This window comes from Herbiconiux sp. 320_LB (genome assembly GCF_059691755.1).
In genome coordinates this window covers 570,225-627,095 of record NZ_JCAWAD010000003.1, presented here as the reverse complement: position 1 = coordinate 627,095, position 56,871 = coordinate 570,225, and the positions used below count along the sequence as shown (strand labels likewise).

Sequence of the window (56,871 nt, the reverse complement as noted above, 5' to 3'; positions counted from 1 at the left end):
CGGCCGGGGGATGCGTTCGGACCGCGGCTGACCGAGGGGGTGCCCGAGCTGCTGATCGCGGCCGAGGCGGCCCTCGACCGGAAATCCGTGCAGTGAGAACAGACATTTTCCCCTAGCCTGTTAATCGCTGATTAACTCGATGATGAGGAGACCCCATGCCGGTGCCCCTGCTCGCGACCTGCTGGATCACCGCGGGGGACGCCGGCCCGCAACGCGGAGACGAGCGGAGCCCGATCCCGATGCGGGAGCGGATCGAGACCGCCGCCGCCTCGGGCTGGGACGGCTTCGGCATCGTGCACGCCGATCTGGTCGCCTTCCGCGAGCAGCAGCCGCTCACCGAGCTGGCCCGGATGCTCGAGGACAACGGGATGGGGTACGTCGAACTCGAATTCCTCGGCGACTGGTGGACCACGGGGCCGCGACGCGAGGCCTCCGACCTGGTGCGCGCCGACCTGCTCGAGGCCGCGGAGGTGCTCGGTGCACGGACCGTGAAGATCGCCCCCGACATGGTGGAGGGCGGAACCGACCCCGAGGTCTTCCGCACCGAGCTGGATGCGCTCGCCACCGAGGCCGCCGCGCGGGGCACGCGGGTCGCGCTCGAGCCGATGCCGTTCTCGACCAATCTCCGCACGATCCAGGAGGGAGTCGAGCTCCTCGACGCCGTCGGCAACCCCGCCGCGGGGCTGTGCGTGGACATCTGGCACGTCTTCCGCACCGGCACCCCGTACGCGAGCGTCGCCGCCCTGCCGCCGGAGTACGTCTTCGTCGTCGAGCTGGACGACGGGACGGCCGAGCCGGTCGGCTCGCTCTGGGACGACACGATCGACCGCCGCCTCTACCCCGGCCGCGGGGCCTTCGACGTGCCCGCGTTCGTCGAGGCGATCCGGGCGACCGGCTACGACGGCCCCTGGGGCGTCGAGATCATCTCGGACGAGCACCGCGCTCAGCCGATCAACCGGTCCCTCCCCGTGCTGGCCGCCGCGGCGCGGGACTGCTTCGCCCCCACGGAAGGACGACGATGACCTCCACCCCGCTCGGTTCCACCGGCCTGGAGATCACCCCGGTCTCCTTCGGCACCGCCCCGCTCGGCCAGCTGTTCGGGCCCGTGCCCGAGGCGGTCGGTGCGGCGGCGGTCGACGAGGCCATCGACCTCGGCATCGGCTTCTTCGACACCTCGCCGTACTACGGCGACGCCGAGGAGCGCCTCGGTCGTGCCCTCCGCGGCAAGCGCGACCGCGTGCTGGTCGGCACCAAGGCCGGCCGCAACCCGGGGGAGCACTTCGACTTCAGCCCCCGGGCCATCCGGGCCAGCGTCGAGCGGAGCCTCCGGCTGCTCGGCACCGACCACCTCGACCTGCTCCAGCTGCACGACATCGAGTTCGTCGATCTCGACCCGGTGCTCACCGACGGCTACGCGACGCTGGTCGACCTGCGCGATGAGGGCAAGACCCGGGCCATCGGGATGACGGGCTACTCGCTCTCCGCGGCCCGCCGGGTGATCACCGAGACCGACTGCGACGTGGTGCTGAACTTCGCGCACGGCACGCTGCTCGACAACTCGCTCGAGGACGAGCTGGGCGCCGTGGCCCGCGAGAACGGGGTCGCCCTGATGAACGCGGCGGCGGTGGCCCTGGGGCTGCTGACCCCCGCCGTCCATCGACTCGCGGCCGAGGGACACATGGCGCCCGATGCGGTCGTCCAGGCGGCCCTCCGGATGAACGCGGTCTGCGAGGCCGCGGGGGCGTCGATCTCGTTCCTCGCGAACCAGTACGCCATCCAGCGAAGCGGGGCGATCACCACCGTGGTCGGCACCACGAACCGCGCGCACCTCCGCGAGGCGGTCGAGGCCGCCCGGGCGCCGATCGACGAGGGACTGCTCGCGGCCGTGCTCGCCGAGCGCCCCGATCCGGCCTCCGCCCAGTGGGATCTCGGGCTGCCCGAGAACTCCTGACCAGAGACGGAAACGGAGGCCGAGGCGGATGCAAGGCGGCCGGATGCTACGCGCCGGCGCCTAGGAACCGCACCACCTCGACGGGCACCGATCCGGCATTGAGGTACCGGGCGATCCGCCCGCCCTCCAGCGACAGCGAGTCGCCGGCCCGGAGCAGGTGCACGACCGGGTCGATCGAGACGGTCAGCTCCCCAGAGACGACGAAGGCGTATTCCGCGGCGCCGCCCTGACCGCCCGCCGTCAGGGCGGCGCCCGGCGCCAGGGTGACGAGGAACGGGTGGTCCGCCGCCCGGTCCGGCGCATCGCCCATCACGTCGTCGAACGAGATGCCGAAGTGCCCGACCAGGGCGGTCAGAGTGCCGATCGACGGTTTCGTGCGCCCGTTCTCCACCAGGGAGAGCAGGCTCGCCGAGACGCCGATCGCCGAGGCGACCCCGCGCAGGCTCAGCCCCTGCGCCATCCGGGCGGAGCGGATCCGCTGCCCGATGTCGTCCTCGGCGACCTGCTCGACCCGACGGCCCGTCATCTGCGCCACCCTCACTGGGTGGTGTAGCCGCCGTCGATGACGAGCTCGGCGCCCGTCATGTAGCTCGACTCGTCGCTGGCGAGGAACAAGGCGCCGTAGGCGATCTCCCGCGCGCGGCCGAGCCGGCCCAGCGGGGTCTGGGCGACCACGCCCGCGGTGACGTCCGCATCCTGAGCGGCGATCAACGGGGTGTCGATGATGCCGGGATGGATCGAGTTCGAGCGGATGCCGTCACCGGCATACGACAGCGCCAGGTTCTTGCTGAGCAGGCGCACCGCGCCCTTGGACGCCGTGTACGCGGCGACCCCGGCCGCCCCGGCGATGCCCCAGATCGAGGAGGTGCTGATGATCGAGCCGCCGCCCGCGGCCCGCATCACCGGTACGACGGTGCGGGCGCCGAGGAAGACGCCGTCGAGGTTGACGCGCAGCACCCGGTGCCAGTCCTCGAGCGGGATGCTGTCGACGGGCTCGTACGACCCGACGAGCCCCGCGTTGCTGAACAGCACGTCGATCCGGCCCTGCTCGGCGACGATGCGGTCGACGACCGCGCGCCAGGAACCCTCGTCGGTCACGTCGAGCTCGATCGCGGTGACCGACGGATGCTCGAACGCGGGCCCCTCCGCGATGTCCGCCGCCCAGACCACGGCTCCCTCCTCGGCGAACAGCTCCGCCGAGGCGCGCCCGATCCCCCCGGCCGCGCCCGTGACGAGCGCGACCTTGCCTTCCAGTCGCATGACCGGGCCGCTCAGCTCTCGGACTCGAGCTTGTCGGTGCCGTTCGGCACGAAGTGGGGTTCGCCGTCCGGGGGATAGGCGGTGTACCCGGTCTTGTCCTTCGGCATGTAGCTGATCGCGAAGGCCAGCGCGCGGAATCCCTCGTCGCCGATCGTGGCGATGCTGTGGATCTCGTTGCGGGGGATGCGGATCAGGTTGCCGGGGCCGACCACCTGCTCCTCGTCGCCGACGCGCATCCGGGCCGTGCCGGAGAGCAGGTAGTAGAACTCGTCGGTGTCGTGCGAATGCGGCTCAAGAGCAGCGCCGGCGGCCAGCTCGAACTCGTCGATGAACTCCAGGTAGCCTCCTTCGGTCTCGTCGCGCAGCTCTTCCTTGTGGAAGAAGAACCACGACCGGCAGGTGCCGCCGTGCTCGAGCATGGTGGGCACGTTCGTGTCCTTGACGATCATCGTGTTCCTTTCGGTTCCGCCGGTCTCCTCGTCGAGGCCGGTGGGGATCGGGATGGGATCAGAGGGTGGCGCGGACGGTCCCGCCGTCGACGCCGAGGGTGCTGCCGGTGGTGAAGCCGGCGAGGTCGGAGGCGAGGAACAGGATCGCGTTGGCGACCTCCTCGGGCGTGCCCATCCGTCCCGCGGGGATCCCGCGGTCCTGGATGAAGGCCTGCACCGCGGCGTCGCCCTCGGCGCCGTAGGCCGCCTCGAGGTTCTTGAGCCAGCCGGTGTCCGCGTCCGTCCAGAACGGGGTCCAGATCGGGCCCGGGGCGACGTTGTTCACGCGCACCCGGGGGGCGTACGCACGCGCCAGCGACTTGGCCACGCTGGCGACGGCCGCCTTGGAGGCCGCGTAGTCGACGATGGTGTCCTCCGCCTGCCGGGAGAGGTCCGAGGTCACGTTGACCACCGCGCCCCGGCCGGCCTCGTACATCAACGGCACGACGATGCGGCTCATCCGCACCATCGAGTGGAAGTTGAGCTCGAAGGTGCGGTGGAAGTCGTCGTCCGTCAGCTCCTCGAAGGTCTTCAGCCGGCCCGCGCCGACGTTGTTCACGAGCACGTCGGGTGCACCGCCGAGCGCGCTCATCGCCTCCTGGGCCGCCGAGGCGACCCCCTCGGCCGTCGAGAGGTCGGCCCGGATCGGGGTGACCAGCTCGCCGAGCCCGGCCTCCTCGATGTGCCGGGAGAGCACGTCGAACTCGATGTCGACCGCCGCCACCCGCGCCCCTTCGGCGGCGAACGCGTCGACCGTCGCCCGCCCGATACCCGTCGCCGAACCGGTCACCACGACCGTCCGTCCCGAGAGATGGAAATCCGCCATTAGTCAGCCTCCTTGTTGACAGGCGGGCGTCGATCCGGCCACCGCCGGTCGTTCACTGCAAATTAACGCCCGCTGCCACTACTACCACAGCGGCCCCGATGCTCGGAAGGGAGAATGGCGGAAAGCCGCGAATTTTGCCGAACCCGACGTTAACCCTGTTGTGAAGTACAGCTCAAACTGTAAAGTGTGTCTCGACAAGCACAGTGTCCTGCACGTCTCACGAAGGAGTGAAATGAACCGCAGAGTGTTGAGCGCCGGTGTCGCCGGCCTCGCCGTAATCAGTCTGCTCGGCCTCGCCGGGTGTTCCTCGGGAGGCAGCGCGGCCACGTCCGCCCCGTCGTCCGAACTCCCCGACTCGGTGAACCTCAACGGCGAGACCGTCGTCTCGCTGTTCACCAGCATGAACAACGACTACTACGCCAGCTGGGCCCAGGGTGCGCAGCGCGCCGTCGAGGCCTTCAACGGAAAGTACGTCGGCCTCACCAACGAGGGCGACCCGGCCACCGAGCTCGCCCAGTTCCAGCAGCAGGTCGACGCGGGCGCGAAGATCATCTTCATCACCGCACCCGACCCGTCCAACGTGCCGGCCATGGCCGACATCGCCCAGCAGAACGGTGTCTGCTTCGTCAACACCTGGGAGCAGCCCACCTGGACCTCGCCCTTCGACAGCGGCGACCAGTACGTGTCGTACCTGACGCCGAACTCGGAGGAGGTCGCCTACACGGTGGCCAAGGCCCTGTTCGACAAGATCGGCGGCTCGGGCAACGTGGTGCACCTCACCGGCCACCCGGGTGCGACCCCCGACCAGCTCCGCAACGCCGGCTTCGACCGGGCGCTCGCCGAGTACCCCGGCATCAAGGTGATCGCCGAGCAGCCGGGTGAGTGGGACCGCGACGCGGCCCGCCAGGCGATGGCCGGCATCATCACCCAGGTCGGCGTCGACAAGATCAACGCGGTCTTCGGTCAGAACGACGACGTCGGAATCGGCGCCCTCAACGCCCTCACCGAGGCCGGCGTCGCCAACGAGGACCTGCCCCCCATCACCGGCATCGACGGCAACCTCAGCACCATGCAGCTGATCAAGGCCGGCCAGATGTTCGGCAGCTTCTCCGGCATCCCGCAGTTCCAGGCCGGCTTCAGCTTCGTGCAGGCCCTGGACTACTGCAAGGGCGCCAAGGTCGACCCGCTGAACCGGATGCTCAACACCGGCGGCATCTTCGTCACCGCGGACAACGTGGACGACTACATCAACACCTACACGGGCGACAACAACCCGTACGACTGGGTGAAGATGAGCCGCGTCGCGTACCCGGACGACTGGGACCCGCAGAACGAGGTCAACACGATCGACATGGAGCAGATGTGGGGGATGCTCGAGCCGAAGCCGGCCAACTTCACCCTGCCGCAGGCCTACTCCGACGCGCTCCCGAACCGGGCCACGGTCGATGCCGAGTGGGCTGACCACTGGAAGATGCTGAAGGACTGACCCTTCCGCACTGTTTCCCTCCCTGCCGGCCCCGGTACCGCCGGGGCCGGCAGGGAACCCCCTTCTTCACCCGAGTCACAATGGAGTCCCTTTCGTGAATCAACTGGCCAGGCCGCTCAAATGGGGTGGGGGAATCCTCCTCCCGATCGCGGCGATCATCATCCTCATCGTCGTGTTCTCCCTGCTCGCACCGAGCTTCTTCCAATTCAGCACGTTGATCGGCATCCTCCGCGAGTCGTCCGTGCTCCTGGTCGTCGCGATCGGCATGACCTTCGTCGTCCTGATGGGCAGCATCGACCTCTCGGTCGGCGCGACCGTGACCCTCTCGGCCCTGGTCGCCGCCACCATCGCCGGAAGCGGCAACTGGCTGCTCGCGATCCTCGCCGGGCTCGGGGTGGGCATCCTCGTCGGGCTGGTGAACGGCATCCTGTTCGCCTTCGTCAAGGTGCCGAGCTTCCTGACCACCCTGGGTGTGAGCCTCGCGGTCGGCGGCGTCGGACTCTGGTTCGTCAACGGCCGGCCCGTGCAGATCTTCGAGCAGGGCTTCACCGGCATCTCGCAGGGCAAGCTCTTCGGTGAGATCCCGCTGATCGCGGTCTGGGCCCTCATCCTCTGGGGCATCTTCTCCTTCGTCGGCCAGAAGACCCGCTTCGGCCGCTACACCTTCGCCATCGGCGGGGCCGAGGCCGTCAGCGGCCTGGCCGGCATCCCGATCCGTCGGATGAAGCTCTGGGTCATGGTGCTCTCGGGTGCCCTCGCCGCGGCCGCCGGCATCCTGCTCGCCTCCCGCGTCGGTGCGGCGACTCCCGGCATGGGCGACCGGCTCACCCTCGACTCGATCGCCGCGGTCGTGATGGGCGGAACCGCGCTGACCGGTGGCGTCGGCGGCGTGCACCGCACCATCCTCGGTGTGCTCGTGATCACCACGCTCACGGTGGGCCTGAACACCCTCGGCGTCCAGCCCTACCTGCAGCAGATCGTCCAGGGCACGGTCGTGGTCCTCGCCGTCGCGCTGACGCTGGACCGCTCCAAGCTCAGCGTCATCAAGTAGGGGGCCGGCCATGACCGACACCGACACCGTCGTCCCCGCCTCCGCCGGCGGCACCGTGCCCCTGTTCGAGGCGCGCAACCTCTCCAAGAGCTTCGGACCCGTCCGGGCCGTGAAGTCCGTGTCCGTCCAGACCCGGGTCGGCGAGGTGCTCGGCCTCGTGGGCGAGAACGGCGCCGGCAAGTCGACGCTGCTCAACATGATCAGCGGCACGACCGAGCCCGACGAGGGCGAGCTGTTGCTGGGCGGCCAGCCCGTCAGCTTCCGCACCTACCAGGAGGCCACCCAGCGGGGCGTCTTCCGCATCTTCCAGCACCAGGCGCTGGTGCCCAACCTCTCGGTCGCGGCCAACGTCTTCCTCGCTCAGGAGTCGAAGTTCACCCGTTTCGGTGTGCTCGACTCCAAGCGGATGCGGCGGCTCACGCAGGACATCTTCGACGAGCTCTCGATCGGTCTCCGCACCGACGTCGAGCTCAGCACGCTGAAGTTCGCCGAGCGCCAGGTGGTGGAGATCGTGCGGTCGCTCGCCCAGGCGCGGCTGCTCGGCATCGAGCACCCCGTCATCCTCTACGACGAGCCGACGAGCGCGCTCTCCCGCGAGCAGATCGAGTTCTTCTTCGGCTTCGTGCGGGCCATCCAGCCCAACGCGGCCCAGGTCTTCGTCTCGCACCGCCTCGAGGAGATCATCGAGCTCTGCGACCGGATGATCGTGCTGAAGGACGGGGAGGTCGTGAGCGTGCAGGACGACCCGCACGCCCTCTCGGAGACCCGCATCCACGAGCTCATGGTCGGTCGCAAGGCCGAGGCCTACAACCGCAGCCACCACGTCGACTACAGCCAGACCCCGCGGCTCGAGGTCGAGGGTCTGACCGGCGAAGGATTCTCCGACGTCTCGCTCACGGTGATGCCCGGCGAGGTGCTCGGCATCGCCGGCGTCGTCGGCTCGGGCAAGTCCGAGTTCGGCCGCGCGGTCTTCGAGCTGGGCAAGGGGGTCGAGGGCCGGATCGAGGTCGACGGCAAGGCGCCGGACCGCGACGGCTCGCGTGCCGGCATCCGCGCGCGACTGGGCTACGTGCCCACCGAGCGCCATAAAGACGGACTCGTCCTCGGCATGTCTGTCGCCCACAACCTCTCGCTGCCCGAGGTCGGCGCGGCGATCGGCTCGCCGGTGATCAACAACCGCAAGGAGTCCGCCAACACGAAGAAGGCGATCACCGACCTCGGCATCAAGACGCCGGGGCCGGACACCCTCGTCAGCAACCTCAGCGGTGGAAACCAGCAGAAGGTGCTGCTCGCCCGCTGGACCACCCTCGGGTCGCGGCTGCTCGTGCTGGACAACCCGACGAACGGCGTCGACGTCGGCGCCAAGGCGGAGATCTACCGGCTGATCGAGAGCCTGACCGAGACCGGGGTCTCGGTGCTGCTGATCAGCGACGACCTCCCCGAGATCCTGGCCCTGGCCGATCGGATCGTGGTCATGAAGGACGGCCAGGTCAGGACGACGACCGACATCGATCCGGCGAACCCGCCGTCCGAGGTCGAGCTCGTCGCCGCCATGGTCTGAGCCGCGTTCCGCGCGAAGGAGTCGAAGATGACGAAGGAACCACTGCGGATCGGCGTGCTCGGCGCCGCCCGGATCAACGACATGACCCTGTTCCCGCCGGCGGAGGACATCGGCGCGCGGATCGTGGCGGTCGCCGCCCGCGCCCGCGACCGCGCCGAGGTCTACGCCCGCGAGCACGGGATCGAGCGGGTGGCCGACGACTACGCGGCGCTCGTCGCCGACCCCGAGGTCGAGGCCGTCTACAACCCACTGCCCAACAGCCTCCACACCGTCTGGAACCTGGCGGCGATCGAGGCGGGCAAGCACGTGCTGGGCGAGAAGCCGTTCGCCAGCAACGCCGAAGAAGGCGAGCGGATGCACGCGGCCGCCCAGGCGCATCCGGAGCTCGTCGTCTTCGACGGACTCCACTACCGCTACCACCCGGTCTTCCGGCGGCTGCAGGAGATCGTGCGCTCGGGCGAGATCGGCGAGGTTCAGCACGTGCGCGCCGTCATGACCGTGCCGGTGCCCGACCTCTCGGACATCCGGTGGTCGTGGCCGCTGGCCGGCGGATCGATGATGGACCTCGGCATCTACTGCATCGACGTCATCCACACGCTCGCGGCCGACCTCGGCGGTCTGCCGACGCTCGTCTCCGCGACCATGGGGCACCTCGACGGCACGCACCCCGAGATCGACTCCTGGTCCGAGCTCACCTACGAGCTGCCCAACGGGGCGCCGGCCGTGGCCGAGATGAACCTGATCGGCCCGCAGCACTTCGTGATCACCGTCACCGGCTCCCGCGGGACCGTACACCAGGCGAACCTCAGCTACGTGCACACCGACGACCGCATCCTCGTCTTCACCGGCGGCGACAGCCGGGTCGAGGAGCTCGGCCGCACCAGCAGCTTCATCTATCAGATGCGGGCCTTCGAAGACGCCGTGCGCAACGGCAGCCCGTACCCCACCACCACCGCTTCGGCGCTCGTCGACCTCCGGGCCGTCGACGCCGCGTACGCGATGGCCGGCCTCCCGCCGCGACCATCGGGCCTGTGACCGCGCGAGCGGATGCACCCTGACCGCGAGAGCGGAGAAAAGAGAGAGATCATGGCAGAGACCACGACCGGTCGCACCGTCTTCATCACCGGCGCCGCCGGCGGCATCGGCCGCGTGGCCGTCGAACGATTCGTGTCGGAGGGCGACGCCGTCGTGCTCGCCGACCTGAACCTCGAGGCCGTGCAGAGCGTGGCCGACGAGATCGCCGAACGCTACCCGGACGCGAGGATGCTCCCGCTGGCGGTCGACCAGTCCTCCGAGGAGTCGCTCCGCGAGGCGCGCAAGGCGGTCGAGGAGTGGGCGGGATCGCTCGACGTGCTCGCGCTCGTCGGCGGCACCGTGCAGGCCGTCGGCGCCTCCGTGCTCGAGCTCACCACCGAGGAGTGGGACCGCGTGCACAACACCAACCTCCGCGGGGTCTTCCTGGCCAGCCGCGAGCTCGTCCCGCTGCTGCCGAAGGACTCGGGAGCCTCCGTGGTCGCGGTCGCGTCGTACTGGGGCCGGAGCGGTCACGCCTTCTACTCCTCCTACTGCACCTCCAAGGCCGGGGTGATCAGCTTCGTGCAGTGCCTCGCCGGCGAGCTCGCCGACGCCGGCATCCGGGTCAACGCCGTCGCCCCCGGCAACATCAACACCGGGATGCACCAGGCGGCCCTCGCGAGCGAGGCCGTCGAGCGCGGCATCAGCTTCGAGGAGATGCGCGACATCGAGTGGTCGAAGATCCCGCTCAAGGTCGCCGGCCCGCCCAAGTCGATCGCGGACGCGATCTACTTCCTCTCCTCGGACAACGCCTCCTACATGACCGGCGCCACCGTCGACGTCAACGGCGGGGTGATCTTCGTATGAGGCTCGAGGGCAAGACCGCGATCGTCACCGGGGCCGGCAGCGGCATGGGCGAGGCGATCGCCAAGCTGTTCGCCCGGGAGGGCGCCGCGGTCGCGCTCGTCGACATGTCCGAGGGCGGGGCGCGCGTGGCGGGGGAGATCCGCGACGCCGGCGGCACCGCTGAGTCGTGGCTGCTCGACGTGACCGACGAGGAGAGCGTGCGCGACGTCTTCGCCCAGGTGTTCGAGCGCTTCGGCGCGCTGAACATCCTGATCAACAACGCCGGGATCGCCGGGCCCGTCGAACCGACCGACCAGGTCGACTTCGCCGACTGGGAGAAGGTCTACCGGGTCAACGCCGGCGGACCGTTCCTCTGCACCAAGCACGCCATCCCGTACCTGCGGCAGACGCCGGGGCAGACCAGCATCGTCAACATGTCGTCGATGTACGCGCTGATCGGCAACGCCGACGTGCCGGTCTACCACGCGACCAAGGCCGCCGTGCGCACGATGACCAAGGTGGATGCGATCACCTACGCCTCCGAGGGCATCCGCGTCAACGCCATCCTGCCCGGCACCATCATGACGCCGATGAACTACGAGAAGGCGCGCCAGACGCCCGGGTACATCGAGCAGATGCAGGAGGTGCACCCGCTCGGGATCCTGGGGGAGCCGGACGACGTGGCGTACGCGATGCTGTTCCTGGCGTCGGACGAGTCGCGGTTCACGACGGGGAGTGAACTGGTTATTGATGGTGGGTATACAGCGCAGTGATATTGCCGGGACGGGCGTGCTTCGCGCGCCCGTCCCGGGCTGCGCCGGTCCCCGCCCGGCGCAGCGCGACATGTTCGGCTTCGGTCGCTTACGCGGCCGAGGCCTCACCCTGGGTCGGTGAGTACGGCCTGTTGCGTTCGACTTCGGCGCCGACGTCGGGGTGGCGGGGAGGGCGGGTCAGGATGGCGGGCCGGCGGTGGAGGCCCGGGGGATGAGGCGGGGGGCCAGGACGGTGCGGGTGCGGGGCGGGGCCTCGCCGGAGAGGGCCTGGAAGGTGAGGCGGGCGCTACGACGGCCGACGTCCAGGCCTGGGAGGCGCACCGTGGTCAGGGGCGGATCGAGGTGGTCGATCAGGGGGACGTCGTTGAAACCGACGATCGAGACGTCCTGGGGGCAGCGGAGGCCGGCGGCGTGCACGGCGTCGAGCGCCCCGACCGCCATCTGGTCGTTGTGCGCGAGCAGGGCGGTGGGCCGCCGCTCGGCCGGAGCGGTCAGCAGCGCAGCGGCGAGTCGTCGGCCCTCGGCCACGGTGCTGAGCACGGCGTGATCCGGCCCCGACAGGTCGACCGCACCGGGGCGGGCCGCGACCGCCGCCCGGAAGCCCGCCGACCGCTCGGCGAACGACGAGATCTCCGGGGTGCCCGGCAGCTCGGCGAGACGGCGATGACCGAGGCCGAGCAGATGCTCCGTCGCCATCCTCGCCCCCTGCACGTCGTCGGGGAGCACCTCGCGATGCCGGCTCGCCCCGGGAGCGCCGGAGGCATCCGGAGCCGGTCGGGCGAGCCCCCGCACGGCCAGCACCACCGGCAGGCGGCTCTCCAGCTCGAGGATGAACTCCTCGTCGGCCAGCCGTGCCGCGCTCATGATGATCGCGTCCACGCGGTTCAGCAGCAGCCGGCTCACCACCGAGCGCAGCCGCTGCGGGTCGTCGTGGGTCTCGGCGACGACCGGCATGCAGCCGAGCGGCCGGCACTCCTCCTCGATCCCGCGCAGCACGGCCACCACGAACGGGTTCTCCAGATCCGCGACCACGAAGCCGATCGTGCCGGTCGCGCCGGTGCGGAGGCTTCGGGCCAGCGCGTTGCCGCGGTAGTCCAGCGCGTCGGCCGCCTCCCGCACCCGTTTCCGGGTCGCGTCGCCGACGAGGTGCGCGCGGTCGTCGCTCAAGGCGCGCGAGGCCGTCGCGATGTGCACGCCGGCCAGCTCGGCGACGTGCTTGAGGGTGGGGGCGCCTGAGGGCTCGTCCATCAGAACGGGTTGGCCACGACGAGATCCTCGGCCGGGTACTTGGTGAGGATCACCGGCCCCTCGTCGGTGACCACCACCTCCTCCTCGATCCGGGCCGCCGAGTAGCCGTCGGTCGCCGGGCAGTACGTCTCGACCGCGAACACCATCCCCGCCTTCAGCTCGACGGGTTCCCGGTAGCTGTTCAACCGCGAGATGATCGGCCGCTCGTGAAGGCCGAGCCCCAGGCCGTGGCAGAACTGCAGCCCGAACGCCGAGAGCTCGTCGTCGAAGCCGAGCGACTCCGCGGTCGGGAACAGGCTCGCGATCTCGTCCGAGCCGACGCCGGGCTTCACAGCCGCGATCGCCGTGTCCATCCACTCGCGGGCCCTGCTGTACGCGGCCTTCTGCGGCCCGGTCGCCCGGCCGACGCTGAAGGTGCGGTAATAGCAGGTGCGGTAGCCGTTGAACGAGTGGATGATGTCGAAGAACGCCTGGTCGCCGGGTCGGATGATGCGGTCGGTGAAGTTGTGCGGATGCGGGTTGCAGCGCTCGCCGGAGATCGCGTTGACCGCCTCGACCTGGTCCGAGCCGTACTCGTACAGCTTCTTGGCCGCGAGGGCGACGATCTCGTTCTCGCGGACGCCGGGCTTCAGCGCCTCGACGATGTCGGTGTACACGCCGTCGACCATCGCCGCGGCCTGGTTGAGCAGCATGATCTCGTCGACGCTCTTGATCTCGCGGGCGTCGAGCATGTGCTGCTGGGCGTCGACCACCCGCAGACCCTGCCGTTCCATCTCGAACAGGAAGGGCGGCTCGACGATGTCGATGCCGACCGGCTGCTTCTCCAGGCCCAGGTCGGTGAGCAGGCCGCGGATCTCGGTGACCGCATCCACCATCAGGCCGGCCGTCGGGCTCACCGCGCCGCGGAACCCCAGGAAGCCGGCGTGGTTGTGGTCGGTCTTCAGCCACGGCGAGTAGAGCTTGTGGTGGCGGACGGCCGAACCGAAGTCCCAGAGATGGGGCTCGGCGCCGCGGGTGAGCAGCGCGTAGCGGATCATCTTGTCGCCCAGGGCGCCGCCGACCCACGACTGGGTGCTGTAGCGGATGTTGTAGAAGTCGAACAGCAGGAAGGCGCCGCACTCGCTCGCCTCGAGCGCCGCCGTGGCGCGCGCGAGACGGTACTGCCGCAGCCGGTCGAAGTCGACGCGCTGCTCGTAGTCGACCGCCATCTGCCCCGGGGTGAGCAGGGGGCGCGGCGGGGTGGCCCCGGTCAGCACGCCGTTGTTCGGGTCGTCGCTCATGTCGTCAGCTCTCCCTGGATCGTCGTTGATTTGGGCTGGACACCGCGACCGTAACAGCCGCTGCAATCCTTTGCAAGGGGCTCGAATGGTTGTTCTGGCTGAACAAATCTGTGAAGCTGGGATGAACGCAGCTCAGCGGAGAGCCGCGAACGAGCAACGAGGAGTGTCGATGGAGACGTCCACCGGAGGCCGGACCGTAGTGATCACGGGTGCGAGCGGGGGAATGGGCCGGGAGGCCGCCCACCGGTACGCCGGACTCGGCGACCGGGTCGCCCTGCTCGACGTCGACGGGGGCGTGCTCGCGTCGGTGGCCGAGGGTCTGCGCGGCGAGTTCCCGGACGCCGAGCTGCTCGAGGTGGTCTGCAACGTGGCCTCACCCGAGTCGGTGGATGCGGCGCGGGACGCGGTGGCCGGCTGGTCGGATCGCGTCGACGTGCTGGTGCTGATCGCCGGCGTCGTGCAGAAGGCCGGCCCGATCACCGAGCTGCCGATCGAGGAGTGGGACCGCACGGTGAACATCAACCTCCGCGGCGTCTTCCTGATGGCGCGGGCGTTCATCCCCGACATGCCGAGCCACGCGGGTGCCTCGATCGTCACGATCGGCTCCTGGTACGGCCGCTCGGGTCACGCGCTGTTCTCGGCCTACTGCGCATCCAAGGCCGGCGTCATCAACCTCACCCAGACGATCGCGGGCGAGCTGGCGGAGAAGGGCATCCGCGCGAACGTGGTCTGCCCGGGCAACATCGACACGCAGATGCACCGCAAGGCGCTGGAGGACGAGGCGGCCTCGCGCGGCATCACCTTCGACGAGATGAAGGAGATCGAGTGGGCCAAGATCCCGCTCGGCATCGCGGGCCCGGCGAGCACGATCATCGACGCCGTGGAGTTCCTCTCCTCGGCCAAGGCCTCCTACGTCACGGGGGCGTCGATCGACGTCAACGGCGGGGTGCTGTTCCACTGACCGGCGGAGGCTACTCGCCGCGGAGCAGCTGCTTCTCGGCGATCAGCTCGCGCGAGAGCACGGTGTAGCCCTCCTTCTCGAAGAACACCGTGATCCTGTCGTCTTCGACGCTCACGACCGTGCCGGGGCCGAAGCGCTCGTGCTCGACCTTCTCGTCGACCGCGAACTCCTCGGCCGCCGGTGCGTCGGAGGTGTCGGAGCCCTTCTCCTGCTGCCCCTCCGCCGTCTGCGCCTGCGTCTCGGCGGGGCGAGCGGCCATCGCGGCGAGATAGGCGTCGGCAGCACCGGACTCGCAGCTGTCGCAGAGCTCGCAGTTGTGGTCGGACTGGGCGCCGAAGTAGCCGAGGATGAAGCGGCGCCGGCACTCGCCGGTCTCGGCGAACAGCCGCATCATGTCGATCCGGCTGTGCTCGATGCGGTCGCGCTGCTCCTGCGCCTCCTGCGCGGCCTCGACCAGGGCGGAGACCGGGCGGCCCTGCCACTCGGGGTCGAGCCCGAACGACCCGGCGGTCTCCACGACCGCGCCGGCCTCGATCAGGAGGTTCAGCTGCTGGGTCGCCGATCTCGGCGAGACCCCGGTCCCTCCGGCGAGTTCGGCGATCTCGAGCGGCGCCTCCGCCTTCTTCAACGCCGTGCCGATCGCCGCGAGCTTGGTCGGGCTCGGCGTGGAGGTCGCGAAGAAGCTGCGCAGCCCCAGGTCTTCCTCCCGGTAGAACAGCACCGCACCGGCCGGCTCGCCGTCACGGCCGGCCCGGCCGATCTCCTGGTAGTACGCGTCCACCGACTCGGGGATCGACTCGTGCACGACGAAGCGGATGTCGGCCTTGTCGATGCCCATTCCGAAGGCCGAGGTGGCGACGACGACATCGACCTCGCCGGCGTGGAACTCGTCGTAGACCGTCTTCTTCTCCTTCGCCGGCATCGTGCCGTGGAAGGCGCGGACCCGGTGGCTGCTGCTCGCGGCGATCGCCTCGGCGACCTCCTCGGCGTCGCGGCGGGTGGCGACGTAGACCAGCCCGGGGGCCTCGAGCCCGGCGACCCGGTCGAGCACCTCCTGCCGCTTCTCCGACTCGTGCTGGTGGCGCACCACGGCCAGGTGCAGGTTGGGGCGCTCGAAGCCGCTGACCTGGATCTCGGGATCGCGGAGCCGCAGCTTCGCCACGATGTCCTCGCGCACCGGCGCCGAGCCGGTCGCGGTCATCGCCACGGTGACCGGATGACCCAGGTCGTCGATGATCTCGCCGAGCCGCAGGTAGTCGGGCCGGAAATCGTGCCCCCACGCCGAGACGCAGTGCGCCTCGTCGACCACGAACTGGGTGACTCCGCGGGCACTGAGCCGTTCGCGCACCTCGGGCTTGACCAGCTGCTCGGGGGCGAGGAAGACGACCGCGGTCGTGGCACCCTCCAGGGCGGCCCAGGAGGCGGCGTTCTCGTGCTCGGTGCGTGAGGAGTTGATGGCGACCGCGGTGAGGTCGGCGCCCGAGTCGACCAGGTGCTGCACCTGGTCCCACTGCAGGGCGATCAGCGGGGTGACCACCACGGTGAGGCCGCCGAGGGTGAGCGCGGCGAGCTGGTAGATCGCCGACTTGCCGTGCCCGGTCGGCATCACCGCCAGCAGGTCGTGGCCGGCGAGGACGGCGGCGACCGCCTCCTCCTGGCCCGGGCGCAAGGAGTCGAACCCCAGGGCGACCGCGGCCTCGTGGAGGGCCGTCTTCTGCCGAGTCGCCATGGTGCACCTTCCGTCGTGGACTTCGCGGTCCACCGTACCGAGGTCCTCCGACACCGCGACCCGGGTGCGGGGGTCGCCCGGTTCTGGTAGTGCGCTCGTCCATCGCGGGAGCGTGCACACTACTTGTGCACAGAAACTGTGCATGAGAGGATCGGGGAATGGGCGACGAGACGTACACCGGCATCCGACTCGACGAGCGGGCCGTGCGCGTGCTCGCGCATCCGTTGCGCTCGCGCATCCTCGGGCGACTGCGGGTCGACGGGCCAGCCACCGCGACCGAGCTCGCCGCCGCGCTCGACTCGAACACGGGCGCGACGAGCTATCACCTCCGGGCGCTCGAGGGGGTCGGGCTCGTCACCGACACGGAGGAGGGTGTCGGCAAGCGCCGGCTCTGGCGGGCCTCGAGCGATTTCCACACCTGGACCGACTCGGACTTCGCCGGCGACGAGGATGCACAGACCGCCCTCGGCTGGCTGCAGCGCGACTACCTGCGGCAGTTCGCCGCCCGGGCCGAGCGCTGGCAGGACGCGGCGGCGAACTGGCCGGCCGAGTGGGTCGACCTGCTCGGCCTGTCGGACACCTTCGTGACCGTGACGCCCGCGCAGCTGCAGGGCTTCCGGGCGGAGCTCGAGACGCTCTTCGACCGCTACCGCACGATCGGGGCGGGCGATCCGGCGGCCCGGCGCATCCACGTCACCACCCACGCCGCCCCCATCGACACTGCTCCGCCCGCGCCCGCGTCGGCGCCCCCGCAGCCCGCCGCAGCACCCCCACAGGTGGACCCCGCCCCGCCCGCGCTCGCGTCGGCGCCCCCGCAGCACGATGCCGTTGCCGCGCGGCCCAGCGCCGTGCCTCAGCAGGCCGATGCCGTGCCCGCGCGGGTGGATGCCGTGCTCCCGCAGGCGGACGGCGCGCCGTGAGGCCGCCGCTGACCGCGCGTCAGGCCGAGCGGCGGTTCGTGCTGCTGACGGCCACGCGCTGGTTCCCCGTCGGGGTGGTCTTCGGGCTGACCGTGCTGCTGCCCCTCGAGCGTGGCCTCTCGCTCCCGCAGGTCGGGGTGCTGCTCGCGGTGCAGGGCTTCGTCGTGCTAGGCCTCGAGCTGCCGACGGGCGGCGTCGCGGATGCGCTGGGTCGGCGGCCCGTGCTGGTCGCGTCCGGTGTGCTGGCCGTCGCATCGGCGCTGCTGATGGTGGTGGCGTCCGGGTTCTGGATGTTCGCGGTCGCGATGGTGCTGCAGGGAGTGTTCCGGGCGCTCGACTCGGGCCCGCTCGAGGCCTGGTACGTCGACAGCGCGCAGGCCGACGACCCCGGAGCCCCGATCGAGCGCGGTCTCGGCCGGGCCGGCGGCACGCTGGGGGTCGCGATCGCAGTGGGTGCGCTGGCGGGCGGCGGACTCGTGGCCTGGCATCCCGTCGCCGGCGCTTCGGCGCTCGTCCTCCCGTTCGTGGTGGCCACCGCCCTCTTCGCCCTGCACGCCACCCTCGTGGCCCTCCTGGTCCGCACCCCCGCCCCCGCCCGAGCCCAAACCCCCGCCCTCGCGCGCCCCCGAACCCCCACCCTCGCGCGCCCCCGAACCCCCACCCCCACCCCCACCAAAACCCGCACCCCCACCGAAACCCCCACCCCCACCTCGCCGAGAAGTCACCTTGACGTCCAAAACGGGGATCTTGGACGTAAAGGTGACTTCTCGGCGAAGTGGGCGCGCGGGGCCAAGTGGGCGCGCGGGGCGTGGGGGCGCGGGGCCAAGGGGGCGCGCGGGGCGCGGGGGCTCGGGGCGGCTCGGGCGGTGGGGGAGGGGGTGCGGCTGCTCGGGCGGTCGCGGGTGCTGCGGTGCCTCGTGCTCGTCGAGGTGTTCTGGAGCGTGGCGATGATCGCGTTCGAGACCCTGACCCCGGTGGGCCTCGCGGGCTTCCTCGGTGGCGAGGACGCGGCGGCGGCACTGTTCGGCCCGGTCTCCGCCGCGGCCTGGGGGCTGTTCGCCCTGGGAGCCCTCCTCGGCTCCGGGCTCGGCCGCCGCATCGGGGTCGCGCGCGCCGCGATCGTGACGCGCCTGCTCAACGGCGGCTTCGTCATCCTGATGGGGTTCGCGCTCGGGCCGGTCGGGCTGGTGGCCGGCTACGGGCTCGCCTACCTCACCCACGGTGCGGCGGGGCCGCTGCACAGCACCCTGCTGCACCGCGAGGCGAGCGCCGCGACCCGCTCGGTCGTGCTGTCGATCAACTCGATGATCTCCGGCGGCAGCTACAGTCTCGGGCTGCTCGTGCTGACCCCGCTCGCCGCGACCGCCGGCACCGGCATCGCGTTCGTGGCCGCCGGCGCCTTCAGCCTGATCGGCGCGCTGCTCTACCTGCCGGCGGTCGGCCGCGAACGCGCGCTCCGGGCGCCGACCCCCGCATCCGCCGCCACCTCCACCGCCGCCTCCACCGCGGCCCCGACCGCGCCCTCAGGCTTCGTGCGGAGAGATTAGGCTAGATTGGTCTGCGGTCATGCGCCCGTGCGTGAACCGTAGGCGACTGAGGACGAATGGGATATCTGAAAGAAGTCTTCGCTTCGAGGGAACTCCTGGCGAACCTGACCCTTCGCGAAGTCCGCGGCCAGTACAAGCGCACCATCTTCGGTCAGCTCTGGTCGCTCGCGAACCCGCTCGCGGCGATGGTCGTCTACACCTTCGTGTTCTCGTTCATCTTCCGCATCCAGCCCGATGCCGGTGACCCCAGCGGTCTGAACGTCTTCGCCCTGTGGCTGCTCTGCGGCCTCCTGCCGTGGACCTTCTTCTCCAACGTGATCAACTCCGGCATGGGGTCGCTCCTGATCAACGCGGGGCTGGTGCAGAAGGTCTACTTCTCGCGCATCGTGCTGCCGCTGTCGTACGTCGGGTCGATCGGCTTCAACTGGCTGTTCGAGATGGCCGTGCTCGTGATCGCGCTGAGCATCGCCGGCGCCTTCGTGCTGCCGTGGATCCCGCTGATGCTCCTGACCATGGTCATCCTCGCGGTCTTCGCGACCGGTGTGGCGCTCATGCTCTCGGTCGCCAACGTGCACTTCCGTGACACGCAGTACTTCGTGAGCATTCTGCTGCAGATCTGGATGTACCTCACCCCGATCGTCTACCCGATCAAGCTCGTCGCGACCCAGTCGGACGAGATCGGCGGCCTGTTCGGCAGCAACATCACCCTGCTGGACGTGTACCAGATCAACCCCATGGAGCGCTTCGTCTCCGTGTTCCGCCAGATGCTGTACGACAACCGCTGGCCCGACCCGAACGACTACCTCACCATCGTGATCTGGGCGCTCGTCTCGCTGGTCGTCGGCGTGCTGGTCTTCCGGCGCAGTGAGAAAGGACTGGCTGAACTCCTGTGACCGATCAGAAACTCGCGGTGCGTGTCGACGACATCAGCAAGCGCTTCCGCCTCTACAAAGAGCGCAACCAGACCCTCAAGGCCACCGTCATGCGCGGTCGCCGCTCGGTGCACGAGGACTTCTGGGCCCTTCGCGACGTCTCCTTCGACGTTCCCGAGGGCTCGACCTTCGGCCTGATCGGCAGCAACGGATCGGGCAAGTCGACGCTGCTCAAGTGCCTCGCCAAGATCTACTACCCCGAGAAGGGCAGCATCACGCCCTACGGCAAGGTGGCAGCGCTGCTGGAGGTCGGTTCCGGCTTCCACCCCGAGCTCTCCGGGCGCGAGAACATCTTCCTGAACGGATCGATCCTCGGCATGAGCCGCAAGGAGATCCTGTCGAAGTACGACGAGATCGTCGAGTTCTCGGGCGTGAGCGAGTTCATCGACCAGCCGGTGAAGAACTACTCCTCGGGCATGTACGTGCGCCTGGGCTTCTCGATCGCGATCCACGTCGACCCGCAGATCCTCGTCGTCGACGAGGTGCTGGCCGTCGGTGACGCCGAGTTCCAGGACAAGTGCCGCCGCAAGTTCTCCGAGTTCCGCGACAAGGGCCGCACGGTCATCCTGGTCAGCCACTCGATGGAGATGGTGCGCGAGATGTGCGACCACGCCGCGTGGCTGAACAAGGGTCAGCTGGTCGCGTCCGGCGAGGCCGACCCGACCATCCAGGCCTACCTCGACTCCCTCGGCGAGGCCGGGGAGCGCGAGGGCGGCCACGGAGGCCAGGCGGCCTGACCCGCCCGACGACCTTTCGGGCCGCTACTTCGACGCGCGGGACGACGCCAGGCGCGAGGTGATCTTCTCACGCAGCATGGGCACGCCGCCGTCGAAGACGTAGAACCGGGCGAGCGCCAGGTCGCGGCGGAAGCCGTGCCGGCGCGACGCGATCCGGTGGAACTTCTCCTCCTTGGTCAGCGGCCCCGAGAACGTCGGATGCTCGGCCACGCGCCCCAGGCGACCGCGGGAGCGGCCGGTGGAGGCGCCGGAACCCGGCCCGCCGCCGATCAGCTCGAGCGCCCGGTCGGGGGCGGGCTCCGGGTGACGGGCGAACTCGAGCAGCGGCTCGAGCACGCGCTCCCAGGTGAAGTCCTCCCGCACACGGGAGACGTTGGCGCGCGCCTCGGCGGCGGCCTCCGGGTCGTAGAGCACCTTCTCGAGCGCGTCGGCCAGCGCCTGCACGTCGCGCTCGGGCACGGCGACGCCGAGGCCCTCCGCGGCCACCAGGTCGCCGAACGAGTCGCCGCCGGTCGTGACGATCGGCAGCTTCGCCCAGAGGTAGTCGAGGATGCGGGTGCGGAACGAGAAGGTCGTCTCGATGTGGTCGTAGTGCGTCGAGACACCGGCGTCGGCCTCGAGCAGGTAGTTCTGGCGGTCGTCGAGATCGACCCAGGTCTGGTTGAAGAAGACGTTCTTGTCGGTGAGTCCGAGCTCGGCGGCGAGCTGCCGGGTCTGCTGCACGACCGCCATCTCGGGCACATCCGGATTCGGATGCGTGACGCCCAGGAAGAACAGCCGGATGTCGTCGTGCGTCTCGGCCACCTTGCCGACCGCGCGCACCAGGGTGAGCGTGTCGAACCAGTTGTAGATGCCGCCGCCCCAGATCACGATCTTGTCGTTCTCGCCGATGCCCGGCACGACGCCGCGGAGCGCCTTCCGGGTCTTCACGGGGGGCGTGGAGTCCATACCGAAGGGCGCGAGCGTGATCAGGCCGTCGAGCTTGTCGTCGGCGGCGTAGTTGTCGGGGTTGACCCGGCCGAGCGCGGCGAGCTGGCCGAGCCAGAACAGCCGCTGCCGGTCGGAGGCGCAGAGGAAGAAGTCGCCCCGCGCGAGCTGCTGGTTGAGTACCTCGGTCGCCGAGGAGACCTGGTGGTTCCAGCGCGCCGCGCCGTGCTCCCGGCCCTGCTCGAGCTGCTCGAGGTGCATCGGGTCGTAGATGTCGACGACCATGACCTTCTTCGAGGCCTGGAGGGTCGTGAAGTGGTACAGGGCGTAGCCCTGGAAGAAGATGACGTCGGCCCACTCCTCGTGCACCCGCATCTGCCGCTCGTTCTGCAGGTCGACGTGGTGCACCTCGAAGGCGTCCGACTCGCGGGCCGCGCGGTTCCAGGTCACCAGCCGCACCTCGTGCTCGGCCGAGAGCGCCTCGCTGATCTTCCAGGCTCGCAGCCCCGGGCCCGCCATCTTCGCGCCCAGGGCGTCGCCGGTGATGACGAGGATGCGGGTGCGCTGCGTCGCCTGCTGGATGCCGAGACCGGACACCACGGCCTCGTAGCCGTCGAGGAAGCCCTGGTCGAAGTTCAGCGGCGAGAAGAAGCCCTCGAAGAGCCGGAACATCTCGGTGTCGGTGCGGGTGCGCGTCGACTGGATCTCGGCGCGCGCGGTCTGCAGCGTGGGCAGCTCGGCGACGAACTGGTCGACGCCGTAGACGCTGGAGAGCACGCCCTTCGGGGTCGGGGCTTCGGCGGCGAGCTCGTCCGGCCCGCCGGCATTGCGGATGTCGAAGGCCTCGGAGTCGACCTTGCCGTTGGCGATCGCGCGTCGCGAGGAGAGGGCGAGGGCGCCGGCGAGGAAGCGGCCGAGGTTCTCCTCGCCGATGTTCTTATAGAGCACCATCAGCGAGTTGCGCTCGAGCAGGTACTCCTCGCGGTACTCGCCGAACGACTTCATCGAGCCGTGGTGCTTGTGCCGCACGACCGAGTCGGGGGCGAACCGCACCCGGTAGCCGCGGAGGTTGAGCCGCCAGCCGAGGTCGACGTCGTCGTAGAACATGAACAGGCGCTCGTCGAAGCCGCCGAGCTCGGCGAACACGGTGCGGCGCACGAACAGGGCGGAGCCGGTGCCGAAGAGGATGTCGCGGGGCACGTCGAACTCGGGTCGGTCGGCGCGGCCCAGGTTGGGCTTGAAACCCATCCCGAACCAGGTGAGGCCCGGGCCGACGAAGTCGACCGCGATGCCGTCCCAGTCGAGCACCTTGCTGCCGACGGCGGCGACCGCGGGGGACACGTCGAACTGGGCCAGCGCGGCGGTGACCCAGCCCGCATCCGGCTTCGCGTCGTTGTTCAGGAAGGCCAGGAACTCGCCCTTGGCCGACTTCGCTCCGAGGTTGCAGCCGCCGGTGAAGCCGAGGTTCTCGGCGCTGGTGACGATGCGCACCTGCTTCTCGTCGGCGAAGGCGGTGGTCAGGCGGGCGAGGCTGTCGTCGCCCGAGCCGTTCTCGATCACGAGGATCTCGAGCTTGTCGGCCGGGAAGTCGACGGCGAGGGTTTGGCGGACGCACTCGATGGTGTCGTCGGCACCGCGGAAGTTGATGATCACGACCGAGACGGAACCGGTGGAAGAGAACATGCGTGAGGCTCCGAACGTATGAGGTGGGGCGGCTCGTGGCCTTCCTCACTATAGCCAAGTAGCATCGAGGGATCGTGGCAGCCGCATCAGACCGTTCCCGAGCCAGCGTGATCATCGTCAACTGGCGGCAGCCCGAGCTGACCGCGCGGGCGGTCGAGTCGGTGCTCGCCCAGAGCACCTCGTTCCCGGTCGAGGTCGTGATCGTGGAGAACGAGGGCACCCCGGAGTCGGCCGCGGCGCTCCGTGCCCGCTTCCCCACGGCGGTCGTCGTGCTCAACACCGCCAACGAGGGTTTCGCGGGCGGGGTCACCAGCGGGATCGCCGCGGCGTCGGGCGAGGCGCTCGTGCTGCTCAACAACGATGCCGTCGCGCTCCCCGGCTTCCTCGAGGCCGGCGTCAGCCGACTGCTCTCCGGGCCGGGACGCGTCGCCGCGGTCGCCGCCCGCGTGGTGCTCGAGGGGCGGTTCGTGCCGGACCAGGCGGGCCCGTTGCGCGGCGTGGACGGCGCGCGCTGGTCGCCCGCCGACGACGGCGAGGAGCTGCTCAACAGCACCGGCGTCGTGCTCACCCGCTCGGGCAACTGCTACGACCGCGACTGGCTGCGGCCGGTGGCCTCGGGCGGGCGCCTGGGTCCGGACGGACGGGCGGATGCGGGCGAGGCCGAACCGCCGCCCTTCGCCTTCACCGGCGGCGCGGTGTTCCTCCGCGCCTCGGCGGTCGCGGCGCTCGGCGGCTTCGACACCCGCTACTTCATGTACTACGAAGACGTCGACCTCTCCTGGCGCCTGCGACTGGCCGGTCACGAGATCGTCTACGAACCCGGTGCCGTGGTGCGCCACCGGCATGCGGGCTCGAGCGACCACGACTCGCCGCTCATCCGCTCGTACAGCATGCGCAACCGCACGCTCACGATGCTGAAGAACGCGCCGCTCGGAGCCGCTCTCGCGGTCGTGCTCCGCTCGGTGGTGCGGGCCGCGCTCGACTTCGGGCCGAGGCGGGCCGACCCGTACCTGGACCGCGCCGGCTGGCGGCTGTACGCCGGGTCGCTGCGGCGGTTCGCCCCGGCCCTCCTCCGCGCCCGGCGCTCCACGAGCGCGCGCGAGCGTCGTCGGGTGTTCGGGCTCTTCGCCCAGGCCGGCTGAGCCGGCTGCACGGCCAGGCCGGCTGAACGGCACCGGCCGGCTGAGCCGCCGCGCCGCGCCGCCCCTCCGCTCAGAGCGCGGGGGCGACCTGCACGTTCGGCGAGGCCGGCTCGCCGTCGATGTAGCAGACCTGCTGTCCGGCTCCGGATGCGCGGGTCACCGGGATCACGACGAGCCAGTACCCGGGCCCCGACTGGTCGACCCGGCTCTGCCCCACCGGCGAGTACGCCGAGATCGGGTTCGCGGGGTCGGCGTCGGGAGCGTCGACGCAGGTCTGGTAGACGCTCTCGGTCGTCCACTCGTCCGAGGGGGCGGGATCCTGGCCCTCGGCCGGCGGCAGCGGAGTGTACGTCGGCTCGGAGGTCGCCGTCGGAGCCGGGGTGGGTGTCGCCGACGGGGTCGGGCTGGCCGATCGGGTCGCCGTCGCGGTCGACTGACCCACGGGCGTGACACCCCCGCTCGTGTCGGGGCCCACACAGCCGGTGAGCAGGACGACGGCGGCCACCGAGGCGGCCGCACCGAGAGAGAGCCAGAACGTGCGCACGGAAGGATGCTAAGCGAGTGGGCGCCGCGCGGGGGTCAGACTCTCCGGGCCGCGACCCGATCGTGACCGAGCGGAGTCCGCATCATCGCCCGCCGCCCGCCGCCCGCAGCGCAGGAGCGCCGGCACCGCCGAGGCGCCGGCGAACGCCCCTCAGCGCTCCCCGCCGGGCCGCAACCGCCCCGGCAGTCCGCGGAGCGTCGCCACGGCCGTGCCGAGGGTGCCCCGCGCCGCGCGCACCCGGGCGGCGACGTTGTCGACCACGACGAGCGCCTTCCGCTTGCTGGTGCGGTCGATGTAGTGGGCGGCCTCGGCCAGGTACTCCTCGGTGCGTGCGCGATAGACCGACACCGCGCGGAAGTGCGCCATCCGCGCCCGCAACCGGTCGAGGTCGACCGGTCGCTCGAGCTCGGCCAGCACGACGTCGAGCAGGTCGGCGTTGTAGGCGTCGAGCGTGCGCACGGTGCCGGGGGTGGGCGCGATGCCCTCGCCCGCCTTCGACGCCGAGGCCTCGACCACGGCGGCCAGCTCGTCGAAGCGCGCGAAGAAGTCGGCCGACTCCTCGAGCCCGAGACCGGTGACCACCTCGTGGGCCACCTCGGTGTCGAACAGCACCACGCGCTTGCCGTGGCGCGCCGCCTCGGCGACCGGCAGCCCGAAGCCCTCGTAGCAGGAGGGGAAGACCACGAGCCCGGCGCCCTCGTAGAGCTCGGCGACCTGACGGTCGGAGAGGCTGCCACCCGGCACCGGCACGACGTCTCCGCCGTCGTCGAGGTCGTCGCTGCCGAAGACAACGACCGTGCGGCCCTGCCCGCGGAGCGCGGCGGTGGCCGCCGGGAGCTGCTTGTGGGCGAAGACGTTGCCGACCACCAGCACGTACCCGGGGGTGGAGACCGCGCGGGCGTAGCGCTCGGAGACCGCCGAGGCGCCCCGGCCGGCCCGCAGCACGGGAACCGACGGCGCGCCCTGGTGCACCACCGTCATCCGCGACCGGGCATCGGCCGGGAGGTCGGGGAAGAGCGCGACCGTGTCGTGCACCGTGGCCTCGCTGATCACCACCGTGCGGTCGGCGAACCGGAACGCGTCCCTGAGCACCTCGCGCCGGGCGATGTCGTTCTCGAGGATGGTCAGGATGCGCGCCCCGATCACGTCGAGGTGGGTGTTCACCCAGCGGGCGCAGAGCCGGTTGAGCTTGATGATCTGGTTCTCGTCGGTGATCGGCACGAGGGCGAGCCCGAGGTCGAACAGCTCCTCGACCGACTCGTTCCACAGCGTGCGGAAGCCGTACTGGCCGAGGTCGAAGAAGGCGACGGCCTCCTTGGAGGAGGAGAGCACGAACTCGACGTCGAGCTCGCCGCGCCGGGTGCGTTCGGCGAGCAGCCCGAGGAACGACAGGGCGTTGCGGGAGGTGCCGTCGTAGCGCAGCGTCAGCTGGTGCAGGTCGATCAGCACGCGCTTGTGCGGGTCGGCGCCGTCGAGGAAGTCGGCGAACCAGTCCACCGCATCCATCTCGAACCGCAGGTAGTCCTCGATCGCCTTCTCGAAGTAGGGGTACCGCTCGCGCACGATCGCCGCGTTGCGGTCGATCAGCCGCTGGGTGTCGATCGAGCTCTCCTCGAAGCTGCGCGAGCCCTCGTGGATGACGTAGGCGTGGTTGGCGAAGAGCGCCGAGTAGCCGAACCGGTTGATCCGGAGGCAGTAGTCGTTCTCCTCGCTGTAGCCCGGGTTGAAGACCTCGTCGAACAGGCCGTAGTCGCGCACGACCGAGCGCTTGACCAGGAAGCAGAAACCGATCGCCACGGGGGAGACGGTGTAGCGCGGCAGCTCGTCGACCAGGGCCGCGTACTTGCGGAGCGAGTGCTCGATGTCCTCCGGGCCGCGGTGCGGCCGGGAGACGAAGGGGAAGGAGGCGGTGGTGCCGTTGTTGGTGCGCGGGCAGACGACGCCGTGCTTCTCGGCGAGGTTCAGCACGGCCTGCATCTCGCCGACCGCGCCCGGTGTCAGCCGGGCGTCGCTGTTGAGCAGCAGCACGTCGCGCTCGGAGTCGTCGAGCTCGAACACGGCGCGGTTGCAGGTGGCGCCGAAACCGAGGTTCCGCGGGTTGCGCTCGTACCGGGCGTGCGGGCGATCCGCGATGAGCTCGAGCACCCGCGCTTCGAGCAGGTCGGCCTCGGGGCCCAGGTCGTTCACCACGAGCAGGTGGTTGCGGTCGAGTTCACCGTGGTCGAGCACGCTCTGCAGGCAGTTCTCGAGCGAGTCGAGGTCGCCGTAGACGGGCACCACGATCGTGAGCGGGGGCACGACGGCGGATGCGGCAGTCGTCTCGGCGGCGGCGGCGGTCGCGGCCGGATCGGCCACCGCCCGCCGGCTCGCGGCGAACTGCGCCAGCGTCGACTCCAGGCTCGGGTTGCGCTCGGCGGTCCACTCCCGGCGCCACAGCTCGGCGTCCTCCGGCAGGGTCAGCCAGTACTCGGCGAGGTGGGGGAGCTTGGGGGTGCGCGGCGCCGTGCGGGCCACCTCGCCGATCGCCTCGATCACCGGGCCGAGCGGATGGCGCGACGCGATCGCGGCGGCGTCGGCGGGCGCCGCGGCGGCGTGCGCGGCGAGCAGGTCGCGGTCTCCGGCGTACCGGGCGATCGCCTCGACCAGGGCGTCGACCGGCCCCTCGAGCGCGTCCGCGTCCGCGGGCTCGTCGACGACGAAGCCCGAGTGCCCGTCCGCGATCAGCTCGCGGGTGCCGCCGACGCCGATGCCGACCACGGGGGTGCCCTGTGCGAGGTACTCAAGCGTCACGCGTCCGAAGGCCTCGCTGCGGGAGAGCATCAGCGCCACGTCGGCCGCGTCGACGAAGGGGGCCGGGTCGGCCCGGTAGCCCTCGAACGCGATCCGGTCGGCCACCCCGAGCGAGCGGGCGGCGGTTTCGAGGTCGTGGAGGTACTCGGGATGATCGTGCGGGCCGACCACGGTCAGCCGGGCGTCGATGCCGCGGTCGCGCAGACCCGCCAGGGCCCGGATCGCGAGGTGCTGGCGCTTGGCGGGGCCGACGACGCCCACCATGACCAGCGAGAGCGGAGCGGTCGGGTCGGCGGAAGAGCCAGACGCGACCGACGAGTCGGCCGAGCCCGGAACGCCGGCCGAGCCGGCGACAGCCGCATCGCCCGCGTCCCGCCCCGGCGGCCCGAGCGCATCCAGGGCCACCTCGGGGTACGCCACCAGGATCTCGCGCCCCGGCAGGAACCGGGCGGCGTGGTCGCGCACCGCCTCGGAGTTCGCGACCACGAGGTCCGAGAAGAAGCCCGCGTCCTCCCAGGAGGCTTCGGCGCCGATGCTGAACGAGAGGCCGTGGTCGAGGTCGCCGAACTCGCGGGCGATCCACACGTGCGGGGTTCCGGTGATCGCGGCGGCGACCGCTCCCCAGGGGTTCACGATCGAGTTCGTCACGACCACGTCGGGCCGGGTCTCCCGGATGCGGTCGGCGATGGCGAGGACCGCCTTCGCGTCGCGGGTGTCGTTGAGCACGCGGTTCTCGCCCGCCCGGTAGAGCGAGGGCAGGGCCCAGGGCCAGAAGTCGACCGCGAAGACCGACCAGCCGCGCTCGCGGATGCTGTCGGCGAGCAGGCCCGTGGCCGATGCCGTGACCACCTCGAGCTCGAGACCGGGTTCTGCCGTCGTCCAGGCGTCGCCGAGCGTGAGGAGGGAACGTTCCGCGCCCCCCAGCACGGATTCGGACTTGCTGTGGTTGACGAGCAGGGCGCGCATCCGTCAAGGGTATCGAATCCGTCTCGACACCCGCCTGTCGAGGGCAGAGTATGGCGTCCGAACCCTATATTGAGGTCGACCGATCGATTTATGGGGAAACACGGAGCGACATGGCTGCACATCGGATGTTCAGGACCATCGCGCTCGCGATCGCCATGGTGGTCGCGGCGAGCGGACTGGTCTACAGCGTCAGTGCGGCCCCCGCCCCGGCGGCGGTCGCGGCTCCCGGTGGCACCTTCGATCCCTCGAACATCATCAGCGACACCCAGTTCTTCGACTCGGGGTCGATGAACGAGCAGGGCATCCAGAACTTCATCCAGAGTCAGAACTGCACGCCGCGCGACGGCGTGCCCTGCCTCAAGGACTACCGCGAGAGCACCCCGACCAAGGGCGCTCAGGGGGCCGGCCACTGCACCCAGTACACCGGCGCCGCCTCGGAGAGCGCCGCGCGCATCATCGCGAAGGTCGCGGTCGCCTGCGGCATCAGCCCCAAGGTGCTGCTCGTGCTGATGCAGAAGGAGCAGTCGCTCCTGACGAACCCGAGCGCCTACGGCTACGAGCGCACGATGGGCTGGGGCTGCCCGGACACGGCGGCCTGCAACTCCCTCTACTTCGGCTTCTTCAACCAGGTCTACCGTTCGGCCTGGCAGTTCCGTGAGTACACGGTGAACCCCGGCGAGTGGCGCTACCGGGTCGGCAGCACCTACGTGCAGTACCACCCGAACGCCGACTGCGGCGGCACGACGCTGAACATCAAGAACCAGGCCACCGCGAACCTGTACAACTACACGCCCTACCAGCCCAACGCCGCCGCGCTCGCGAACCTCTACGGCACCGGCGACGGCTGCTCGGCCTACGGCAACCGCAACTTCTGGCGGATGTTCTGGGACTGGTTCGGCTCACCGGTCGAGCAGTCCCCGATCGGCAGCGTCGACGTGCTGCAGGCGGTCCCCGGCGGCGTCGGGATCTGGGGCTGGGCCCTGGATTCGGACACCTCGAACCCCATCCAGGTGCAGGTGAACCTCAACGGCAACTACCTCACCACCGCGACCGCCGACGCGGTGCGCACCGATGTGGGCCAGCGCTACGGCCTCGGCAACAACCACGGCTTCGCGCTGAACGTGCCGGTGCCCGCCGGCGTGCAACGGATCTGCGTCTGGGGCATCAACGTCGGCTCGGGCCGCAACATCGAGTTCGGCTGCTGGACCGTGACGGTCGGTGGGGACCCCACCGGTTCGATCGACACGATCGTGCAGCAGCCGGGCGGCTTCGCCGTCTTCGGCTGGGGGCTCGACCTCGACACCGCCTCGCCGATCACGATGCAGGTGAACGTCGACGGCCGCTACGGCGGCCAGGTGCTGGCGAACGGCTCGCGCCCGGACATCGCCGCCCGCTACCCCGGCTTCGGCGACAAGCACGGCTTCAACCTGATCGTGAAGACCTCTCCCGGCCCGCACCGCATCTGCCTCTGGGGCATCAACACCGGCGGCGGGCAGAACAAAGAGGTGCAGTGCATCGACGTGACCCAGGGCGGCGCGCCGATGGGCCAGGTCGAGGTGCTGAACCAGGAGTCGCCCGGCACGATCACGGCCTACGGCTACGCGCTCGATCCGGACACGGTCGACCCGATCGACATCCAGTTCAACCTCGACGGCAACTACCTGACGACCATGAAGGCCGACAACAAGCGCACGGGCCTGGGCATCCTCGACGCCTACGGGTCGAACCACGGGTTCATGAACAAGCTCACCGTCCCGGCGGGCAAGCACACGATCTGCCTCTGGGGCATCAACGTCGCCTCGGGCCAGAACCGCGAGCTCAGCTGCAACGTGGTGGAGATCGGCGGCTCGCCGACCGGGGCCATCGAGAACATGGTGCAGAGCTTCGGTCAGATCTCGGTCTACGGCTGGAGCTACGACAAGGACACGGCCGACCCGATCGGCGTGCAGATCAACGTCGACGGCAAGTACGGCGCGAGCGGCACCGCGAACGCCGGCCGAGCAGACCTGAAGGACAAGAGCATCCCCGCCGCCTGGGGGGTCAACCACGGCTTCGGCGTGACGACCCAGATCTTCCCCGGTACCCACACCATCTGCGCCTGGGGGCTGAACACGGGCTACGGCTCGAACAACGCCTTCGCCTGCATGGACACGACGGTCAGCGGCAACCCGCAGGGCAAGGTCGAGTACATCGGCCCCTTCGGCAACAACCTCGGCGTCTACGGCTACGCGGCCGACCCCGACACCGGCGCCTCGATCGACGTGCACGTCTACCTGGACGGCGCCTTCGCCGGAGCGACAACCGCCAACGCGGGTCGCACCGACCTGGGCGGCGTGTTCCCGGCGGCCTGGGGCACGAACCACGGCTTCGGCGTGCAGTTCCCCGCCTCACCCGGCACCCACCAGATCTGCGCCTACGCCATCAACCAGTACATCGGCGACAACAGCCTGCTGGGCTGCTACACCGTCACGAAGTAGCGGGGCGCCCGTACTACAGTGGTGGCTTGGCCGCGACCCGGCCCCGATCACGAAACACGAAAGAAGCGCATCACATGCCTGATCTCTCCCAGTACCGCGTCGTCGTCACCGGAGGGGCCGGCTTCATCGGATGCGCCCTCTCCCAGCGCCTGGCCGGCCAGGTCGGGCGGTGGGTCGTGATCGACTCGCTGCACCCGCAGGTGCACCCCGTGCAGGAGCGCCCCGCCGACCTGCACGAGGCCGCCGAGCTCGTGGTCGGCGACGTGACCGACCCGGCCGTCTGGGATGCGGTGCTCGCCGACATCCAGCCCACCATCGTGTTCCACCTGGCCGCCGAGACCGGCACCGCGCAGTCGCTCGACGAGGCGACCCGCCACTCCCACGTCAACGTGGTCGGCACGACCCAGATGACGGATGCGCTGGGTCGCCACGGCATCGTGCCCGAGCGCTTCTTCCTCTCCTCCAGCCGCGCGGTCTACGGCGAGGGTGCGTGGCAGAAGGGCGACGGCGAGGTATTCTACCCCGGCCAGCGCTCGCACGCGCAGTTCGAGGCCGGTCAGTGGGACTTCCCGGACGCGACCCCGCTGCCCTCGATCGCCTCCCGCACCGTGCCGGCGCCGACCAGCGTCTACGGCGCCACCAAGCTCGCGCAGGAGCACGTGCTGGCCGCCTGGGTCAACGCGCGCGACACCTCGCTCACGGCCCTCCGCCTGCAGAACGTCTACGGCCCCGGCCAGTCGCTGTCGAACCCCTACACCGGCATCGTCTCGCTCTTCTCGCAGCTGGCGATGAAGGGGCAGAGCGTCCCGATCTACGAGGACGGCCGGATCACTCGCGACTTCGTCTACATCGACGACGTGGCCGACGCCTTCGTGGCGGCGCTCGCGAAGCCGGCCGAGCCGGGCGTGCTCGTGCGCGACATCGGCTCGGGAGTCGGCACGACCATCCTGCAGCTCGCCGAGTCGATCGCCCGCTTCCACGGCGCCCCCGAGCCGCACATCACCGGCAAGTACCGCGACGGCGACGTGCGCCACGCCGAGTGCTCGATCGAGGACACGCTGGCCACCTTCGAGTGGACCCCGGAGTGGGACGTCGACCGCGGCGTCGCCGGTCTGCAGGAGTGGATCGCGGCCCAGCAGGCCTGATCCGCGGAGAACCCGACCCGTCACCGGCTTCCCGGTGGCCGCTCACGCAGAAGGCCCAGGACGGTGACGTCCTGGGCCTTCGTCGTACCGGCGTGCGCCCGTGCTAGGACTGGCCGCCCACGGGGGGCTCGCCGACGAACTCGTGCGCCTCGCGGGCGAGTTCGGGCCAGAGCTCGAGGTCGCGGATGGTCACCCAGTCGCGGAGCTCGTGGCCGCCGCCGGTGAAGCCGAAGGCCTGACCCCGCTCGCGCAGGTCGGTGGCGCGCGCCTCGGGCAGCTCGACGACGAGAGCGTCGCCGTCCAGGAACGCGAACAGCTTGCCGTGCACGAGCAGGCCGTCGGGCGTGACGGCCACGCCGTCCTCGTCGCTCAGCTGGAGGACGAGGGCGTCGTACGCCTCGGTCGTCTGGGCATCAACCATGGTCATGACCTTTCATCGGAGAGTGCCGGTGCGCGGTCGCGCCCGGCGAGGACGACGGAGACCGCGAAGGCGGCCGCCGTGAGGGCGAACAGGACGACGAGCGGCACGACGCCCACGGGGGGCGCCCAGGCCTGCGGCTCGACCATCAGGGCCCAGTCGACGCTGTAGCCGACCGAGAACCGGCGGAGGGTGGTCGCGAACGACCAGACGACCCCGATGGTCCACAGGGCGCCGACGGCCCAGGGCAGGATGCGCAGCACCCGGGCGAGCACCCGGCTTCCGCCAGCGGCCTCCTCCCGACGCCGGAACCGCTCGGAGGAGGCGATGCAGGCCGCCATCGAGATCAGCAGCGCCATCAGCAGCACCAGCGTGTACCGCCCCTGCCAGATGTAGCCGCCGCGCGTGACGTACGCGGCCTGGATGAGCGGGGGGAGGAAGAAGAACAGCAGCGCCAGGACGACCACGTACACCAGGGCGCGCCCGCGCACCCAGAGTGCGGTGCCGACCACGAGCAGGGCGAACAGCAGGTAGGAGATGTAGTAGACCGGCGGGCTCAGCGGGGTGTCGAGCCAGCCGAGGATGCCGACCATCTGGCGCAGCTGCGGGTAGAACATCCCGATCAGTCCGAAGAAGCCCTGAACCGGGGTGAGGCCGACGCCCGGGGCCGTCGAGACGACGTCGGGGCCGGTGCTCGGGCCGGTGCCGAGGGTGTTGGTCGAGACGGTCCACCAGGCGCTGAAGGCGGCGGCCGCGGCGATCAGCACGATCGAGACGATCACGACCGGGCGGCGCAGGAGCGCGAGGATCGCGCGGCCGCGCAGCAGCACGAGCGGCGTCAGCAGGAGCAGGGCGACCCAGAGCGGCGAGATGCCGCGCGTGTTCGCGACGAGCGCCGAGGCCACGACGACGAGCGCGAGGCGGGAGCGCAGCAGGCGCTCCTCCGGGTGCAGGACGATGCCGAGCATCCCCGTGACGATCGCGAGCCCTCCGGTGAACTCGAGCGCGTTGGGGTTGACCGTGCCCAGGAGGTAGACGGCGATCGGGGTGAGACCGATCAGCACCCCGAGGGCCGGCAGCCGGCGGCGCGGCCAGGCCCCGATCATCCAGAAGCAGGCGGCCACGAAGAAGGAGCAGAGCACGGCGCTCACGATCCGCATCCCATAGATGCCCGCATCGTCGGGGGAGAGGAGCGAGGGCCAGCCCACGAGCAGGTAGTACACCGGGTCGTAGAGGCTGGCCGAGGAGTACGACTCGACGAGGGCTCCGGGATCCCCGGTGAACGCGGGGGCGCAGGTCGCCGCCGTGTCCCCCTGGAAGGCGAAGCAGCTCTGCTGGTACTCGAAGGCGAGCGCGGCTGGCACGCGCAGCACGCCGCCCTCCGGGATCATCGACGACGGCACGAACTCGCCGCGCACCACGGAACCGGCCTTGACCACGTGCGCCGGCTCGTCGGGCGAGCCGCCGATCGGGGTGGCGAGGGCCCAGAGCGCGCTGAGCAGCGACAGCAGCAGCCAGGGCAGCACGAAGAGGATCAGAACCGACCGGGGGCGGGCGGGCGCCGTCGTCGTGCGGGCCGGGGAACCGGGTGGTGCGAGGGTCATGGGTTCCTTTTGGGGCCGAGCGCCTCGGCGAGCGAGCGTTCGAGCTCCTTGATGCGGAGCTCCTGCAGGGCGACGGCCTCGGCGAGGGTGCGGGTCTCGCTCTCGAGTTCGGTGAGCTCGCCCGAGTGCTGGATGGAGACGAGGAACAGCACCGCGATGCTGAGGAAGAAGACGAGGTTGATCGGAACGGTGACGCCCAGCCAGCCCGCGACGATCCCGAGCAGGTTCGGGAAGATGCCGATCACCAGGGCGATCAGCCCGGCCCCCAGCCACCAGATCGCGTGCCGCTCGCGGAGGTGGCGACGGCGCAGCGACTCGATCACCACCCCGAGCGTGAAGAGGGCGGCGACGATGCCGAGGATGTAGACGGCGAGACTCATCCCGCGGCGACCGGCTTCGGAACGAGGACGGGCGGGCGGATGAGGGCGACGAACAGGGCCATGCCCGCCCGCCCCAGGTAGACGGCCGCCTTGTACGGGTTGTGCGAGGGCACTCCACCGGCACGCGGTCGCATCGCGACCGGCACCTGCGCGACGGAGAGCTTCGACCTCGAGGCGATCACGAGCGACTCGACCGTGTCGCCGAGGTATTCGGAGGGGTAGTGCTGGGCGAACAGCGCGACGGCCCGCGGCCCGCTCGCGCGGAAGCCCGAGGTGGTGTCGGTGAGCATGGTGCCGGTCAGCCGGCTCAGGATGCCCGAGAGCGCGCGCATCGCCCAGCGACGGGGCCCGCGGACCGCGTACTCGCCCACGCCCGCGAACCGGGCGCCGAGCACGAGGTCGTAGCGGTCGAGACCGGCCAGCAGCTCGGTGACGCCGGCCGGGTCGTGCTGCCCGTCCGAGTCGACCTGCACGACGTTGTCGAAGCCCTTGGCGAGCGCGTACTTGAAGCCCGCGCGCATGGCGCCGCCGACCCCGAGGTTGATCGGCAGGCGGAGCACCGTCGCGCCGGCGGCCTCGGCGCGGCGCGCGGTGTCGTCCTCGGAACCGTCGTCGACGACCAGGCAGTGCACGCCGGGGAGCGTCTCGAAGACCTCGCGCACGACGGCGCCGACGGCCTCCTCCTCGTTGAACGCGGGCATCACGATGAGCGTGCGTTCGAGGGCGGCCGGCATGCCCCCCATCATAGCCACGGGGCCTCGCGCGGCCCGGCGGACGCACCCGCCCGCCGAGTGCCCGCGCGGCTCGGCGCACGCACCCGCCGGGGAGGGTGCTCTATCGTGTCAGCAGAGGGAGCCAGGTGACGCCGGACGAGACAGGGTCGAGCACGCAGGTGCGGGATCCGGGCGCGCCCGGCGGGCGGCCCGGCCAGGGATCCGGCGATCGGCCTGGGCCCCTTTCCGGCCCAGGCGTCCTGATGGCCCGGATCGCCGCCTTCATCCGCCGGCACGAGGGGCCGACGGCCGTCGTGCTCGGTCTCGTGGCGGCCGTGCTGGGTTTCCTCCGCATCCCGTGGCGCGACGGCAACGTGGTCTGGGCCGAGGACGGCGCGATCTTCCTGCGGGAGCGGCTCGACGGCGGCCCCTTCGCACAGTGGTTCACGCCCTACGACGGGTACCTGCACCTGGTGCCGCGGATCCTCGCCGACCTCGCCGTGAGCGTGCTGCCGATCGAGCGCTACGCGATCGGGATCACGGCGCTCGCCTGCCTGGTCGCCGGGGGAGTCGGCGCCCTGGTCTACGTCTGCTCGCGGGACGTGATCGGGTGGCTGCCGGCCCGCATCGCGCTGGGCTTCGTGGCGGTCGCCCTGCCGACGGTGACTTTCGAGGTGCTGGGCAACGCGGCCAACGTGCACGGCATCCTGCTCTGGCTCGCGCCCTGGCTCCTGCTGGTGAGGCCCCGGTCGCGCGCGGGGGCCGTGCTGCTGGGGGTCGCGGCGCTCGTGGTCGGGCTCACCGAGATCCAGGCCGCGGTGGTGCTCCCGTTCGTGCTCTACCGCTGGCGCGACCGGCTCGGGTTGCCGGTGCGTGCCGGCCTCGCGCTCGGCATCGCCGCGCAGCTGCTGACGACCGTGCTGAGCCCGCGGACCGGTCGCGACGGCGCGTGGCCGGACGCCTGGTCGACCTTCCTCGGCTTCGTGGTGAACGCGGTCATCACCCCGTGGGCCGGGCCGGGTCGCGCCGCGACCCTGGTCGTGCACCTGGGATCGATCGTCGCCGTGCCGGTCGCGCTCGGCGCGCTGGCCCTGCTCGCCCTCGCGCTCTGGTGGGGTCGGCGCCCCGAACGGGTCGCCGCCGTGATGCTGGCCTGGAGCGCGGTCGTCGTCTGGACCGCCGGCTTCACGCTCAACCCGAATCCGCAGTTCTTCTACGGCGGCTACTCCGACGAGGCCTGGGGCGGGTACGGGGTGCTCCGCTACGGCGTCGCACCGGGCATGTTCGTCGCCGGGATCGTGCTGATCCTCCTGGCGGTGCTCCGTCGTCGCGGGATGCGGGTGGTGCCGATCGTCGTGCTGGTGGCCGGCGTGCTGCTGGCCGCGTTCCAGATCACGACCGTGACGACGACGCAGCGGCAGGGCGGACCCAGCTGGCCCGTCACCGTGCAGGAGCTCGAGGGGCAGTGCGCGGTCGCCGATCCGCCCGACGAGCTCGCGATCCCGATCCAGCCGTCGGGCTGGTTCGCCGAGGTGCCCTGCGAGGTGCTCGAGCCCACGGGCTGAGCGGGCGGCCCCGCAATCGGTTCCCGGGTCAGCCCAGGCGACGTTCCAGGCGCTCCGGGATGCGGCCGCCGCGGCCGCGCCAGCCGTCGCGCACCCCGACCGCCATCGCCGTGAGGCGGCGGAGGCGCTGCGGTGCGAAGGCGAGCACGATCAGGCAGTGCCGGAGGTCGGCGAGCGTGGCGCCCAGCATCCAGCGCCGGTTGCGCGGGCCGTGCATCCGGTTCAGCAGGATGCGGTTGCGGAGCAGGTAGTAGTAGCGGAACGGCGCCCCGACGACGAGCTCGAGCCTCTCGCCGCCGATCGAGACCGGGCGGCCGGCGATCGTCGGCGTGAGTCGGCTGCCGAGCCGGTGGCCGAGCGTGGCCCCGGCCGAGAGCACGGTCTGGCGACCCAGGCGGGCCACCCGCATCCCGTAGTCGGTGTCGACGCCGTCGATCACCAGCTCGCGGGTGAAGTCGCCGACGTCGCGGACGGTCGTGACCGGGATCAGCAGCCCCGACTGGATCGGCGTGCGGGTGACCGGGAAGCCGCGGACGGAGCCGCTCGCGACGGAGGGGAGACCCTCGACCTGCGCCGGCGCGACGAGGCCGACCGGCACCCCGGCGGCCTCGGCGGCCCGCGCGGTGTCGACCAGGGTCTGGAGGAAGTGCTCGTCGATCGAGGAGTCCTGGTCGAAGGTCGCGAACCAGTCCGGCGCCTCGTCGGGGCCGACCCAGGCGACCGCGAGACCGGTGTCGAGGGCCGCGGCGATGCCGCTGTTGCGCTCGTGCCGGATGACCTCGGCCCCGGCGTGCGCGACCGCGTCGAGCACGGCATCCGCCGAGGGGCCGCTCCCGTCGTCGACCACGACGACGTAGCCGGCCTGGTCGACCAGGGAGTGGACGAGGGGGAGCAGGGCGTCGCCGGGGTGGAACGAGGTCACGATCGCGGCGACCCGGTCGCGCAGGGGGCGCTCGGCCGGGGCCGGGGCGGCCTCGGATGCCGGTTCGGGTTCGGGTTCGGGTTCGGGTTCGATCGTGATCGTCTGTTCCGGCTCGGCCGCGTGCCGGGGCTCGTGCCGGGGAGACTGCTCGTCGTCGGGGTTCTCGTTCGGGTTCACGGGAGCCTTTCTGGCCCCCGGACCATCCACGGGGGCGACTACTATGCTTGCACTCTATGACCGACGCGGCACCGCCCACCATCGGTCGGCGGTCCTTCGTGGGCGTCGGCGCGGCGTCCTTGATCTCCGCTCTCGCGGGCTTCGCGGTCGTGATCATCGTGCCGAAGATGCTCTCCATCCCGGACACGAGCACGTTCATGGCGTTCTGGTCGTTCCTGTTCGCCTGGTTCGGGATTCTCGGCGGACTCTCGGCTGAGAGCACCCGTGCGGTGCACGCGAGCGACCGCCTCCCCGGGCCCGCCGACTCGCGCCGCGAACCCCGGATGCTCGTGGTCGGCCTCGCTGTCGGTCTCGGTGTCGGCGTGCTGCTCTGGGCATCGAGCCTGGTCTGGGCGCCGATCCTCCTGGGTGACTCGTTCGCGTTCCTCGCCCTCCCGCTCAGCTGCTCGATCGCCCTGTTCTCCGGGCACGCGACCATCGTCGGCATCCTCGGCGGCCGGCTGCAGTGGTCGACCTACGCCCGCCTGGTGATCGGCGACTCGCTGCTCCGGATCGGCCTGATCGTGGTCGCGGCGCTGGTCGCCGCCTCGGTCGCGGGCTTCGCCGTCGCCGCGAGCGTCGCCTCGGTGACCTGGTTGATCGGCCTCGCCTTCTCGCCCGTGCTCCGGCAGGCCGCCGGGGCGCGCGCCGACGTAGGGCTCAGAGTCTTCCTCTCCCGCATCGGGCACGCCTGCCTGGCGTCGGGCGCGAGCGCGGTGCTGGTCGTCGGCTTCCCCGTCATCCTCAGCCTGACCTCGAGCACCGAGGCCTACGCCGCGGCCGCCCCGCTGCTGGTCGCCGTGACCTTCACACGTGCGCCGCTGCTCATCCCGCTCAACGCCTACCAGGGCGTCGCGATCGCCCACTTCGTCGCCAACCGGCAGGCCGGGGTGCGCGCGCTGGTGCCGGTGGCCCGGCTGATCGTGCTGATCGCTGCGGTCGGGGCGGTGCTGGGGGCGCTGCTCGGCCCGTTCCTGTTGACCCTGGTCTACGGCCCGACCTACGTCGTCGGGCCCTGGACGATCGCGGGCCTCGTGCTGGCGGCCGGGATGCTCGCGATCGTCACGCTCACCGGTGCCGTCTGCCTCGCGGTCGACCGCCACCGCGCCTACTCCGCGGGCTGGATCGCCTCCACCGTGCTCGCGATCGTCATCCTCCTGCTGCCCCTCGACCTCGAACTGCGGGCCGTGCTGAGCCTCCTGATCGGGCCGGTCGCCGGGCTCGTCATCCACCTCGCCGCCCTCCGCCGCGACCGGGCCGACACCGACGCGGGTGCGCCGGCCGCCACGGAGCCGGGGGAGGCGCGGTGAGCGGCGAGATCCGCGCCAGCGTCTGCATGGCCACCTACCGCGGTGCGGCCTACGTCGCCGAGCAGATCGAGTCGATCGTCGCGCAGCTCGGGCCCGACGACGAACTCGTCATCGTCGACGACCGGTCGCCCGACGACACCGTGGCCACGATCATCCAGACCGTCGCCCGGCTGGGGGAGTCGCGGGTCCTCCTGACCAGCACCGATCGCAACCTCGGCTACGTGCGCGCCTTCGAGACGGCCATCCGCCGGGCCCGAGGCCGCTACGTCTTCCTCTCGGACCAGGACGACGTCTGGACCCCGGGGCGCCACGAGGCGATGATCGAGGGCCTGCGGTCGTCGCTCGTCGTCGCGGGCAACCACTCCATCCTCGGTCGCGACGGGGCGCGTCTGTGGTACCCGCCGCTCCGCGCGGCCGGATCGCGGCGGCACCTCGCGAACCTCTTCGCCGTCCTGATCGGCTACCGGCCCTACTTCGGCTGTGCCATGGGGTTCCGGCGCGAGGTGATCGCCGACGGGCTGCTGCCCGTGCCGGGGTTCGTCGTCGAGTCGCACGACATCTGGATCGCGATCACCGGGAACGTGCGGCGCAGCATCCGTCACCTGGATCGCGTGGTGGTCGAGCGCCGCCTGCACGACGCGAACCAGACCCCCCTCGGCATCCGGGGCCTCGGCACGATCCTCCGCGCCCGAATGATGTTCGTCAGGATGATCGCCGAGGCCGTGCGTCGCGCCCGCGCGGCGAAGGGCTAGCCCGCGACGGCTCGTCGGGTCCGGCCGTCTCCGCGCTCAGCGCAGCGCGTGTCGCAGCAGCGCCCGGCGCCCGGCCGGATCCCCGGCGCGGAGCGCGGCCGGGAGCTCGGTGACGGCGTTCAGCCTCGAGGTGAGATGCAACCGGGCCGCGCGGGCGGCGCGGGGCCAGCCCCGTGCATCCGCTCGCGCCGCGACCTCGTCGAACAGCGTGCGCTCCTCGGCGAACTTCGCGCCGTCGGGGCCGGTGACCGCCGAGACGCTCGTCGCGTGGCGGCGGTAGGAGAAGACGACCTCGTCGTCGAGCAGCAGCGAGCCGCCGTCGAAGACGATGTCCATCATCAGCGCCAGATCCTGCACCACCTCGAAGCCCTCGCGGAAGCCGAACCGCCGCAGGTCCGCCGCCCGCCAGAGCACCGACGGGAAGTACGCCCAGTTGCCCCGCAGCAGGCTCGTCGCCAGGCGCTCGCCTGAAGCGGTGCGGATGCCGTGCCCGCCGAGACGGAGCAGCCCCTTGACCCGGTCGGCGAGCGGGTGGTGCACGGCTCCGTCGGCGTCGATCACCTCGACGCCGGGCTGAACGATCGAGGCGTCGGGCTCGGCGGCGACCAGAGCGCGCACGCGGGCGACGTACCCCGGGTGCATCCGGTCGTCCGACCCCATCAGCACCGCGCGCTCGTTCTCGATCAGCCGCACGCACTCGCGGAAGTTGCCGCCCACGCCGAGGTTCTCGGCGTTGCGGCGATACTGCACCCGCGGGTCGTCGAGGGCCTGCGCCCACGCGCCCGGGGCCGGGTCGGGGTACCGGTCGTCCACGATCACCAGCCGCCAGTCGGGATCGGACTGGGCGAGGACGCTCTCGACGGCCTCGCGGAAGTGGTCGAACCGTCCGTAGAACGGCATCAGGATGTCGATGGTCACAGGGTCACAGGGTCACGGGGCGACGGCCTGCTCGCGGGCGGCCGGGGTCGTGAGGGGCAGGTCGACGTCGGTCAGTTCGAGCTTCGTCTTGACCCCGATCACGACGACCAGAACCCAGCCGAGCGGGCCGAGGAGCTGACCGCCGACGGCGCTCTCGGCCACCAGGGCGCCGAGCAGCAGGGCCGGTGCGAGTGTGACGGCGACCTGGGGGAGCCGGGTGCCCGTCCGGTCCAGCGGCGGATCGACCGCGAGCCACCAGGTGCGGTAGCCGGTGCCCACCAGGAGCAGCACGAGCAGCACCACGGCGACCGCCCCGGATTCGGAGGCGAGGGCCGGCCAGAGCGAGGAGAGCGGGATGCTGCGGGTCGCCTGGAGCGTGACGACCACGGCGAGGATCAGGACGGCGATCCCGAGGAGCACCCACATCCGCCGGCCGGGGCCGAGGCGGCGTGCCAGCAGGAGCGCCCCGGCCAGGAGGGCCGCGGCCGCGAGGGCGATCAGGGCGGGCAGCGACCGGGTCAGCGCCAGCACGATCACGGCGACGACGAGCCAGGCGACCGCCGGCCGGGTGCGGGCGAGCCCCTGCGTGAGCTGCACGCCGACGACGATCGCGGTGAGCACGGCGAGGAAGGCGAGCAGCTCGGCGTCGCCCACCAGGCCCTGGATCGGGCCCCCGTGGAACAGCGCCGCCTCGCTCCGCATCGCGCTGTAGGTGATGATCGGCTGCCGCACGAACACGGCGGCCACGAACTCGACGATCAGCGAGAGGGCGAGGATGCGCGTGAGCGCGATCCCGAGCGCCGTCACCACCCCGGGCCAGCTGAGCGCCGTCGTGAGGTACAGCCCGAGCAGGGTGACGGCCGCGAGCAGCACGAGGGCGACGGCGGTCTGGGCGGGCCAGGGCGACCAGCTGATCGAGAGCACGAGCACGACGGCCAGCAGCACGAAGGTGCGCGGGAACCGTCGGAGCGGCAGGCGCGACCAGAGCCTCCGCCGGGTCATCACGACCGCCACGGCCGCGACCAGGGCGGCCAGCAGAGCCAGCGAACCCCACGGGCCGAGGACGGCCGGCCAGAACCCGCCGGAGAACAGGCAGAAGATCGTGAAGACGGACAGCCACCGGGTCGCGGCGTCGGTCGGATAGCGCATGGGGAGAAGCCTACTCACCCGCCCGCGTGATCACGCGGGCGGGACGGGGACGGATGCGGCCCGGACGGCGCGTCAGACGAACGCGGCGAAGCCGGTGAGCGCGCGGCCCACGATCAGCGTGTTCATCTCCCGGGTGCCCTCGTAGGAGTAGAGCGCCTCGGCGTCGGCGAAGTGCCGGGCCACGTCGTAGTCGAGCACGATGCCGTTGCCGCCGAGCGCCTCGCGGCACCAGGCGACGGTCTCGCGCATCCGGGCCGTCGTGTAGGCCTTCGCGAGAGCGGAGTGCTCGTCGCGCTGCACGCCGTCGTCGAGCATCTGGGAGACGCGGACGACCATGCCGAGGCTCGCGGTGATGTTGCCGATGCTCTTGACCAGCAGATCCTGCACCAGCTGGTGGCTGGCGATGGGCTTGCCGAACTGCACGCGCTCCTTCGTGTAGCGCAGCGCCGCCTCGTAGGCGCCGACCGAGTTGCCGACCGCGGCCCAGGCGACCTCGGCGCGGGTCAGGCGCAGCACCTTCGCGGTGTCGCGGAAGGAGTTGGCGTTCTGCAGGCGCAGGCTGTCCGGGATGCGCACGTCCTCCAGCGTGATGTCGGCGTTCTGCACGATGCGCAGGCTCTGCTTGCCGAGGATCTTGGTCGCGGTGTACCCGGGGGTCGAGGTCGGCACGATGAAGCCCTTGACCTGGCCGTCGGCCGCATCCTTCGCCCAGATGACGGTGATGTCGCTGAAGGTCGCGTTGCCGATCCAGCGCTTGGAGCCGTTCAGCACCCAGTCGTCGCCGTCGCGCGTCGCGATCGTGCGGAGCCCCTGGGCCGAGTCGGAGCCGGACTGCGGCTCGGTGAGACCGAAGGCGCCGACGACCTCGCCCGAGGCCATCTTCGGCAGCCACTCGGCGCGCTGCTCGGGCGAGCCGGTCACGCTGATCGAGCCCATGGCCAGACCGTTCTGCACGCCGACCAGCGTCGCGACCGAGGCGTCGACCCGGGCGAGCTCGAGGGCGACGAAACCGCGGAACACGGCCGAGTTCTCGAACGGGCGTGTCTCGTCCCAGGCGAAGCGGAACGCATCCGTCGCCGCGAGGCCCTTCATGATGCCCTCGGGCAGGGTGGCGTTCTCCCAGTGCTCGTTGACGACCGGCTTCACCTCGGTCTCGAGGTAGCTGCGCAGGCGCGCGAGCGCCTCCTTCTCCTGGTCGGCGAGGAGGTCCTCGTACCCGTAGAAGTCGCTGGCGAGGGGCTCGAAGGTCATGGCTGCTCCGTTGCGTGGGGTTCGTGCCGGTCGGTCGGTGATCGGCGGAGCGAGCTTAATGCGGCGTGCTCCGAGCCGCCCGGGCGCTTGGTAGTTTTGTCCAAACGGGCCGATCACGTCAGACCGGTGACTTGTAGGTCGCGGATAACCGAGGCCGCGATCGGCTGTGAGGATGAGACAGGAATCATGTTCGTTCAGATCACCAACACCCCCCGTGACTACGCCTGGGGATCCGAGACGGCCATCCCCGAGCTGCTCGGCACGCCCTCCACGGGTGCGCCCCAGGCCGAGCTCTGGCTGGGCGCCCACCCCGGCAGCCCCTCGCGGATCGTGCACCCGGACGAGACCGGCGGCGCCCGCGACCTCGCCGAGTGGATCGCCGGCGACCCGACGCGGATCGTCGGCCGCCGCGGCACCCTGCCCTACCTGCTGAAGATCCTCGCCGCCGCGGCTCCGCTGTCGCTGCAGGCCCACCCGACGCTCGAGCGGGCCCGGGAGGGCTTCGCGAAGGAGAACGCGGAGGGAGTGCCGCTGGACTCCCCGGTGCGCAACTACAAGGACCCCCTGCACAAGCCCGAGCTCGTCGTCGCCCTGAGCGAGCGCTTCGAGGCGCTCTGCGGGTTCCGCCCGCTGGACGAGGTGCGCGAGATCGTCGACCTCCTCGTGCTGATCGACGGAGCCTCGACCGCGCCCCGGTGGGAGCTCTACGGCCCGATCGTGCACCTGCTGGAGGACTCGGAGACCATCGGCGAGAGCGACGCCGACATCCTGCGCTCGGTCGTCGCCTGGCTGCTGGCCGGCGGCGAGGAGGTCGAGGCCCTGGTCGGGCACCTGGTGCGCACCGCCGAGAAGGCGCTGCACCCGGCCCACGCCCACATGACCGACCCCTACACGCCGTCGCTGGAGACCGTGGTGCGACTGAACGAGGAGTACCCGGGCGACCCCGGGATCGTGATCTCGCTGCTGCTGAACCGGGTCTCGCTGCGCCGCGGCGAGGCGCTGTACCTGCCGGCCGGCAACATCCACGCCTACCTCGCCGGTCTCGGCGTCGAGCTGATGTCGGCCTCGGACAACGTGCTCCGCGGCGGCCTCACGCCCAAGCACGTCGACGTGCCGGAGCTGCTCGAGGTGCTCGACTTCGACTCGCTGCCCGTGCCCTACCTGGTGCCCTCGGAACCCGAGCCCGGCCTGTCGGTGTTCACCCCGGCGGTGCCGGACTTCGTGCTCGCCCGCGTCGAGCTCGGCGCGGAGACCTCGAACTCGGTGCGCTTCCGCCCCCAGGGCGCCGCGATCGCGATCTGCACCGCGGGCTCGGCGACCATCGCCGGCGACGGCGGATCGTTCACCCTGGTCAGGGGCGAGTCGGTCTTCATCACGCCGGACGAGGGCGAGCTCGTCATCGGCGGAGCGGGCAGCGTCTTCATCGCGGCCCCGGGCGCGCCGGCGGACCAGCTGCCCTGAGTGGGCTGAGCGGCTCGAGCGGGCTGAGCGGCAGCGGCGCTCGCCGACGGCGTGCGCTCGGCGAGCGGATCGCGGCGCCCGCTCAGGCCAGCGCGCGCACCGAGAAGGCGCGGCGGTAGGCCGCGGGCGTGGTGTTGAGCGACTTGCCGAAGTGGTGGCGCATCACCGCGGCGGTGCCGAAGCCGCTCTCGGCGGCGATCGCGTCCAGCGACAGCCCGGTCTCCTCCAGCAGGCGCTGCGCGTGCAGCAGCCGCTGCCGGTTGAGCCAGGCCCCCGGGGTCGCGCCGAGGTCGGCCTTGAAGCGGCGGGCGAAGGTGCGCGGGCTCATCAGGGCGCGGCGGGCCAGTTCGTCGATCGTCAGTTCCTGGTCGAGGTTGCCGAGCATCCACTCGGTCACCTCGGCGAAGGAGTCGCTGCGCGACTCGGGGATGGGCGTGGCGATGAACTGGGCCTGGCCGCCGGCGCGCTGGGGCGGCACGACCATGCGGCGGGCCACCACGTTCGCGGCCGAGGCGCCGAGCTCGCTGCGGATGAGGTGGAGGCAGGCGTCGATGCCCGCGGCGGTGCCTGCGCTCGTGATGATCCGGCCGTCCTCCACGAAGAGCACGTCGGGGTCGACCGTGATGTCGGGGAACTCCGTCGCGAGCCGGTCGGCGTGCATCCAGTGCGTGGTGGCGTTGCGGCCGGAGAGGATGCCCGCCTTCGCGAGCGTGAACGCCCCGCTGCAGATGCTCATCACCCAGGCGCCCCGGTCGACCGCGTCTCGGAGCACCTGCGCGATCGCGGGGTGCACCTCGTCGTCGACGCGGTGGGCGGGCACCGCGATCAGGTCGGCGTCGGCCGCGGCCTCGAGCCCGTTCGGGATGACCATGTCGTAGCCGAGGCTGGTCGGCACCGTGCCGGGCTCGACGGCGGCGATGGTGAAGTCGAACACGGGCCCGCCGTGCTCGCGGCGGTCGATGCCGAACGCCTCGCAGACCACGCCGAACTCGAACGGGGCGACACCGGGGATGGCGAGGAGCACGACCTTCTTGAGCATGCTGGCAGGATATCGACGGACGGCCAGAAAAGTCCAGTCGTCTCGCGGCCGTCACGCCGTGTCGCAACCCTCCACGCGCGCTTTAAGGTTTACGATCTGCGACTTGACGTGAGCGAACTACACGGGTGTAATTAGGGAACGGGGTTTTCGGCAGGTCGCAGACTGGTTCAGAGGGTGGAGCGTGATATGGCAATGTCAGAGTACCGCTCAGGCGTTCCCGACGATTGGTTCATCGACCCGGTCAACCTCGGTGTTCCCGGGGTGCGGCAGCCCGCGCCGGTCGAAGACAATCCGCTCGCCTGGCAGGCCGATTCGCTCTGTGCGCAGACCGATCCCGAGGCCTTCTTCCCGGAGAAGGGCGGCTCGACCCGCGACGCGAAGCGCATCTGCACCTCGTGCGAGGTCAAGGCCCAGTGCCTCGAGTACGCCCTGCAGAACGACGAGCGCTTCGGCATCTGGGGCGGGCTCTCCGAGCGCGAACGCCGGAAGCTGCGCAAGCGCGCCTGAGTCGTCGCGACTCCCTCCCGACCGCACGCTGACGCGTCCCGGCTCGATCCGCGGGCGGTCTGCACGGGTCCCGCATCCACACACGATTCATAAGAACGCGGCACGCCGGGGATGACCGGCGGCTTCGACCGGCCCGCCGCTTAGAGTCGGTGCGATGCAAGCCCGAGTCACTGCCGTCCTCGTCTCCTCGAACGGAGCCGACTATCTTCCGCGAACCCTCGACGCGATCGCGGCCCAGACTCGAGCCCCCGATGCTCTCGTCGTCGTCGACTGCGCCTCGACCGATGCGACCTCGGCGCTGCTGGCCGCCGCCCAGCCCACCCGCTTCATCTCGGCCTCGAGCCGTCTGAGCTTCGGCACCGCCGTGCAGCACGCCCTCGGTGTCGCGCCGCCCCCCACCGCGGAGAACGAGTGGCTGTGGCTGCTCGCCCACGACACCGCTCCCGAGCCGGATGCGCTGGCCGCACTGCTGGCCGCCGTCGAGGTCAACCCCTCGGTGGCCGCGGCCGGTCCGAAGCAGATGGAGTGGAACGACCCCGACTACATCAGCGAGTTCGGCGAGACCGTGACCTCGCTCGGCGCCAGTGTGCCGCTCGTCGAGACCGAGCTCGACCAGGCCCAGCACGACCGGATGAGCGACGTGCTCGCGATGGGCGCCGCGGGGCTGCTCGTGCGCCACACGGTGTGGAACCAGGTCGGCGGCTTCGACCCCGCCCTGCCGACGGCCGACAACGGGCTCGACTTCGGCATCCGCGTGCGCCTCGCCGGCCACCGCGTGATGGCCGTGCCCTCGGCGCGCGTGGCCACCGACGGCGACGGCTTCTCCGGCCCCGGCCGCTCGATCAAGGGCTCGGCACGACGCAAGCGCCAGACCGCCCGCCGCGCCGCGCAGCTGCACCGCCGGCTGGTCTACGCACCGCCGTTCGCCGTGCTGTTCCACTGGCTCTCGCTCGTGCCGCTGGCCGTCGCGCGCTCGCTGTTCCAGCTCATCCGCAAGCAGCCGGGCGCGATCGGCGGCGAGTTCGCGGCCGCGTTCAAGACCGCGTTCGGCTCGAAGATCACCGAGGCCAGGCGCCGCCTCAAGGCCTCCCGGCGCGTCGGCTGGCGCGCGATCTCGCCGCTGCGGATGCCCGGGGACGAGATCCGGCGCCGACGCTCGCTGCAGCGCGAGATCGCCCTGACCTACCTGCGGGGCGAGCGCGACCGCATCCAGTTCGTCGGCAGCGGCGGGCTCGCCACCGTGCTGGTTGTCGCCCTGATCGGCTTCGTCATCTTCCTCCCCGTCTTCGGCGCCGCCGCGATCACCGGCGGGGGAGCCCTGCCGCTCGACGCCACGCCGGGGTCGCTCTGGGCGCAGATCGGCACCGGGTTCCGCGACCTGGGGCTCGGCTTCGTCGGGGCGGCCGACCCGTTCGCCGCGCTGATCGCGGTGGTCGGCTCGATCACCTTCTGGTCGCCCTCGTTCGCGATCGTCTGCCTCTACCTCGTCTCGCTGCCGCTCGCCGCCCTGGGCGCCTGGTTCTGCGCCGCGCGGATCACCGACCGGCCCGCTCTCCGCAGCGTCGCCGCGGTGCTCTGGGTGCTGGCGCCGTCGTTCCTCGGCGCGCTGGACGCGGGGATGATCGGGCCTCTGATCGCCCACCTCCTCCTTCCCTGGCTGGTGCTCGCCGGGCTGGCCGCGCCGAAGTCGTGGTCGGCCTCGGCGATGGCGTCGATCCTCTTCGCCGCCGTGCTCGCCGCCGCACCCTCGCTCTGGCCCGCGCTGCTGGTGATCTGGCTGATCGCCACGGTCGCCAGCCGTCGTGACGTGATGCGGCTGATCGGGGTGCCGATCCCGGCGCTCGCGCTGTTCGCCCCTCTCGTCTACGACCAGTTCCAGCGCGGCACGCCGCTCGCCCTGCTCGCCGATCCCGGCGTGCCGGTGTGGCGGGCCGACGTGCCGGTCATCGACCTGCTGATCGGGCTGCCGCAGACCGGTCTGGCCGGGTGGCAGTCGATCGCCGACCAGGCGCTCGGGCTCGACGCCGGTCTCGTGCTGCTGATCGTCGGCATCCTGGCCCTGCCCCTGGGCATCATCGCGCTGGCCGCGCTCTTCCTGCCCGGCTCGTACCGGGCGGTCGTCGCCGTGGTCATCGGCATCCTCGGGTTCGCGACCGCCGTCGGCTCGACCCAGCTCGCGCTGGCGACGAGCGGGGCGCAGTCGGTCTCGATCTGGCCCGGCTCGGGCCTCAGCCTGTACTGGCTCGGTCTCGTCGGGGCCGCGGTCATCGGGCTCTCCTCGCTGCCGCGACTGTCGGCGGTTCCCGCGGTCGTCGCCGCGGCGGCGGTCGGCATCATCGCCCTGCCGATGGGGCTGGGCGTGCTGTTCGGCACCGCGCAGATCACGCCGGGCTCGGGCCGCCAGCTGCCCGCCTACGTCGCGGCCGAGGCCTCCAACACCCCACGGGTCGGCACGCTGCTGCTCACCCCGCAGGCCGACGGCGGACTCGGGGCGAGCGTCGTGCACGGCCCCGGTCCCACCCTCAGCCAGCAGTCGACGCTCGCCTCGACCGAGGCCGACACCGATCAGGCGCGCACCGAGCTCGCGGAGATCGTAGGCAACGCGGCCTCGGTCAGCGGCGACGACGTCGCGGGGCGGCTCACCGCGCTGGGCGTGGAGTTCGTGCTGCTGCAGCCCGCGTCGGCGGTGCCCTCTGCGGGGGCCGGTGGGTCGGGGTCTGCCGGTGGTGCTGCTTCCGGCGGCGCGGCCGCCGGGTCGGCCGGGTCCGCCGCCGAGGCGACCATCGCGCGCTCGTCGAACGCGCTGAGCAGCAACCCGCAGCTGACCTTCATCGGCAGCACCTCGGCGGGGGAGCTCTGGCAGGTCGTCGGCGACGGCACGCTCGCCACTCTGCCCGCGCCGGTGCCCACCAACAACGGAACCCCGATCGGCGTGCTCGTGCTCATCGTGCAGGGCTTCATCTTCGGGGTGGCGCTGCTGCTGGCCCTGCCGGCCGGGCGACTGCAGGTGCAGGGCAACCGCGCCGTGAGCACCACGGCCCACGTCGGCGCGGCCGACTCGGTCGAGGAGGAGATCGCCGAGGAGAAGTCGACCTCGTACGACGACGACATCGCCGTGGGCGAGGAGCCCGAGGCGCTGGAGCTGGAGCCTGCCTCTGCCTTCGTGCCGGCCTCCGCCTCGGCGTCGGCTTCCGTCTCTGCCTCTGCCTCTGCGCCTGCCTCGGCCTCAGAGCCCGCGTCCGCCTCGACACCGGCCCCGGCCTCCGCGCCCGCCGACGCGCGGCGCGGTGCGGCGGTGGCTGACCCCGCCGTCGCGGGCGCGGAAGTCGCCGCCGCGTCGGCTGCGGGGCTCGCCGCGGCCACCGGCGCCAGGGACTCGTTCCGCGAGGACACGTCAACCGGAGAACTCGCGGCCGAGCCCGTCGCCACGTCGACCGGGGTCTACGCCGCGCAGTACCTCGACGCCCCTGTCGAGGCGGCTCCCGACCCCGACCCGCTGCGTCCCGCTGCGCCCTTGGCGGCGACCAAGCCCGAGGCGCCGGTCGAGCCCGCGATGGCTGACGAGCATTCGGCTCCGAACGAGCCCGCGATGGTCGACGCGGCCGCTTCGCCGGTCGGTCCCACGGTCGACACCGCGCCGGTGACCGTCATCCCGCCCACCGACGAGGGCCGGGCAGACGCGGCGTCGGAGGACGCGCTCGAGCGCGGTCACGGTGCCCCCTCGTCCGCAGACGAGGACTCGGCAGCTCCGGGCGACCGAGGGCCGGAATCGGCCGGCGTCGGTTCGTCCGCGCCGGAACCGCAGATCCTCATCGAGCCGGTCGAGCCCTCGCGCGTCGACCCGATCGAGCCGCCCGGGGTCGACCCGCTGGTCGAGACCGTGGGCACGCCCGCGCCGCCGGCGTGGCCGCTGATCCCGCCGGCCCAGCCCGAGCCCGCGCATCCTGAGTCGGGCCAGACCTCGGCGCGCGAGACCGCCTCCAAGCCCGACGCCGGATTCGAGGGTGCGCGACCCGCGCCGGAGTTCGACGACTACGACCCGAACGACGAGACCGTGCTGAGCATCCGTGACGCCATCGAGCGCGACGAGCGCAACCGCCCCACCGGAGAGGAGGGCCCGACCTATGGCCGCTGATCACGACCCCACCGAGCCCGCCGGCCGCGCGGACCGCGCAGTGCCGAACGGCCCCGCCGAGCCCGGCGACCGTGCCATGCCGAACGGCCCCGGCGACCGTGCCATGCCGAACGGCCCCGCCGACCGTGCCGAGCCCAGCGGCCGCACTGCTCCTGCCCGTCAGGACTCGCAGTCCGGCGATGGTGTGTCTGCGGGTGACGCAGCGGCCACCGAGCGCCTCGACGATGGCGCCGTGCGCGGCGACGCGGACCGCACCAGGTCGAGCGGAGACGCCGCAGAGGCCTCGACTGCCGGGACGGCAGCCTCCGACAGCGCCGCTGCCGGCGCTACGGCTGCCTCCGAGAGTGCCGCCACCGGGCGCGGCACTCGGCGGCCCAAGTCGCGACTGCAGGACACCTCGGCCAAGCGCACTCCCCAGCAGCGCTCGAGCCAGCGCCGCGCCGTGGCCACCGGAGCGCGGCTCGCGACCGGTCTGGTCGTCGCCGCCGGAGCCGCCGCCGTCGCGATCGCCGCCGTGGTGCTGCCGCTTCCTTCCGTGACCGCGGCCCCCGCATCCTTCACCGTCGACCCGGCGCCCGCCGAGGAGGTCCGGGCCTGCCCGGGCCCGGTCGTGCGGCTCTCGGACGACTCCGGGCAGTCGGCCACCGCGATCTCGACCGTCGGCACCGCCGACTACACCTCCGCCGCGGGGCTGCCCGACGCCGCCCTCGTGCAGGAGGCGCTCGAGTCGCCGAACGCCACGAACTGGAGCCCGGCGACCGCCCCCCAGCGCATCACCCTCCCCGCCGAGGCCGCGACGGCCGACGCTCTGTTCAGCGCCGCGCAGTCGCAGACCGTGGGGGAGGGCGACCTCGTCGGCTTCGCCTCGACTTCGTGCGGTGAGGCCACCGCGGACAGCTGGCTCGTCGCCGGAGCGACGACGGTGGGACGCACGAGCTTCGTGCACCTGACCAACCCCGGGGATGTTGCCGCCGTGGTCGACCTCAGCGTCTTCGGCGAGCAGGGGGCGGTGGAGTCGCCCGGCTCGCGCAACATCGACGTACCGGCGCGTTCGACGCGCATCCTGTCGCTCTCGGGGCTCGCGCCCGACCTGGCGTCGCCGGTGATCCACGTCGTCGCCCGCGTCGGAGCCGTCACGGCCGCCGTGCAGCAGAGCGTGGTGCGCGGTCTCGAGCCCGGCGGCGTCGAGCTCGCCGGAACCACCACGGCCCCGGCCACCCGCCAGGAGATCTCGGGCGTGCAGGTCTCGGGCACCTCCTCGATCGCCGAGCGGCTCGGGAGCCCCGATGCGGCCGATCTGCAGAGCGTCCTGCGGCTGTTCACCCCCGGCACGGCGCCGGCCTCGGTGACCGTGACGGTCTCCGAGGAGCGCAACGGCGGCGCGCAGACCCAGTACCAGCTCGGATTGACCCCGCAGATCGTGACGGAGTTCCCGCTGCAGGACATCCCGGACGGCACCTACCTCGTCGACGTGCAGTCCGACCAGCCCGTCGTGGCCTCGGCCCGCACCTCGACGATCGCGAACGGTGTCACCGACTTCGCGTGGTTCCAGGCCTCCCAGCCGCTGGACACCACGTTCTTCGTCTCCGCCGCCCAGGGCCCGAACCCGCGGCTGCACCTGATCAACGACACCGGGGCCGACGTGCAGGTCACGCTGACGGCGACCGACGGCACGCAGCTGCCGGTCACCTTCGTGCCGGGTGCTCGCTCGATCGGCCTGGAGGCCGGCAAGTCGTATACGGTGGTCACCTCGGCGCCGGTCTCGGGCACCGTCTCGTACTTCGGCGACGGGCAGATCTCGTCCTACGCCGTCACCCCGCCGAGCCCCGCCGCGGGCCCCGTCGTCGTCTACCCGTAGGCGCGCCCAAGCCGGCCGCCGCCCGGGCGACCCCGCCCGGGCCGGGGCGCCCGGCCCCGTTCCGCGCCGGACGTCCCGTCACGCGCCGCCGCGCCGCCGGGCCGCCGGGCCTGCCGAGGTGGTGCACGAACGGGCTGAAGATCGTGCTCATGGCGTCTCTATGCACGTATGAGCACGATCTTCAGCCCGTTCGTACACCTCCCCGCCAAGCAGGCCTACACGAACGGGCTGCTGAGAGCGCCTATGCGTGCATATGCGCGCCATGAGCATTCTCAGCAGCCCGTTCGAACGTGCCAGCCCGGGTGCGCGACGAACGGAATGAAAATCGCACCCCCTGAGCACGCATGATCGCCAAGGGGTGCGATTTTCATTCCGTTCGTTTCGGCCCACCGCCCCAGCCCCGCTTGCACACCGCCCCAAACCGCCCTAGAGTGCGTGTAAACGTTTTCGTAAACGTTTACAAACCCGAACGCAAGGATGCAGCGGATGCCCCAGACGAAGAAGTCGACTCTCGTGCTCGTCGCCGAGCGCGCCGGCGTCTCGATCGCCTCCGTCTCCCGGGTCATGAACGGCCTCCCCGCCTCCGACCAGATCATCGAGCGCGTGCGCCGGGCGGCCGACGAGCTCGGCTACGTGCCGGATGCGACCGCGCGCTCGCTCAAGGCCGGCCGCACCGAGCAGATCGCCCTCGCCGTCGCCGACGTCGGAAACCCGGTCTACGTCGGCATGATGCACGAGATCTCCCGGGTCGTGACCAAGGCCGGCTACCGCCTCGTGCTCTCCTCGACGGGCTCGGACCCGCGTGACCAGATCGACCTGCTGACGAGCCTCAACCGCGGTTTCGCCGACGGCCTGATCCTCAGCCCCCTCCGCGTGCCCGAGGAGCTCGGCGCCCAGCTCAAGGCCAGCCGCCTCCCGATCGTGATCATCGGTTCCCTTCCGCCGGGCGTCGAACTCGACAACGTCCGCGCCGACTCGGTCGCGGGCATCGCCCTGGCCGTCGACCACCTGGTCGAGCAGGGCCGCAGCCGCATCGCCTTCGTCAACGGCCCGGTCGACACCGTCCCGGGTGCCGCCCGACTCGACGGCTACGTGAAGGCGATCACCGCGCGCGGCCTCCCGCTCAACCAGGACGCCCAGGTCGGCGCCAAGGACTTCACCTACAAGGCCGGCCTCAAGGCCGCCGCCCGCCTGCTCGACCAGTGCACGCCGGATGCGGTGGTCTGCTCCAACGACCTGCTCGCGATCGCGCTGATCAAGGTCGCGACCGAACGGGGCCTCCGGGTGCCGGACGACCTCGCGATCGTCGGGATGGACGACACCGACATCGCCGACCTCGCGAATCCCTCGATCACCAGCGTCGACCTCGGCTCGATCACCCGTGCGAAGACCGCGGCGAAGCTGCTGCTGCGACGCCTCGAGGATCCGCAGGCCCCGGTCGAGCAGGTCGTCATCGAACCGACTCTCACCGTGCGCGCCTCCTCGGTGACCCGAACGACGGAAGGCTAGACCATGACAGTGGCTGCAACGGCGACGAAGCCGACGCCCACCCCGACCCCGCCGCGCCCGCGCCGCACCCGCAACCGCGGTTTCGGCGGCGGGGGCCGCGACGCCTGGCTGCTCGTGCTCCCCGCGCTGATCCCGGTGCTCCTGTTCAGCGTGTACCCGCTGGCCCAGGGCATCCTGTTGGGGTTCACGGATGCGAAGGCCGGCCTCAACCAGGTCACCACCTTCAACGGGCTCGACAACTACTCCAAGCTGCTCACCAACGACCTGTTCTGGAACTCGTTCCGCATCGGCCTGATCTGGGCCTTCGGCGTCACGATCCTGCAGTTCCTGGCGGCCCTCGGCCTCGCCCTGCTGCTGAACCTCGACCTCAAGCTGCGCTGGCTCGCCCGCACGCTGGCCCTGGTGCCGTGGGCGATGCCCCCGGTGATCATCGCGATCATGTGGCGGCTGATGCTCAACCCGACCTACGGCCCGATCAACGGCACCCTCCGCGCGCTCGGGCTCCCGGGTGACACCAACTGGCTCGGCGACTTCTCGACCGCGCTGCCCGCGGTGATCGTCGTCGGCATCTGGGCCGGGATGCCGCAGACCACCATCACCCTGCTGGCCGGCCTCCAGAACGTGTCGGCCGACCTGCACGAGGCGGCGTCGATCGACGGGGCGAACGCCCTGCAGCGGTTCTGGCACATCACGCTCCCCGCGCTCCGGCCGGTGATCGTCGCGATCACGACCCTCGACCTGATCTGGAACTTCAACTCCTTCGCCCTGGTCTACGTGCTGACCACGGGCGGGCCGGGAGGCCAGACCATGCTGCCGATGCTCTTCGCCTACAACGAGGCGTTCCGCTACGGCAACTTCGGCTACGCGGCCGCCATGGGCAACGTGATGGTCATCGTCATCGCCGCCTTCCTCTTCTTCTATCTCCGCAGCCAGGCGAGGAGCCGACTCTCATGACCCAGGCCATCGCCCCCGCCCCCGAGACCCGGCTGCCCGACGCCGGCGACGGGCCGACGCCGAAGGGCACACCGTCGGCCCGGCGCACCCGCGCCGTCACCCGCCCGCTGCAGTACTTCGCGCTGGCGCTGTACATCGTCTTCCTCGGGTTCCCGCTGCTGTTCCTCCTGATCACGTCGTTCAAGACGCCGCAGGAGCTGCAGTCGCCCGACCCCCAGTTCCTGCCCCAGCAGTTCAACTTCGACAACTTCGTCGCGGCGATCGACAAGGCGAATCTGATCCATGCGGCGGGCAACAGCCTGTTCGTGGCCGTGCTCACGACCGTGATCGTCACCGCGATCTCGCTGCCGGCGGCCTACGCCCTGGCCCGGTTCCGCACGAAGCTGCGCGGGGTGGCGACCGGCTGGATCCTGCTCAGCCAGGTCTTCCCGTTCATCCTGATCATCATCCCGCTGTTCCTCGTGCTCAAGCAGATCGGGCTGGTCAACAATCTGTTCGGGCTGGTGCTCGTCTACACGGTCTGGTCGCTGCCTTTCGCGCTCTGGATGCTGCAGGGCTACGTCTCCGGCGTGCCGGTCGAGCTCGAGGAGGCCGGCTCGATGGACGGCGCCTCCCGGTTCCGGGTGCTGCGCTCGATCGTGCTGCCGCTGCTGGCCCCGGGCCTGGTGGCGACGAGCCTGTTCACCTTCATCTCGTCGTGGAACGAGTTCTTCTTCGCCCTGGTGCTGATCCAGGATCCGAATCTGCAGACCCTGCCGCTGACCCTCGCCCGCTTCGTCGGCGCCGAGGGCCAGGTGCAGCTCGGCCAGCTGGCCGCGGCCTCGCTGCTGGCGACCATCCCGAGCCTGGTGTTCTTCGCGCTGATCCAGCGCCGACTGACCTCCGGGCTGATGAGCGGAGCGGTGAAGGGCTGAGCCCCGGCGCCGCACCTGACCCGCACCCGCAGCAAACCTGAAACCGACCCCCCGACCAACACCCCCACCCCACACCAGGAAACACAAGGAGACATCATGAAGAGAAAGGCATTGCTCGGCATCGGCGCCGTGGCCATCGCCGGACTGCTCGGCGGCTGCGCCTTCGGCGGCGGCGGCACCACGACCGGAGGCAGCACTCCGAGCGGCCCGGTCACGCTGACCTTCCAGAGCCTCGCGTACCAGGACTCCACGGTCGCGGCGACCAAGAACATCGTCGACAGCTGGAACGCCGACCACCCCGACATCCAGATCAACCTGGTGCAGGGCAGCTGGGACAACGTGCACGACCAGCTCGTGACACAGTTCCAGGGCGGCACCGCACCCGACATCATCCACGACGAGTCCAGCGACATCATGGGCTTCGCGAACCAGGGCTATCTCGCCGACATCGGCCAGTACCTCACCGACGACGTGAAGAACGCCGTCAGCGACGACGTCTGGGACACCGTGACCACCTCCGACGACAAGATCGTCGCCGCGCCGACCCTCCTGCAGACCTACGTGGTCTTCGCCAACACGGATGCGTTCTCCGCGGCCGGCGTGCCGGTGCCCAGCGGCGACCAGCTCAGCTGGGACGACCTCCAGGCCGACGCCAAGAAGCTCACCGCGAACGGCAACTTCGGCGTGGGCTGGGGCCTCAAGCAGCCCACGGCCGCCGTCATGAACACGGCGCTGGGCTTCGACGGCACATTCTTCGACGTCTCCGACGACGGCTCGGCCACGATCGACGTCGGAGACGGCGAACTGTCGGTGCCCGAGAAGATCCACGCCATGGCCTACGACGACGGGTCGCTGGATCCGGTGACCCTCACGCAGTCCGGGTCGGATGTCCTCCCCGGCTTCCTCGGCGGCAAGTACGCCATGTACATCGGCGGCAACTTCCTCGCGCAGCAGATCACCGAGTCGGCGCCCGCCGGCTTCAACTGGACCGTGCTGCCCCCGCTCGCCGGAT

The 56,871-nt window shown here is 71.2% G+C and carries 47 protein-coding genes (2 of these 47 running past the window's edge); 28 read left to right on the top strand and 19 right to left on the bottom strand.

Annotated features, from left to right (window positions below):
* The 3 genes in view from AC59HU_RS10825 to AC59HU_RS10815 are tightly spaced (at most 59 nt apart) and all read left to right on the top strand, a layout consistent with a single transcriptional unit that may run on beyond the window.
* On the top strand, positions 1-96 hold the 3' end of the coding sequence (locus AC59HU_RS10825; RefSeq protein WP_497223391.1) for a phosphotransferase family protein. It extends 1,014 nt beyond the left edge of the window; the window shows 96 of its 1,110 coding nt (coding positions 1,015-1,110); the start codon falls outside the window, past its left edge; its stop codon occupies positions 94-96.
* A 59-nt stretch (positions 97-155) separates the two neighbouring features.
* A complete protein-coding gene (locus tag AC59HU_RS10820) occupies positions 156-1,022 on the top strand; it encodes a sugar phosphate isomerase/epimerase family protein (protein WP_497223390.1) in 867 nt (288 codons plus the stop codon).
* Positions 1,019-1,951 carry an aldo/keto reductase gene (locus AC59HU_RS10815; RefSeq protein WP_497223389.1) on the top strand — a complete coding sequence of 311 codons (933 nt, stop codon included), beginning with the start codon at positions 1,019-1,021 and terminating at the stop codon, positions 1,949-1,951. Before AC59HU_RS10820 ends, AC59HU_RS10815 begins: the two co-directional genes overlap by 4 nt.
* A 46-nt stretch (positions 1,952-1,997) precedes the next feature.
* Here the strand turns inward: AC59HU_RS10815 and AC59HU_RS10810 are convergent, their stop codons facing one another.
* Genes AC59HU_RS10810 through AC59HU_RS10795 form a run of 4 tightly spaced genes read right to left on the bottom strand, consistent with a single transcriptional unit; the run spans position 1,998 to position 4,525 of the window.
* Entirely contained in the window at positions 1,998-2,477 is a 480-nt protein-coding gene (locus AC59HU_RS10810; protein WP_497223388.1) for a helix-turn-helix domain-containing protein, read from the bottom strand.
* Between the two features lie 11 nt (positions 2,478-2,488).
* Positions 2,489-3,211: an SDR family NAD(P)-dependent oxidoreductase gene (locus tag AC59HU_RS10805; RefSeq protein ID WP_497223387.1), complete on the bottom strand. Its 723-nt coding sequence runs from the start codon at positions 3,209-3,211 to the stop codon at positions 2,489-2,491.
* An 11-nt stretch (positions 3,212-3,222) separates the two neighbouring features.
* Entirely contained in the window at positions 3,223-3,660 is a 438-nt protein-coding gene (locus tag AC59HU_RS10800; protein ID WP_497223386.1) for a cupin domain-containing protein, read from the bottom strand.
* A 58-nt stretch (positions 3,661-3,718) separates the two neighbouring features.
* Positions 3,719-4,525 (bottom strand): SDR family NAD(P)-dependent oxidoreductase, encoded by an 807-nt coding sequence (locus AC59HU_RS10795; protein ID WP_497223385.1) that lies wholly within the window; start codon positions 4,523-4,525, stop codon positions 3,719-3,721.
* Positions 4,526-4,757: 232 nt separating this feature from the next.
* Between AC59HU_RS10795 and AC59HU_RS10790 the strand changes: the two genes are divergently transcribed.
* The 6 genes from AC59HU_RS10790 (at position 4,758) to AC59HU_RS10765 (ending at position 11,256) form a co-directional block, all read left to right on the top strand.
* A complete protein-coding gene (locus AC59HU_RS10790) occupies positions 4,758-6,011 on the top strand; it encodes a sugar ABC transporter substrate-binding protein (protein ID WP_497223384.1) in 1,254 nt (417 codons plus the stop codon).
* Positions 6,012-6,105: 94 nt separating this feature from the next.
* Positions 6,106-7,062, top strand: coding sequence for an ABC transporter permease (locus AC59HU_RS10785; protein WP_497223383.1), 957 nt, complete (start codon positions 6,106-6,108; stop codon positions 7,060-7,062).
* A 10-nt stretch (positions 7,063-7,072) separates the two neighbouring features.
* The gene (locus AC59HU_RS10780; RefSeq protein ID WP_497223382.1) at positions 7,073-8,623 is read left to right on the top strand and encodes a sugar ABC transporter ATP-binding protein; all 1,551 of its coding nucleotides are present in this window, start codon (positions 7,073-7,075) and stop codon (positions 8,621-8,623) included.
* 27 nt (positions 8,624-8,650) lie between these two features.
* Positions 8,651-9,658 carry a Gfo/Idh/MocA family protein gene (locus AC59HU_RS10775; RefSeq protein WP_497223381.1) on the top strand — a complete coding sequence of 336 codons (1,008 nt, stop codon included), beginning with the start codon at positions 8,651-8,653 and terminating at the stop codon, positions 9,656-9,658.
* Between the two features lie 51 nt (positions 9,659-9,709).
* Positions 9,710-10,504: an SDR family NAD(P)-dependent oxidoreductase gene (locus tag AC59HU_RS10770; protein WP_497223380.1), complete on the top strand. Its 795-nt coding sequence runs from the start codon at positions 9,710-9,712 to the stop codon at positions 10,502-10,504.
* Positions 10,501-11,256, top strand: a complete 756-nt coding sequence (locus tag AC59HU_RS10765; RefSeq protein WP_497223379.1) for an SDR family NAD(P)-dependent oxidoreductase — start codon at positions 10,501-10,503, stop codon at positions 11,254-11,256. The genes AC59HU_RS10770 and AC59HU_RS10765 overlap by 4 nt, the downstream gene beginning before the upstream one ends.
* 177 nt (positions 11,257-11,433) lie before the next feature.
* On the opposite strand, the gene AC59HU_RS10760 is transcribed toward AC59HU_RS10765, so the two are convergent.
* The gene (locus AC59HU_RS10760; RefSeq protein WP_497223378.1) at positions 11,434-12,504 is read right to left on the bottom strand and encodes a LacI family DNA-binding transcriptional regulator; all 1,071 of its coding nucleotides are present in this window, start codon (positions 12,502-12,504) and stop codon (positions 11,434-11,436) included.
* Positions 12,504-13,784: a M24 family metallopeptidase gene (locus tag AC59HU_RS10755; protein ID WP_497223377.1), complete on the bottom strand. Its 1,281-nt coding sequence runs from the start codon at positions 13,782-13,784 to the stop codon at positions 12,504-12,506. The genes AC59HU_RS10760 and AC59HU_RS10755 overlap by 1 nt, the downstream gene beginning before the upstream one ends.
* Before the next feature lie 169 nt (positions 13,785-13,953).
* On the opposite strand from AC59HU_RS10755, the gene AC59HU_RS10750 reads away from it, so the two are divergent.
* On the top strand, positions 13,954-14,745 hold the full coding sequence (locus AC59HU_RS10750; protein ID WP_497223376.1) for an SDR family NAD(P)-dependent oxidoreductase: 792 nt from the start codon (positions 13,954-13,956) through the stop codon (positions 14,743-14,745).
* Positions 14,746-14,755: 10 nt separating this feature from the next.
* On the opposite strand, the gene AC59HU_RS10745 is transcribed toward AC59HU_RS10750, so the two are convergent.
* Entirely contained in the window at positions 14,756-16,474 is a 1,719-nt protein-coding gene (locus AC59HU_RS10745; RefSeq protein WP_497223375.1) for a RecQ family ATP-dependent DNA helicase, read from the bottom strand.
* 158 nt (positions 16,475-16,632) lie between these two features.
* Here AC59HU_RS10745 and AC59HU_RS10740 point away from each other — a divergent pair, with 158 nt between their 5' ends.
* The 4 genes from AC59HU_RS10740 to AC59HU_RS10725 are packed head-to-tail and all read left to right on the top strand — an operon-like array spanning position 16,633 to position 20,610.
* Positions 16,633-17,394, top strand: a complete 762-nt coding sequence (locus AC59HU_RS10740) for a winged helix-turn-helix domain-containing protein (RefSeq protein WP_497223374.1) — start codon at positions 16,633-16,635, stop codon at positions 17,392-17,394.
* Positions 17,391-18,941, top strand: coding sequence for an MFS transporter (locus AC59HU_RS10735; protein WP_497223373.1), 1,551 nt, complete (start codon positions 17,391-17,393; stop codon positions 18,939-18,941). The genes AC59HU_RS10740 and AC59HU_RS10735 overlap by 4 nt, the downstream gene beginning before the upstream one ends.
* 56 nt (positions 18,942-18,997) lie before the next feature.
* Positions 18,998-19,834, top strand: a complete 837-nt coding sequence (locus tag AC59HU_RS10730; protein ID WP_497223372.1) for an ABC transporter permease — start codon at positions 18,998-19,000, stop codon at positions 19,832-19,834.
* A complete protein-coding gene (locus AC59HU_RS10725; RefSeq protein ID WP_218003806.1) occupies positions 19,831-20,610 on the top strand; it encodes an ABC transporter ATP-binding protein in 780 nt (259 codons plus the stop codon). Before AC59HU_RS10730 ends, AC59HU_RS10725 begins: the two co-directional genes overlap by 4 nt.
* A gap of 24 nt (positions 20,611-20,634) precedes the next feature.
* Here the strand turns inward: AC59HU_RS10725 and AC59HU_RS10720 are convergent, their stop codons facing one another.
* Complete coding sequence (locus AC59HU_RS10720; protein ID WP_497223371.1) at positions 20,635-23,220, bottom strand: glycosyltransferase; 2,586 nt, start codon at positions 23,218-23,220, stop codon at positions 20,635-20,637.
* Positions 23,221-23,294: 74 nt separating this feature from the next.
* Here AC59HU_RS10720 and AC59HU_RS10715 point away from each other — a divergent pair, with 74 nt between their 5' ends.
* Positions 23,295-24,362 (top strand): glycosyltransferase family 2 protein, encoded by a 1,068-nt coding sequence (locus tag AC59HU_RS10715; RefSeq protein WP_497223370.1) that lies wholly within the window; start codon positions 23,295-23,297, stop codon positions 24,360-24,362.
* Between the two features lie 70 nt (positions 24,363-24,432).
* Here the strand turns inward: AC59HU_RS10715 and AC59HU_RS10710 are convergent, their stop codons facing one another.
* On the bottom strand, positions 24,433-24,906 hold the full coding sequence (locus tag AC59HU_RS10710; protein ID WP_497223369.1) for a hypothetical protein: 474 nt from the start codon (positions 24,904-24,906) through the stop codon (positions 24,433-24,435).
* Positions 24,907-25,056: 150 nt separating this feature from the next.
* Positions 25,057-28,662: a glycosyltransferase gene (locus AC59HU_RS10705; protein ID WP_497223368.1), complete on the bottom strand. Its 3,606-nt coding sequence runs from the start codon at positions 28,660-28,662 to the stop codon at positions 25,057-25,059.
* 125 nt (positions 28,663-28,787) lie between these two features.
* On the opposite strand from AC59HU_RS10705, the gene AC59HU_RS10700 reads away from it, so the two are divergent.
* Entirely contained in the window at positions 28,788-31,139 is a 2,352-nt protein-coding gene (locus AC59HU_RS10700; protein WP_497223367.1) for a hypothetical protein, read from the top strand.
* Between the two features lie 74 nt (positions 31,140-31,213).
* The gene (locus tag AC59HU_RS10695) at positions 31,214-32,284 is read left to right on the top strand and encodes an NAD-dependent epimerase/dehydratase family protein (RefSeq protein WP_497223366.1); all 1,071 of its coding nucleotides are present in this window, start codon (positions 31,214-31,216) and stop codon (positions 32,282-32,284) included.
* A 103-nt stretch (positions 32,285-32,387) separates the two neighbouring features.
* On the opposite strand, the gene AC59HU_RS10690 is transcribed toward AC59HU_RS10695, so the two are convergent.
* The 4 genes from AC59HU_RS10690 to AC59HU_RS10675 are packed head-to-tail and all read right to left on the bottom strand — an operon-like array spanning position 32,388 to position 35,420.
* Entirely contained in the window at positions 32,388-32,711 is a 324-nt protein-coding gene (locus AC59HU_RS10690) for a hypothetical protein (RefSeq protein ID WP_497223365.1), read from the bottom strand.
* Positions 32,708-34,306, bottom strand: a complete 1,599-nt coding sequence (locus AC59HU_RS10685) for a DUF2142 domain-containing protein (RefSeq protein WP_497223364.1) — start codon at positions 34,304-34,306, stop codon at positions 32,708-32,710. Before AC59HU_RS10685 ends, AC59HU_RS10690 begins: the two co-directional genes overlap by 4 nt.
* On the bottom strand, positions 34,303-34,686 hold the full coding sequence (locus AC59HU_RS10680) for a DUF2304 domain-containing protein (protein ID WP_497223363.1): 384 nt from the start codon (positions 34,684-34,686) through the stop codon (positions 34,303-34,305). The genes AC59HU_RS10685 and AC59HU_RS10680 overlap by 4 nt, the downstream gene beginning before the upstream one ends.
* Positions 34,683-35,420: a glycosyltransferase family 2 protein gene (locus AC59HU_RS10675; RefSeq protein ID WP_497223362.1), complete on the bottom strand. Its 738-nt coding sequence runs from the start codon at positions 35,418-35,420 to the stop codon at positions 34,683-34,685. The genes AC59HU_RS10680 and AC59HU_RS10675 overlap by 4 nt, the downstream gene beginning before the upstream one ends.
* A gap of 242 nt (positions 35,421-35,662) precedes the next feature.
* Between AC59HU_RS10675 and AC59HU_RS10670 the strand changes: the two genes are divergently transcribed.
* A complete protein-coding gene (locus AC59HU_RS10670) occupies positions 35,663-36,964 on the top strand; it encodes a hypothetical protein (RefSeq protein WP_497223361.1) in 1,302 nt (433 codons plus the stop codon).
* Between the two features lie 28 nt (positions 36,965-36,992).
* Here the strand turns inward: AC59HU_RS10670 and AC59HU_RS10665 are convergent, their stop codons facing one another.
* On the bottom strand, positions 36,993-38,063 hold the full coding sequence (locus tag AC59HU_RS10665; RefSeq protein WP_497223360.1) for a glycosyltransferase: 1,071 nt from the start codon (positions 38,061-38,063) through the stop codon (positions 36,993-36,995).
* Between the two features lie 56 nt (positions 38,064-38,119).
* Here AC59HU_RS10665 and AC59HU_RS10660 point away from each other — a divergent pair, with 56 nt between their 5' ends.
* Entirely contained in the window at positions 38,120-39,412 is a 1,293-nt protein-coding gene (locus tag AC59HU_RS10660) for a polysaccharide biosynthesis protein (RefSeq protein ID WP_497223359.1), read from the top strand.
* Positions 39,409-40,164, top strand: coding sequence for a glycosyltransferase (locus AC59HU_RS10655; RefSeq protein ID WP_497223358.1), 756 nt, complete (start codon positions 39,409-39,411; stop codon positions 40,162-40,164). The genes AC59HU_RS10660 and AC59HU_RS10655 overlap by 4 nt, the downstream gene beginning before the upstream one ends.
* A gap of 36 nt (positions 40,165-40,200) precedes the next feature.
* Here AC59HU_RS10655 and AC59HU_RS10650 read toward each other — a convergent pair whose 3' ends face one another.
* The 3 genes from AC59HU_RS10650 to AC59HU_RS10640 form a co-directional block, all read right to left on the bottom strand.
* On the bottom strand, positions 40,201-41,082 hold the full coding sequence (locus AC59HU_RS10650) for a glycosyltransferase family 2 protein (RefSeq protein WP_497223357.1): 882 nt from the start codon (positions 41,080-41,082) through the stop codon (positions 40,201-40,203).
* A 12-nt stretch (positions 41,083-41,094) separates the two neighbouring features.
* Positions 41,095-42,231: a hypothetical protein gene (locus AC59HU_RS10645; RefSeq protein WP_497223356.1), complete on the bottom strand. Its 1,137-nt coding sequence runs from the start codon at positions 42,229-42,231 to the stop codon at positions 41,095-41,097.
* A 72-nt stretch (positions 42,232-42,303) separates the two neighbouring features.
* Positions 42,304-43,482, bottom strand: coding sequence for an acyl-CoA dehydrogenase family protein (locus AC59HU_RS10640; protein ID WP_497223355.1), 1,179 nt, complete (start codon positions 43,480-43,482; stop codon positions 42,304-42,306).
* 186 nt (positions 43,483-43,668) lie between these two features.
* On the opposite strand from AC59HU_RS10640, the gene manA reads away from it, so the two are divergent.
* Positions 43,669-44,943, top strand: coding sequence for a mannose-6-phosphate isomerase, class I (gene manA / locus AC59HU_RS10635; RefSeq protein ID WP_497223354.1), 1,275 nt, complete (start codon positions 43,669-43,671; stop codon positions 44,941-44,943).
* Positions 44,944-45,025: 82 nt separating this feature from the next.
* Here manA and AC59HU_RS10630 read toward each other — a convergent pair whose 3' ends face one another.
* Positions 45,026-45,982 carry a GlxA family transcriptional regulator gene (locus AC59HU_RS10630; RefSeq protein ID WP_497223353.1) on the bottom strand — a complete coding sequence of 319 codons (957 nt, stop codon included), beginning with the start codon at positions 45,980-45,982 and terminating at the stop codon, positions 45,026-45,028.
* A gap of 186 nt (positions 45,983-46,168) precedes the next feature.
* Here AC59HU_RS10630 and AC59HU_RS10625 point away from each other — a divergent pair, with 186 nt between their 5' ends.
* The 7 genes from AC59HU_RS10625 to AC59HU_RS10595 form a co-directional block, all read left to right on the top strand.
* Positions 46,169-46,489, top strand: a complete 321-nt coding sequence (locus AC59HU_RS10625; RefSeq protein ID WP_497223352.1) for a WhiB family transcriptional regulator — start codon at positions 46,169-46,171, stop codon at positions 46,487-46,489.
* A gap of 154 nt (positions 46,490-46,643) precedes the next feature.
* Complete coding sequence (locus tag AC59HU_RS10620; protein WP_497223351.1) at positions 46,644-50,624, top strand: glycosyltransferase; 3,981 nt, start codon at positions 46,644-46,646, stop codon at positions 50,622-50,624.
* Positions 50,614-52,482 carry a DUF5719 family protein gene (locus AC59HU_RS10615; RefSeq protein WP_497223350.1) on the top strand — a complete coding sequence of 623 codons (1,869 nt, stop codon included), beginning with the start codon at positions 50,614-50,616 and terminating at the stop codon, positions 52,480-52,482. Before AC59HU_RS10620 ends, AC59HU_RS10615 begins: the two co-directional genes overlap by 11 nt.
* Before the next feature lie 486 nt (positions 52,483-52,968).
* On the top strand, positions 52,969-53,991 hold the full coding sequence (locus tag AC59HU_RS10610; RefSeq protein ID WP_497223349.1) for a LacI family DNA-binding transcriptional regulator: 1,023 nt from the start codon (positions 52,969-52,971) through the stop codon (positions 53,989-53,991).
* 3 nt (positions 53,992-53,994) lie between these two features.
* Positions 53,995-54,945, top strand: a complete 951-nt coding sequence (locus tag AC59HU_RS10605) for a carbohydrate ABC transporter permease (RefSeq protein WP_497223348.1) — start codon at positions 53,995-53,997, stop codon at positions 54,943-54,945.
* Entirely contained in the window at positions 54,942-55,859 is a 918-nt protein-coding gene (locus AC59HU_RS10600) for a carbohydrate ABC transporter permease (RefSeq protein WP_497223347.1), read from the top strand. Before AC59HU_RS10605 ends, AC59HU_RS10600 begins: the two co-directional genes overlap by 4 nt.
* A 96-nt stretch (positions 55,860-55,955) precedes the next feature.
* Positions 55,956-56,871, top strand: partial view of an ABC transporter substrate-binding protein gene (locus tag AC59HU_RS10595; protein WP_497223346.1) — the 5' portion only. It continues 380 nt past the right edge of the window; 916 of the gene's 1,296 nt are visible here — the first part of the coding sequence; the start codon lies at positions 55,956-55,958; its stop codon lies off the right edge, out of view.

Excerpts from the sequence above, each read along its gene's own strand:
- AC59HU_RS10820 (WP_497223390.1), top strand. The coding sequence starts at position 156 with ATGCCGGTGCCCCTGCTCGCGACCTGCTGGATCACCGCGGGGGACGCC.
- AC59HU_RS10815 (WP_497223389.1), top strand. The coding sequence starts at position 1,019 with ATGACCTCCACCCCGCTCGGTTCCACCGGCCTGGAGATCACCCCGGTC.
- AC59HU_RS10810 (WP_497223388.1), bottom strand. The coding sequence starts at position 2,477 with ATGACGGGCCGTCGGGTCGAGCAGGTCGCCGAGGACGACATCGGGCAG.
- AC59HU_RS10805 (WP_497223387.1), bottom strand. The coding sequence starts at position 3,211 with ATGCGACTGGAAGGCAAGGTCGCGCTCGTCACGGGCGCGGCCGGGGGG.
- AC59HU_RS10800 (WP_497223386.1), bottom strand. The coding sequence starts at position 3,660 with ATGATCGTCAAGGACACGAACGTGCCCACCATGCTCGAGCACGGCGGC.
- AC59HU_RS10795 (WP_497223385.1), bottom strand. The coding sequence starts at position 4,525 with ATGGCGGATTTCCATCTCTCGGGACGGACGGTCGTGGTGACCGGTTCG.
- AC59HU_RS10790 (WP_497223384.1), top strand. The coding sequence starts at position 4,758 with ATGAACCGCAGAGTGTTGAGCGCCGGTGTCGCCGGCCTCGCCGTAATC.
- AC59HU_RS10780 (WP_497223382.1), top strand. The coding sequence starts at position 7,073 with ATGACCGACACCGACACCGTCGTCCCCGCCTCCGCCGGCGGCACCGTG.
- AC59HU_RS10775 (WP_497223381.1), top strand. The coding sequence starts at position 8,651 with ATGACGAAGGAACCACTGCGGATCGGCGTGCTCGGCGCCGCCCGGATC.
- AC59HU_RS10770 (WP_497223380.1), top strand. The coding sequence starts at position 9,710 with ATGGCAGAGACCACGACCGGTCGCACCGTCTTCATCACCGGCGCCGCC.
- AC59HU_RS10765 (WP_497223379.1), top strand. The coding sequence starts at position 10,501 with ATGAGGCTCGAGGGCAAGACCGCGATCGTCACCGGGGCCGGCAGCGGC.
- AC59HU_RS10760 (WP_497223378.1), bottom strand. The coding sequence starts at position 12,504 with ATGGACGAGCCCTCAGGCGCCCCCACCCTCAAGCACGTCGCCGAGCTG.
- AC59HU_RS10755 (WP_497223377.1), bottom strand. The coding sequence starts at position 13,784 with ATGAGCGACGACCCGAACAACGGCGTGCTGACCGGGGCCACCCCGCCG.
- AC59HU_RS10750 (WP_497223376.1), top strand. The coding sequence starts at position 13,954 with ATGGAGACGTCCACCGGAGGCCGGACCGTAGTGATCACGGGTGCGAGC.
- AC59HU_RS10745 (WP_497223375.1), bottom strand. The coding sequence starts at position 16,474 with ATGGCGACTCGGCAGAAGACGGCCCTCCACGAGGCCGCGGTCGCCCTG.
- AC59HU_RS10740 (WP_497223374.1), top strand. The coding sequence starts at position 16,633 with ATGGGCGACGAGACGTACACCGGCATCCGACTCGACGAGCGGGCCGTG.
- AC59HU_RS10730 (WP_497223372.1), top strand. The coding sequence starts at position 18,998 with ATGGGATATCTGAAAGAAGTCTTCGCTTCGAGGGAACTCCTGGCGAAC.
- AC59HU_RS10720 (WP_497223371.1), bottom strand. The coding sequence starts at position 23,220 with ATGTTCTCTTCCACCGGTTCCGTCTCGGTCGTGATCATCAACTTCCGC.
- AC59HU_RS10705 (WP_497223368.1), bottom strand. The coding sequence starts at position 28,662 with ATGCGCGCCCTGCTCGTCAACCACAGCAAGTCCGAATCCGTGCTGGGG.
- AC59HU_RS10700 (WP_497223367.1), top strand. The coding sequence starts at position 28,788 with ATGTTCAGGACCATCGCGCTCGCGATCGCCATGGTGGTCGCGGCGAGC.
- AC59HU_RS10695 (WP_497223366.1), top strand. The coding sequence starts at position 31,214 with ATGCCTGATCTCTCCCAGTACCGCGTCGTCGTCACCGGAGGGGCCGGC.
- AC59HU_RS10690 (WP_497223365.1), bottom strand. The coding sequence starts at position 32,711 with ATGACCATGGTTGATGCCCAGACGACCGAGGCGTACGACGCCCTCGTC.
- AC59HU_RS10685 (WP_497223364.1), bottom strand. The coding sequence starts at position 34,306 with ATGACCCTCGCACCACCCGGTTCCCCGGCCCGCACGACGACGGCGCCC.
- AC59HU_RS10680 (WP_497223363.1), bottom strand. The coding sequence starts at position 34,686 with ATGAGTCTCGCCGTCTACATCCTCGGCATCGTCGCCGCCCTCTTCACG.
- AC59HU_RS10675 (WP_497223362.1), bottom strand. The coding sequence starts at position 35,420 with ATGCCGGCCGCCCTCGAACGCACGCTCATCGTGATGCCCGCGTTCAAC.
- AC59HU_RS10670 (WP_497223361.1), top strand. The coding sequence starts at position 35,663 with ATGGCCCGGATCGCCGCCTTCATCCGCCGGCACGAGGGGCCGACGGCC.
- AC59HU_RS10660 (WP_497223359.1), top strand. The coding sequence starts at position 38,120 with ATGACCGACGCGGCACCGCCCACCATCGGTCGGCGGTCCTTCGTGGGC.
- AC59HU_RS10645 (WP_497223356.1), bottom strand. The coding sequence starts at position 42,231 with ATGCGCTATCCGACCGACGCCGCGACCCGGTGGCTGTCCGTCTTCACG.
- AC59HU_RS10640 (WP_497223355.1), bottom strand. The coding sequence starts at position 43,482 with ATGACCTTCGAGCCCCTCGCCAGCGACTTCTACGGGTACGAGGACCTC.
- manA (WP_497223354.1), top strand. The coding sequence starts at position 43,669 with ATGTTCGTTCAGATCACCAACACCCCCCGTGACTACGCCTGGGGATCC.
- AC59HU_RS10630 (WP_497223353.1), bottom strand. The coding sequence starts at position 45,982 with ATGCTCAAGAAGGTCGTGCTCCTCGCCATCCCCGGTGTCGCCCCGTTC.
- AC59HU_RS10625 (WP_497223352.1), top strand. The coding sequence starts at position 46,169 with ATGGCAATGTCAGAGTACCGCTCAGGCGTTCCCGACGATTGGTTCATC.
- AC59HU_RS10620 (WP_497223351.1), top strand. The coding sequence starts at position 46,644 with ATGCAAGCCCGAGTCACTGCCGTCCTCGTCTCCTCGAACGGAGCCGAC.
- AC59HU_RS10615 (WP_497223350.1), top strand. The coding sequence starts at position 50,614 with ATGGCCGCTGATCACGACCCCACCGAGCCCGCCGGCCGCGCGGACCGC.
- AC59HU_RS10610 (WP_497223349.1), top strand. The coding sequence starts at position 52,969 with ATGCCCCAGACGAAGAAGTCGACTCTCGTGCTCGTCGCCGAGCGCGCC.
- AC59HU_RS10605 (WP_497223348.1), top strand. The coding sequence starts at position 53,995 with ATGACAGTGGCTGCAACGGCGACGAAGCCGACGCCCACCCCGACCCCG.
- AC59HU_RS10600 (WP_497223347.1), top strand. The coding sequence starts at position 54,942 with ATGACCCAGGCCATCGCCCCCGCCCCCGAGACCCGGCTGCCCGACGCC.